Source organism: Bradyrhizobium sp. Ken01 (assembly GCF_055807355.1).
Genome location: NZ_JBVVPC010000046.1, coordinates 1 through 57,671, shown reverse-complemented (window position 1 = coordinate 57,671; position 57,671 = coordinate 1). Strand labels below are relative to the sequence as shown.

Sequence of the window (57,671 nt, the reverse complement as noted above, 5' to 3'; positions counted from 1 at the left end):
GCCAGAATTCATCGAAGTACCTCGGATTCTCTTGACAGGAGTTCATGCACCTGTCACTTTATGCAACACAATTGCATTATTTGCAATGGTTTCGGGAGGAGAATATGTCCGGCGAGTCACTGAGGTGGGAGCGAGTCTGCAAGCAGTACAGCGCCACGCGGGCGGTCAATGGTGTTCCGGTTCCACGACCCAGCGGGCGAGTTGGCCGCTTTTTTCGGACTTGGAGGCTTGGACAAAACAACCGCTTCAATGCTAGTTACCGTGTTCAAGGTACGAACCTCTGGCCGAACCGTCCGTCCTCCGTCCTCACCTGGGCTGCAAGAGTGCAGCGAAATATCCTGTGGTGTTTCGACGAGTCGTTCCTACACCCCTCGATTTTCGAAAGCGTGGCATTCGCGCTGAAAATGCGTGGACTGTCCGGCTCCGAGCTTCGCACCCGTGTGGCCGAAGCGCTCAGTATGTTTCAGCTCGATGATTACCAGCGCTGTATGTTTCGCCAGCTGTCGGATGACCGACAGCGGCGAGGTGCATTCGCCCGCAGTTGTCTTCTCAGCCATAACTTTGTGAAAGGCTTCGGGAGCACTCAGCTTGAATTAAAGCGTCTGCAGAAGCCCCTGGAGGCAGCGTGGTGAACCGTCACCTGAGAACAAATAATGATGCCGCATGTGCGATCGGATTGTGGCGATGAATGACGGCAACGTGGAGCCGATCGGAACGCCAGAGGAATGTATGAATCTTCGCGAACCCGCTGTGTTGCGACCTTCATTGGCGAGACCAATTGCTTTGGATTTAGCGCGCGAACACCCACCTGTCCGTCGACCGCAATTTTGTGTTTCGATGTGGTGGGCGTATCGCCCGGGGTGATCGCTAGATTGGCGGCGATTGTTACGGCTTGCGCTTTGATGCTTTTCCGGTTGGGAAAACGGATCGTGGATCTCTTCTCGACGTGGTTGGGCAACAGTTTCGCGCTTGGCGCCCCCTCGAGCACTGCACGGCGTCCTCGTAGGTTGGTGTCATATGAAACCTCAAGTAGATCCACTTGCAGCTTAGGTGGATGTAGGAGCTCCTCATGAGAATCGATCGCATTGACGCGCGAATACTGACGGCTCTGCAGAAGGACAACCGGCTGACGTCGGACCAACTCAGTGCGATCGTAAACCTGTCTCCTACTGCCGTACAGCGACGCCTCAAACGCTTGCGTGCGACCGGCGTTATCTTAGCCGATGTTTCGATCGTGTCACCAAAAGCCGTGGGCCGTCCGATTACGATGATCGTCTTCGTAACGTTGGAGCGGGGACGAGCCGCGATCATTGACCGCTTTAAACAGTCGATTCGGGCTACACCCGAAATCATGAGCGGCTATTACGTCACCGGAGAAAGCGACTTCGTTCTGGTAATCACCGCGACGAGCATGGACGATTACGAGGAGTTTACGCGCAGGTTGTCTGAAAATCCTGATATCAAATGCTTCGAGACTCACGTGGTGATGGATCGGGTTAAGTGCGGGTTCACCGTCCCGATCGAGGCGACCGCCTCTAACGAGGACAAAAGCCCGGTCGCTCCAGCTCGTAAAGTCCGGGAACGCATCCTTAGCCAAAGCAACGGCAGGAGGCATCCCACTGCAGCGATCTTCGGATCTAGCTGATTGCAATCGTCGCGGTTGATACCGCCATTTTCACCTCTTACCCACGGCGCAGACAGTAGGCATGCCTGTGAAGTGATCTCGTGAGTTTTGCGACTCGGCCGCTCATTCGGTGGCCGGACGCATCTTCCCCCGTCGAGACGGCTACGAGCGATCATCCGGAGCGGATCGACAAAGGACAACGATAATCCGGAATAGCCGCAACGATATGTTCCGCAGACCCAGTCAGAGTAGCGACCTACCTCACTAAGCGAAAAGTCGCCGGTGCGTTGAGCCCTCGGACGGCGAGTGCCTGCCGATGTGCTCGGGGGTGCCACGCTCGGTGATGGATACGGCGGCGGTGGAGGAGGTTAACATCGTCACCAGCAGATTCAGCTCCTACTCGGTGTCACTTCCCAAGCGCCGGCTCATGTCGTTCTGATCCGGTTATCCGCAGGTGCTCTATCTTTAATCAAGTCGCTTCCATTGGTGCGTGAACTCACAGAGCCGCCAAGGCATCACATGCCTTTCTCATGACGCTGCAAAAAACAGCGAACCTTCCGCTCAGGCGCCCGAAAAATGCATCATCTCCCAATAAAGGCAGCAACGAGGCGCACAGAATGAAGGATTTATGTGTGGATCGGTCACAAGCGGATGGGGTTGCAAGACAACTTTATTCGGGTGTCGACCGACACCGGATTCATTGCAGCGCGGACCTATGAAATTGAGCTTCATTCCGAGGGGTCATAGTCCATGTCTGAACGTTCAATATGCCGATCAACTAAGGAGTCCATGATGTCTCGACAAGTCATCATCACATGTGCGGTCACCGGTTCGAGTTCACCAGCCCTTGAGAAGCATCCAGGCATTCCGAAGACGCCGTCGCAAATTGCAGATGCGGCGCTGGACGCTGCGAAGGCGGGGGCTGCAGTCGTCCATATTCACGTCCGCGACCCAGAAAGCGGAGCAGCATCAAACAAGTTCGAACTTTATGAGCAGGTCGTCAAAAGGCTGCGGGATGCGGCCACTGATGTCATCATCAACTTGACCTGCGGAATGGACGGGAGCATATCGCTTGAATCCCTTGATCCGGTCACTATCAGCAAAGCGACGTCGCTCAAAACGCCCCTGGGGCGCTGCGTCCACGCAATCAAGCTTCAGCCGGAGATTGCGACTCTCGATTGCGGCACGCTCACCTTTGGGGAGAGCATCTTTGTTGCGCGTATGTCTGATCTGCGAGAGATGGCAACGCTTATGCGAGATGCTGGGGTGAAACCCGAGCTCGAATGTTTCGAGCTCGGTCACATCGAAACGGCCAAGCAGCTAATCTCGGAAGGGAAAGTTGATAATCCTGCGCTCTTTCAATTCTGCCTCAGCACAGGCTATGGCGCTCCCGCTGTGCCAATCGTTATGCAGGCAATGAGAGACATCTTGCCCGCGGGGGCCATCTGGGCTGGATTTGGCTGCAGCGCGGTCCAAATGGCAACGGTCCCCCAGCTGGTTGGACTAGGCGGACACGTCCGAGTTGGGTTGGAAGACAATCTCTATCTGCGACGTGGCGTGCTCGCATCAAACGCCCAGCTCGTGGAGAATGCAGTGGGAATTATCGAGCGTATGGGAGCAAGCGTCGCGACCCCGGCCGAGGCTCGGAACATTCTTGGTGTTGTGAAGCGCGGATAGCATTGCCCTACGCGGGCGGAAACCAACGGCCTGGTCGAGAATACCCTCGATCAGGCTATTCTCACTCCCTTCCAAAGCTGCGGCGCTTTGAACGTAGCTGAAGATGGAGCTTAGTACCGGGCAAGGTGCTTTGCTGACCGCTATGGTGAGCTGCCCGCCCAAGCTCAGTGAGCTCGAAGTCCCTGCCGGACAAATCAAAGCCTATCCTTTGATATTCGCGCCGCGGGAGACGCGACCGCAAACCATCGAGCTCCTCGGAGACGGTGTCCTGGGCGGTAATAGCCGACTTCATCACAAAATGAGGTGCGGCTGAACGCTCACTTCGGTTCAGTCGCCATGACTTTCACAAAGGTTCCCCAGCCATGCCTCACCGTGATAGAGCAGCTTCACTGAAGCAGGTGCTTGAGATACTCGAGCCTGAACGTATCGAGATAGACCGGTTCCGCGCCCACAGCCTGGACCTCAAGTGGGGCTACGTGTTCGGAGGACAGTTCCTGGCGCAGTCCTTAGTGGTTGCCGAACAGACGGTTCGCGAGGACCAGGCCGCCCATTCGGTCCACGGCCATTTCCTTCAATCGGGTGATGAGCACAAGCCGATCACTTACGAGGTGGCACGGGTCCGAGACGGCAAGAGCTTCGCCACCCGTCGAGTGGACGCAATTCAGAATGGCCGTACAATTTTCACATTGACAGCGTCCTTCCATCGTGAAGAGCCCGGGTTCGAGCATCAGGACCCAATGCCGCAGGTGCCCGGACCGGAGGGCCTGTTGTCTCAGGCCGAGATTGCTCGCAAGCACATCGACAGGATGTCAGATAGGATCCCCAATGCGGCTCGCGAGCAATTGTCGTTCGAAGGTGCGATCGAGGTCCGTCCTGTAGACCCAATCGGCATCCTAAACGCCGAGGCAATACCGCCGCTGCGAAGCGTCTGGTATCGTGCCCTGGGCACGCTCCCGGATCGTCCGGTGCTGCACCGCGCCCTGTTGGCCTATGTGTCGGATTTGAACCTCTTAGGGACCGTCCTGCGGCCGCATGCGCTGACTTCGGTCACGCCCGGCTTGTATTCGACCAGCCTGGATCATGCCCTCTGGTTTCACCGTCCGTTCCGCATGGACGAGTGGTTGCTGTTCGTCATGAACAGCCCATCAGCGAGTGGCGCGCGCGGCCTCACCGGCGGCCGGTTTTTCACCCAGGACGGATGCCTCGTCGCCTCGGCGGCGCAGGAAGGGCTGATCCGCACGCGGAGCTGAAGTCGGGACAGCAGATCAAGGGGACTAGAAAGGCGAACAGCGCCGCGTTTCGTTGCGGTGTCTCGGTCAGAATCTCGGCCGCCATTAAGCCTGGTCCGAGGTGCGGGCAGCTAGTTACAACAGAGTATGTGCGAACTGGAGAGCCGAGCCTGGTTAATTATCTGAACGGGTATTGTCCAACACGCAGCCTCCGTGCCGATGTCGAAGGCGTTCTAAGCCGGGTTCAGAAGCGAACGACACCGCAACCTCTATGATGGCGCTGCGTGACGGTCAGGCCGCCCGCTCATCGGCGGGCTTGTCGGTTTGGCGGAGCAGCTTCCATTGTCAGGCAGCAGTTCGCGCGGACGCGGTGCGGGAAGATCGGCGATACGGGCGAGGATGTCGGTGAGCCAACCCTTAGGATCGACGTCGTTGATGCGACAAGTCGTGATCGTCGTCAGCATGATGGCGGCACGCTCGGCGCTACGCGAGCTACCGGCGAAAGGTCCACTTGCGCCGTCCCAATGCGAGCCCCTCAACGCGCGCTCAGCACAATTGCTAGTCAAGCGGATCCTGCCATCTTCGAGGAAGCGGCGAAGTCGTCCCAGCGCCTGAGGATGTAGTTGATCAGGTTGAGGACCTGGGAGGAGCGCTAGAGGGCTTCGCGCTCACGCGGGAACCGGGCGTGCATGTTCTCCATAAGCGACTTGCTCTTTTCCTAGCGCATCCTAGCGCACGGCGCGCCGCTCGTCGGCGCCGCGACCGTTGATGACGGCTCGATCTCGAACAAGGCATCGAGGCATCCGACCGCCTCAAGCGCGATCGGAGAGACCAGTATGCACTTCTTACCTTCCCAGCATTTTTCTCGATGTCAGCCAGCTCGAAGAAGCCCCGCCGCGCATGGGCAAAGCAGAGCGCCGGCGTAATCGGCAGCACCTTGGTCTGCGGGTCGAACAGCGGCTTGGAGCCGTTGCAGAAATCGGCTTGCAGGATTCCGGCGAAGGCAGCCAGATGCTTCTGGGGATGCTCGCCTCGTCGGTCGCTTGAGGCGTAATAGGCCGCCGTCGGCGGCGCAGGGCCGGTCATCCCGCACATAGTCCAGATCCGCCCAGTCGTGCACTTGCCCTTCGCCAGGATACCGATGGTCTTGAGATCGCCATGAAGGTGCCCGGCAGCGAGCACATAGCATTCGATCAAGTAGAAGAGCGGGAGACGGCGAAGGTCCAGTGGCCGACCTGGTCGGCCAGCTTCGAACAATGGTAGGTCGATCCCCTCGCACTGAAGCGCGCACTCTGGCGGTTGAGCGTGATATGCAAGCCGAACTTGTCGAATGGGATCGTCGCCAGCAATTGTGGGCCGATGAAGCCGCGCGGCTTGTGCAGGCGGCTGACTGATCTTCTCGTAATCGCGCAGGTGAACTTCTTGGGCACCGTCTCGATCAGCTTGAAGCGGCGCGGGATCTCCTCCAACGTCCTATTCACATCCTCACCGATCTTGGCCAGCCGCGATCCACCGCAGCAGGCACAGGCGTCGGAGCCTCAATGACGACGGGCTCGCGCAGGTGATCATATTGATCGAGAGCTTTACCGCAAATATCACACTGCAGGTACATGCGCCGTCTTTAAGCCGGCGCGCGTTTGTTCGTGGACTTCTTTGGCAGCCAAAGCGAGCGCTCGAAAAAGGTCGGCACGCCGCGAAAGCATAGGCGGCAAACACTCTCGATTCGGCTGATCTGCCGCCTATTTGTGTCTCCTCTGGAATTCTGCGCGCAGGCACAAAAGTTGCCGAAAGTCTGCGCCATTCATCGTCCTACGTGGCAAGTTAATCCCGCTTTTTTGATTATAAGGGACATCCAGTCCGGAGATCAGCATATGAGTTCAATCCCAAGATCGGTCCTCGTCGAGGTTGCTGTCGACGAAAGCGAATGCTTCCCATGCGCCGACGGACGCAAATTCCACCTAGGACGTGGATGGCGTCGTCCATTGCTGCGTAGGCAATATATCCTTGGGCCTCTATCGCTCACGTCGCGCGAGGCTCTGAATAGCGCCAATCTGTCGTTCGATTTGGCTCTGGCTGACAAGACTCGTGCATCCGAGCTTGAAAATCCCCATTGGCGCGCAGGCCTGAATGTCTATCGGGGGCCAGCTGATTTGTAAGGCCGTGGCCGAGCCTCCCCGGCTGTCTTTTTTCACCGATCGAACAGGCTGCGGCCTGATTCCCAGAGGCCTCCCTTGGGGGGCATTTCCTCCCTGACTTAGGGGGCCATTCCTTCGGGAGTGGCCCCCTTTTTTATCGCCCTTCCCCAAGTTGGTTGTGCGAAGCTTCAGCCGCCTCAGAAAGTAAGCCTGACCTCCGATAGAAGCCAGAAAGGACGCGCTTCGGAAGCCAGCGTTGTTGCGGAGTTCGCGTCGACACTGCCTTTTTTGCAGAAGTGAGGCAGCTAACCATGGTCGTGGCTAGCAGCCCACACGCAGCTCCAGATTAAGCTGAAGCCGACCCGGCGCATTTCTCGTATTCCTGGAAAACGTCATTCGCTTGCCGACCTTAGACGTGGATGACACCTGCCGGCTTGGCGTAGAAAAGCTTACACGGAATGACTACTTCTACTAGGGAGTTCGGCTCCGCTTATAATCACCAAACAACACGTCATTGGCGGCGCGGTCGGGCACGTCGTCCTTCCACCGCACCGATCCGAACGGGCGCTCGAGCATCCGACGGACGCGCACGGGATCCGGACCGATGTGGAAGGACGCAGCTTGATGATCAAGCGCCCGTTCGGAGTGGGTGGAGCGGTTGCGTTGACGCAGATAATCAAGCCATGTGGGACAATGGTAGCGCTCGGTCCATAGTTCAGGATCGGCAATGTCGCGTGCAATGGACCAACCATAGGCGCCGTTCCGTTTTCGGAACAGCTGCACATCCTGCATCACATTGTGAAAAGCGCGCGCGTTCTCTTGTGACACGCGATATTCGATCTCTATGACAAGCGGTCCACTACGATCGGTCAAAGGGAGCCGAACCTCAGGATGCGCTAACGCCTCGGCGTCCTCGCTTCGCGCGTTGATGCGGGGCATACGGAGCCATAGCCCAAACAGCGGAGAAATGAACATCAGGCCGGCTGATATCAAGAGTGCCGATTCGACGCCGGCGGCATCGGTCAGGTGTCCCCATCCCCAGCTACCGACGGCAATTCCACCTGAGCTAGCCGCCTGGTACGCCGCGAGCGAGCGTCCTGCCACCCAGCGCGGCGCCGATAATTGTACCCCGATATTGAACAGCGCCCACGCCAACATCCACACGGCGCCCGCGAGGATAAGCGCGACCGATGTCAAGATCAACTCGCGGCTGAGAGCTACTGCGGCAAGCGCGCCACCCATCGACAGTGCACAGGCGCGGATCGCTGCCTCTCCGCTCATACGCTTCCGCACTTCAGGCAAATTCAGCGCTCCGATCACTGCCCCCAAACCGAATGCGCTGAGCGTAATCCCGTAGGTCTGGGCATCGCCGCCGAGGAGATCGCGCGCCACCAGCGGCATCAGTGCTATAATGGCGCCACCAATCACGCCGGTAATCATGGAGCGGACCAGAACGATTTTAATCGAAGGCGAATTCGCGATGTAACGGACCCCCGAAACCATGGCCCGATTTAGCTTTTCCGGGGGAAGATGCGAAGGTTCTGAAGTTCGTCGCCACAAGAATAGCGCCGCAATCAGCGGAAGATATAGAAAAGCGTTCAAAGCGAAGGAAGCTACCGCGCCTGCGGTCGCAACCACAATGCCGCCGATCGCTGGTCCTACGCTGCGTGCGATATTGTAGCTGATGCTGTTCAGCGCGACCGCTGCCGGGAGTGATTCTGAAGGCACCTGCTCGCTGACGGAGGACTGCCAGGCAGGATCCATCAAGGCGATCCCGCTGCCGATCACGAAACATAATACCAACAACAAATCCGGTGTGACCAGCCCGAGCCAGGCGAGCGCAGTTAGGGTGGTCGCACCCGCGAGCGAGATGCCCAAGGAGACGAGCATCACCACGCGCCGATTGTACATGTCGGCGATCGCACCGGCTGGCATAGAGATCAGCATAACGGGCAGCAACAATGCGGTCTGGACGAGCGCGACTTTGTCGGCTGATGACGTCATTTGGGTCATCGCCCATGCCGCGCCGACGCCCCGAACCAGTGCGCCCAAATTTGAAAGCAGGCTTGCGAGCCAGATGCGACGGAACGTGGCATAGCGGAACGGCGCAGTGATCCCTTCGGCCTTGAACGTCGAAAGCTTGGGAGAGTCGGTCATTTTGATTCCTGCCTCACCGCCGAACAATCGAAGATGGAGTCCGAAGCTCGCCCTCTGGCGAGCGCGCGAGGGAAACTGACGTTGGTCCTGCAAGGCTAAGCGTCAACGATACCGCCCGGCGTCCATTTAGTCCCTGGGATATGCCACTGATGTCAACCCAGCGTAGCGGCCGCTTAGCAAAACCGGTGATCGTGTATTCTCTCCCTTCCCGACATCGATCCCGAACTTGATGCAAGCCGCGATAAGACAGCAGAATGTAGCTTGCCGCGCCCGATTGCGAAACGGCAGCTGATGTGTCAGCGGGCCCGTAGTTGGGCCGCCGCCAATTTTTTAAGGGCTGCATGTTCTCGATAATTTGGAGAGCGGCAATATTTTGGGCTGCTTCGAAGCTGGTTTGCGAATTCCATCAAAGCATCGTCAATTGAGCATTCTATAGAAATCGGTAGAACGGTTTTTGGCGTTTTACTCGAATGAGCGAGGAAAAGCCGCGCTTGGGGCAGGTGGGCTGGATTGAGCCTCAGCTGCTCCGGTTGGATGAAAGAGTTGTCCGGCCTTGCGCCAATCTTCACTATTTTGCGTCGCGCTAAAGGGCCTTTGCCATAGAACTTCGCATTCAGCCGAGCTGGCGCAGGATTTCGGCTGCTGGATGGATCACATTAATGGAACTCGGCTTAAGTAGCCCGATAGTACTTCGCAAACATAAAAATAGTCTGAGCCGCAGGCGCGCGGAACGGAAACGCTGTTTGGAAGGAGCGCAGGTTTGGCAGGAGAATCGAATGGAGTCATAGCTGTCTGTCCGCGCGGGGCGGATCGCGCGCGCAAAGAACTACAATCCGTAAACAAAAGTATTCTGGTGAAGTCCTCGTTGGACGCTGCAGCGCCGGAAGGATCGGGTTGCACCGGGAAGGAAACAATATCGATGCCAGGCACGAACGATGCCTTTGTGGAATTTTCCGGCGTTCAGAAGACCTACGACGGCGAGACGCTTGTCGTTAAGAATCTCGATTTGGACATTCCCCGCGGTGAGTTTCTGACGATGTTAGGGCCCTCCGGCTCGGGCAAAACGACAACGCTGATGATGCTCGCAGGTTTCGAGGCGCCCACGCGTGGCTCAATCCTGCTGGCGGGGCGCTCGATCAATAACACGCCCCCGCACAAGCGCGACATTGGTATGGTGTTCCAGAATTACGCGCTGTTTCCTCATATGACTGTGGAGGAGAACCTCGCTTTCCCGCTCAAGGTACGTAAGCTCGGCAAGTCGGAGAGAGAGGCCAGGATCAAGCGTGCGCTCGACATGGTCCGGCTCGGCGGCTATGGCGGCCGCCGGCCCGGACAGCTTTCCGGTGGCCAGCAACAGCGCGTCGCGCTTGCCCGTGCGCTCGTCTTCGATCCCAAGCTTGTGCTGATGGATGAGCCGCTCGGCGCGCTGGACAAGCAACTGCGCGAACACATGCAGCTCGAGATCAAGCACATCCACGAGGATCTCGGCGTGACGGTGGTCTATGTGACACATGATCAAAGCGAGGCATTGACCATGTCCGACCGCATAGCCGTGTTCAACGACGGAAACGTCCAGCAACTGGCCGCGCCGGCCGAGCTTTACGAACGTCCGCAGAACGCTTTCGTCGCCCAGTTCATCGGCGAGAACAATCGGCTGCGCGGCAAGATCGTGGCGATGAATGGTGCGACTTGCAGCGTGGAGATTCCGGGAGCCGGCAACGTGCAGGCTCTGGCCATCAATGTCGAAGCGATTGGCCAACCGACGGTGCTGTCATTGCGGCCGGAGCGGGTGAAGTTGAACCCGGCGCCAGGCTCGCTTCCCAACATCTTCAGCGCGCAAGTCGGAGAGGTGATCTATCTGGGTGATCACGTGCGAACCCGAATTTCGGTCTGCGGCCATGATGATTTTGTAGTCAAATTGCCGAATTCGGAAGGCACGGTGCAGGTTGAGCCTGGGGCGGTAATCACCATCGGCTGGAAAACCGAGGATTGTCGAGCGCTCGATACACCATGACGGCCTTCCAATTTAGGAATGCGGGCAAGTGCAATGAGGTCCTCGTCACGGGAGACCTCGTAAGGGGAGGGATAATGGGAAAGCCACTGTTGATTACATGCGCTTTGGCCGCACTCGGCCTAGCCGCGAGTACGCTTGTGCCAACGAAGTCGGCCTTCGCGGCCGATCAGCTCACGATCACCCACGGAGGCGGATCGTTCGGCAAGGTTCTGCGCAAAAACGCGTTCGATCCCTTCACAAAGAATAGCGGGATCAAGATCACTGAAGCTGAATATGATTACAACACTGCGAAAATCCGCGCCATGGTTGACACGAATACCGTGATTTGGGATGTGGTCTTGGTGACGGCGTCTCAAGCCACGCGATTGTGCGCCGAGGGTAACATCGAGACGATTGATTGGAAGAAGCTTGGCCTCGACCGGGCCAAGTTCCAGGGGGCCGACTACGCGGACTGTGCGGTCCCGAGCAATGCCTCTGGGAACGTCATCGCTTTTGACAAGGACAAGCTGCCCAACGGTCCGAAGACCATCGCTGATTTTTTCGATCTGAAGACCTTCCCCGGCAAGAGGGGACTTTATAAGAGTCCCGACATCAATCTCGAATGGGCCCTGATAGCCGACGGAGTACCTGCCAAGGATATCTACAAGATCCTCAACACACCCGAGGGACTCGACCGCGCCTTCAGAAAGCTCGACACAATCAAGAAGGACGTCGTCTGGTGGACGGCCGGAGCTCAGCCACAGCAGCTTCTCGCCGATGGTCAGGTCGTCATGAGCCAAGCCTGGGGCAACAGAATCTTTGACGCGGTCCAGAACGCCGGCCAGCACTTCGTAATTATGTGGGATGCGGCCATGGTAAACGGGAATGCTTGGGTAATTCCCAGGGGCGCTCGGCATCTGCAGGATGCCTACAAGTTCCTGGCTTTCGCCGGTTCGCCCCGGGTCCAGGCAGACATCGCGAACGACACCGCCAACCCGCCGGCAAACAAGGACGCAGTCGCGCTGGTTGATCCGGCGATCGTATCGTTCTTAAATGCCCCCGAGAGCGTCACTGAAGCTATTCCGGTCGACGCAGCATTTTGGGCCGCGAAAGGCGATGAAATTCGCGAGCGATTTACGCGGTGGCTCGCGCAGTAAGGCCGAGAAGCAAAGACTTCGCCGCAGGGAGGCTTCTCCTTGTAGCATCAGCCGGACAATCAAAGGAATCTAGTCAATGTCAATGACCGGCGTTCAAATCGGCGACGGCTCTGGAAGCATTTCTCTGCGTCGCAAATTGCGATCTGTCGAGGGCCAGCAGAAGTTCAAAGCCTTCATCCTCGTTCTGCCGCTCCTGCTTCTAGTGCTGGTGGGTTTGGTACTGCCGATCGGCCGAATGATGTTCGGCGCGGTTCATGACGACACGCTGGTGACTCTGATGCCACAGACGATGACCGCGCTAAGAGAATGGGACGGCAAGGACCTGCCCGAGGAGACCGTCTACGCCGCTCTCGCCAGAGACCTCAAGGCGGCGTTGGCGCAAAAGACTATAGCCCGGATTGGTCAACGGATGAACTATGAGCTGCCAGGCGCCCTCAGCGAGGTTTTGTCGAGCGCTCGCAAGGCGAGCACGCTTTCCGTCGGCCCCTATAAGGAGGCCATGATCCAGATTAATCCGCTTTGGGGGCGGCTCGACGTCTGGAGCCTGCTGACGCGCGGAAGCTCAGCCTATACGGCCTTTTACCTGCTGCGCTCACTCGATTACCAGTACGGTTCAAACAGCCAGATCGTTCCCGTACCGCCAGAAAACGCAATCTTCCGCGATATCTTCCTGCGTACGTTCGGCATCAGCATCGGTGTGACCATCGCGACCCTGCTGCTTGGCTTCCCAGTCGCTCATCTCATGGCGACTTTGCCGCCTAAAGTCGCAAATCTACTGCTAATCCTAATCCTGCTGCCGCTGTGGACATCGGTGTTGGTGCGTACCACCGCGTGGGTCATCCTCCTGCAGCAGAACGGAGTGGTCAACGAAATACTGATGGCGTTGCATGTAATTTCGCAGCCTGCCGAGCTCATCTACAATCGAGTCGGGACGATCGTGGCCATGACCCATATCCAGCTGCCTTTCACGCTGCTTCCTATCTTCAGCGTCATGAAAACGATTTCGCCCAGCTATTTGCGCGCAGCTCGCTCGCTCGGCGCTGGTCCGTTCTACGCCTTTTGGATGATCTATTTTCCGCAAACCTTGCCGGGCATAGCCGCGGGCTGCCTTTTGACGTTCATTCTGTGTCTAGGCTACTACATAACCCCTGCGCTTGTCGGAGGGCCGGCTGACCAAATGGTTAGCTCTTTCATAGCCTCCTACACAAACGAACAGCTTAATTGGGGGATGGCCTCAGCGCTGAGCGCCATTCTGCTGACGGCAACCCTTTTACTCTACTATGTCTATAGCAAGTTGGTCGGCGCCGACCAGTTGAAGATGGGATAAGAAGATGGCCGTTTCGGTTTACGCCACTCCGGTTGAGAGGGGCTGGTACTACCTGCACCGGCTGATTTGCGGTGCAATCCTGCTGCTATTGATCTCGCCGATTTTCACGATTATTCCACTATCATTCAATTCTATTCCTTTCTTCAGTTACCCAATGCCAGGCCTATCGCTACGCTGGTATGAGGAATTCTTTCTCACCGAGCGTTGGCAGCACGCGCTGCATGCATCGACTTCTATCGCGCTGGCGGTCACGCTGCTATCGACCACATTGGGCACACTGGCAGCATTGGGGCTCAGTCGAACCAATTTCCCCTGGCGTGCAGCGGTGATGGGCTTGTTGATCACACCCATTATCGTACCGGTGGTGATCACGTCGGTTGCCCTGTATTTCTTCTATGCGCAAATTGGGTTGCTTCACAGTTATGTCGGGCTGATTCTGGCGCACACCATCCTGGCTTCGCCCTTCGTAGTCATCACCGTGACTGCAACACTGACAGGTTTCGATCATTCACTGACTCGCGCAGCCGCTGGCCTTGGCGCACGGCCAATTACTATATTTTTCAATATCGTCCTACCGCTGATCCTACCGGGCCTGGTCTCAGGCGCGCTCTTCGCCTTCCTGACCTCCTTCGACGAGCTAGTTATTGCGCTCTTCATCGCTGGTCCCGAACAGCGTACGTTGCCAATGGTGATGTTTTCAGGCATCCGCGAGGAAGTTAGCCCGACGATCGTCGCCGCCGCCACCGTGCTGATCCTGCTCACCACTGCCGTGCTGCTCTCCGTCGAACTGCTCCGCGCACGTTCGGAGCGCCTGCGCGGTATCAGAAATACCTGACGGTCTCTGCCGGAGGTCGAGACCGTGCCGCGCCAATTCGGAAACCTTCCGGGGCATTTGACTTGAGCTGCTGACTCTCGCGGCAAATCGACAGGGTCCGTCACGAGCAAAATGGACGGAAGAAGCCTTTCCGTTACCGGAGGAGGTGAGGTGGTCGGTTCAGCTCGCTGAACCGTCTGCCCTTCCGGACCATGACTTCGTCTGGTCCGGCTTTGCCACAGCACCTCCTTGAAGCGATCCAAACGGCTACCGCGTAGACCATTATCGACATCCATAACGATCTCTCCAGCGGCCAGTGTTCAGGGTTCCGGGAGGATTTGTGCGCCTTACTATGTCGATGAAGGCTTCCTGTTGTCTGCTCCGAGAGCGGACATATCTACATAATCCAAATTCAGGCACGGCGACTTCGTGATTATCGGTAATCTATCCAGCTCAAAACGGACCCAGCGTGCGCGTGATAATGGACGCGGCCGACTCATAGGCGCTGCCTTGGCTCGCCGGGCACTCGCCCGTCCGCAGCAGCCGGCGGCCTCTCAACGTTCGGCGACTACGGCTGAAAGTGGCCAGCCAGCCACTCGATATCTTCAGATATGCGTGTCATCGCTATGCATTCGGCGTGGGCCGCAGGGTTACGCTCAAGCAGTCCAGGGTTCTCGCCTAGAACCTGATCCGCTCACTGAGGTTTCGATTCCGAAGTCGGTGAACGCCCGGACGTCATTTTCTCGAGGCCATAGCTGTTGAGCAATCCGACATTGGCATGAAAAAACACCCCGACCGGAGTTCGCCACGATGATGGGCGAGATCAGAACGGTTATCGCCGCTGTTCGCTAGGAAAAGTTTGTCACGCTGAGGCCGAATGCGCCTAGCACGGTCGACAGCAGCGTCAGCGATACCGCGACGAAGATCGGATTCATCTGGTTGGTGATCCGGCCGCGGTTGCAGAATTGATGTATTCCTCCGGGGTGGGCCGCCTTGTTGAGTTGCAGGTATCCGACGAGGATCTAGCTTTAAGGCTAGCCTTAAGGTCGGTAGATGCGGGTAGAGGTCCTGGGCGGGGTTGAGCGTCGTCGTCGCTGGTCTCGCGACGATAAGATGCGGATCATCGAAGAGACGCTGGCGCCCGGCGCGGTTGTGACGGAGATCGCGCGGCGGCACGGCATTTCGACGAGTTTGGTGTTCACGTGGCGGCGGCGGGCGCGCCTGGCGAGTGTCGTTTCGGCGGGACCGAAGCTTGTCCCTGTTCAGCTCACCCCGGGTGCGACCGAAAGCGTTCCATCGATTGAAGCCCCAGCGGTGATTTCGCCCCGGAGGCGCCGGGGCCTGATCGAGATCGAACTCGGTGGCGGCAAGCGTGTCAGCGTTGACGAGAACGTCGATGCTGACGCGTTGGGGCGGGTCCTTGATGTTCTGAGCCGGCGATGATCCCGATACCGGGTGGCGTCAGAGTCTGGATCGCAACCGGCCACACCGACATGCGTCGCGGCATGCAGGGTCTGGCTTTGCAGGTTCAGGAGAGCCTGAAGCGGGATCCCCACGCCGGAGATCTCTATATCTTCCGAGGCCGGCGTGGCGATTTGGCAAAGATCCTCTGGCATGACGGGATCGGGCTGTCGCTCTATGCGAAACGCTTGGATCGCGGAAAGTTCATCTGGCCTTCGGCGTCAGGTGACGCGGTGTCGATCTCGGCGGCGCAGATGGCGTACATGCTCGAAGGGATCGATTGGCGCAATCCACAACTGACGTGGCGGCCGACAAGGGCGGGATGAGCGAAGAAAAATGTGGAAACCCGCGTATTTTGGGGTGCCGCAAATCACTAAAACTATGATTCACTTCGTCTCATGGATGCTGATCGCGCCGCTCTTGCCGAAGAAAACGCCGCGCTGAAAGCGGAGCTGGCGGTAGCGCGGGCAAAGGCGTCGGAGGACGCCGCGCTGATTGTGCAGCAGACCTTGCGGATAGCGAAGCTCGAGCGCCAGGTTTACGGCCAGAAATCGGAGCGCTCGGCGCGGTTGATCGACCAGCTGGCGCTTACCTTCGAAGAATTGGAAGCTAACGCGACGGAAGACGAATTGGCGGCGGAGCAGGCAGTCGCCAAAACGACTACGGTTGACGGATTTACGCGCAAGCGCGCTGAGCGCAACACGTTCCCAGACCACCTTCCGCGCGAGCGGGTGGTGATCGATCCGCCGACGGCGTGCGAATGCTGCGGCGGCAATCGCTTGCGCAAGCTCGGCGAAGATGTGACCCGAACGCTGGAATCGGTGCCGCGTCAGTGGAAGGTAATCGAGACGGTGCGCGAGAAGTTCTCTTGCCGCGACTGCGAGAAGATCAGCCAGGCACCGGCGCCATTCCATGTGATCCCGCGAGGGTGGGCGGGGCCGAGCCTGCTGGCCATGCTGCTCTATGAGAAGTTCGGCCAGCATCAGCCTCTGAACCGGCAAACCGAGCGTTACGCGTTGGAAGGCGTGCCGATCAGTCTGTCGACCGCAGCCGACGCCGTCGGAGCGTGCTGCACGGTATTGGAGCCGCTGTTGCGTCTGTTGGAAGCCCACGTCATGGCATCCGAACGCCTCCACGGCGACGACACCACCGTGCCCGTGCTGGCCTTGGGCAAGTGCGATGTCGCTCGATGCTGGGTCTATGTAAAGGACGACCGCCCCTTCGGCGGCTCAGATCCGTCGGCGGCAATGTTCTATTACTCGCGCGATCGAAGGGGCGAGCATCCGCAGGCGCATCTGGCCAACTATAGCGGTATCCTGCAGGCCGACGCCTTCGGCGGATACACCAAACTCTACGAGCCCCCGCGAAGTCCTGGGCCTATCAGGGAGGCGGCCTGTTGGGTGCATGCCCGGCGCCCGTTCTTCGCCATGGCGGATCTTGAGGAAAACGCGCGACGTAAGGCTGCTGGCAAGAAGGAGATCGCCCTCTCGCCGATTGCGATCGAGATCGTGCGTCGCATCGACGCCCTCTTCGCAATCGAGCGCACGATCAATGGCCAAGGCGCCGACCACCGAGAGGCTGTCCGCCAGGCGCAGAGCGCTCCGTTGGTTGCCGATCTGGAAGCCTATATGCGTGAGCAGTGCGCCAAGCTCTCCCGCGGTCACGATCTGGCCAAGGCCATGAACTACATGTTCAAGCGCTGGGGCTCCTTCACACGCTTCCTCGACGATGGCCGCGTCTGTCTCTCGAACAACGCCGCCGAAAGAGCGCTGCGCGGCATCGCATTGGGCAGAAAGTCTTGGTTATTCTGCGGGTCCGACCGCGGAGGGCGTCGTGCCGCCGCCATGTATAGCCTCATCGTCTCTGCGAAGATGAACGACGTCGATCCTCAGGTCTGGCTTGCCGATGTACTCGCTCGCATCGCCATCCACCCCGCCCACAGGCTCGATGAGCTGCTGCCCTGGAACTGGAAGATTGCGCAACAGCAAGGCCTTGCGGCGCAGGCGGCTTGATGGGGCCCGTCAACAAAGTCAGCCACGTGTTTACCCTCGGCCATGTCGCCGAGATGCTTGGAGAAGACGAGGAATGGCTGTTCGAGGTCGCCGAAGAAATGGACCCCGAGGATGGCCAGCTATGGGTCGTGGGCGTCGGTGAAGATGGGGTGATGGCGTTCACCGATGAGGGGATCGAGAACCTCAAAGAGCTGATCGCAATCCACAAAGAGGACCCTAGCATCATCGAAAAACGCCGCCAAGTGCTCGCTGCGACGATGAAGCCGAAAACCGAGGAGTCCGACGAGCTCTAACGGTTAACTGGAAAGATCAGCGCGCTGCGGCCTACCGCGTAGGGTTACGAATTGATCGCGCGTCACTGTCGGATAATCGAACGGCCTTTGACATTGAAGGCGCCGGAGTCATGGCTTTACGACTTCGAAGTTGAGATAGAGCCGCTCATCAGGTTGCACGGAGCAAATCCGACTTACAAGGTGATGAACTCCCCCGCTTTGTCCGCAGCTAAGTCGGATGGAAAGCACAGCGTGGCCGCTATGTCGTTCATAATGGAAGGGTGAAATCCATCGAAGAAGGCAACAAAGACGCGGGATTTCATCGTAAACGCGGCTCATCTGGGGAGTCAGCAGGGCAGCTATTGGATAAAATAGTGGTCAATGAATCCATATGTTGCAAGGTTATTGCCGTGATTGTGTCATGGACTGTTGGCGAGGTGAAAATCAGTCGCATTTTGGAATTTGAATCGCGCGCAGCACCGGAATCTCTTTATCCCGGTATGCGGCCAGAACTCGTCAATCCGCACCGGCACTGGCTTGAACCGGTACATCTCGATCCGGCAAATGGGATGCTCATAACGTCGCACCAAAGTTTTCTCATCCAGACGAATTCCCATGTCCTGCTGGTAGACACGTCTACTGGCAATGACAAAACACGGCCGCAAAAGCCTTGGTATCATATGAAGAACTGGCCCTTCATCGAGAACCTTGCCGCTATAGGCTATCAACCGGACGACATTGATGTGGTGCTATTCACCCACATGCACCTCGATCATGTCGGCTGCAACACGCGCCTTGTGAATAATTGCTGGGTACCGACTTTCCCAAAAGCTCGTTATCTTTTCGTGCGCGAAGAATGGGATCATTGGCGCATTCGCGAGCTACGCGATCGTTACACGACCGACCCATTCTTTGAGGATAGTATACTACCTGTGATTGATAGCGATCTCGTTGACTTCGTCGCCATCGACCACGTCGTCAACGATCAAGTCGCACTTGTGCCAAGTCCCGGGCATACGCCGGGACATGTCTGTGTGCATGTCCGCTCTGCGGGCGCAGAGGCGGTGATTGGCGGTGACATCGCCCATACAGCGCTGCAATACGCCCAGCCCGAGTTCAATAGTTGCTTCTGCATCGACGGCGAGCTTGCGCGGCGCACGCGGCGCAACTTTTTGGAGACATATGCCGAAAGACCTGTGCTGATTATTAATTCGCATTTTCCGACGGCCGGGTGGATCCGCAGGCAAGGTGATGCATTCAAATTCGATTCTCTTTCCTAGCCGCTGGGGGACAACGAGGGGCGTATCATATGTGGCGGGGACGGGTGGCCACAGCGACAGCGCTTCTTACGACCGGGTTCAATTCTACGCCGCATGATTTTTTGGCGTCCTCGAAATCGAGAGTTCGGGTGAGGCGGCCGATCGAAGCCGGTAATCAAGAGAGTGCCATCGGGCGCGAGCCGAGCGCTAAGGGCCGATCGCGCTGTCGAAGATAGCCGATATCGTGGCTCGAACAGCACGTGGTCTCGGGCCTGGTCCTGATGACGTAGGCAAGATCATCAAGGACGAGGAGATAGAAGCGATCGAAACGGTTGATAGCCGCCTTGAGGTTGGGCGAAGGGGCCATCCGGCGGGTCGGCTAACCGGCCAAAAACGGTCGATCGCAGTCGGCTGCGATAGCGTGCTTGCCCGTGCTCAGCTCCCTTTTCGCCGGAAAAGCGCTTCCCATGTTGCGGGTTGGTGTCAACTATCTCCTCGGCTGAAGTGCGACTGACGCAACCAACATATTCGCTTTAGGCGGCGCAGGATTTCGGCTTTTCAATGAGCCAGATTGGTGAAATTCATCATCATGAGCCCGATACAATTTTTCGAGAAACATAGAGCCGCCTGCGAATCCAAGAGGTCGCGGATTCAAGAGAACAGGTGAGGAAACAGTTAACCAACCGCAAGTGCCTAATGAAGGTCTATGGGTCCTCGCCATGACTCAAACTGTTGCAATGGTCAAGAAAAAGATCGTGATCTGGTCGTCGGCGAGCGCCGCAGAGATGGAAGTGCCAGATGCACGGAGGACGATACGGGACCATGCCAGGCGCTATCGAGGGCCTTGGCTCGCCGATTTCGAGCCGCCCACCCAAGGCTTGGTCCTAGTGGCAGGGCATTGATCAATAACATGCCGCCACATGCGACATGGGCGTGAGATTCCGGGAGCCGAGAACGTGCAGGCGGTGGCGACCAATCGAGGCGATCGGCCAGCCGACGGTGCTTTCATTGCGGGCCTGAGCGGTGCAAGTCGAGCTTCGCGCGGTGATCATCATAGGTCGGAAAACCGAGTTCTCGGGCGCTCGACAAACCATGACGACGACTTTCAAATTAGGGAAGCGGCCAAATGCAATGGGGTCTCCCATCCCGGGAGACTTGGTGACGGAGGAAAAGGATAATGAGAAAGGTAGTAATGATCACCAGCGCTTTGGCCGCAATCGGCCTAGCAGCGGGTGCGCTTGCGCCAATGAAATCGGCCTTTGCGGCCGATCAGCTCACGGTCACCCACGGGGGCGGATCGTGGGCGAAGGCCCTGCGGAAGGACGCGTTCGATCCCTTCACAAAGAATAGCGGGATCAAGATCACTGAAGCCGAGTACGATTTCGGCAATGCCAAAATCCGGGCGATGGTCGACACGAATACCGTGATTTGGGATGTGGTGGTGGTCACCGAGGCTCAAGCCAAGTTATTGTGCGCCGAGGGGACCATTGAAATGATCGATTGGAAGAAGCTTGGCCTCGACCGGACCAACTTCCAGGGGGGCGACCACGCGGACTGTGGAGTCCCGACCCACTTCTCTGGTAACGTCGTCGCTTATGACAAGGTCAAGCTGCCGAATGGCCCGAAGACCATCGCCGATTTTTTCGATCTGAAGACCTTCCCTGGCAAGAGGGGACTTTATAAGAGTCCCGCGGTCAATCTCGAATGGGCCCTGATGGCCGACGGGGTGCCTCCCAAGGATGTCTACAAGGTCCTCAACACGCCCGAGGGACTTGACCGTGCTTTCAAGAAGCTGGACACGATCAAGAAGGACGTCGTCTGGTGGACCGCCGGAGCTCAGCCTCAGCAACTTCTCGCCGATGGTCAGGTCGTGATCAGTCAAGCCTGGAACGGCCGAGTCTATGATGCTGTCAAGAGCTCTGGCCAGCATTTCGTGATTATGTGGGACGGCGCGATGGTGAACGGGAATGCTCTGGTCATTCCTAAGGGCACTCGACATCTCGAGGATGCCTACAAGTTTCTGGCCTTCGCCGGTTTGCCGCGGGTCCAGGCCGACCTCGCAGACGACACGGCCTACTCACCGGCAAACAAGGATGCGGTCGCGCTCATTGATCCGGCAATCCGCCCCTTTTCGAATGCCCCTGCGGATGTCGGTGAAGCTATTCCGGTTGACGCAACGTTTTGGACTGAGAAGGGCGATGAAATACGCCAGCGCTTTGCCGGCTGGCTCGGGCAGTAAGACCGAGAAGCAAAGAGACCAAAGCCCAGCCGCGGGGAGAATTCTCCTCGCGGCATCAGCCGGACAAGCGAAGGAATCTGGTATAGTGGAAACTTAAATACTCTCGCACTGACGTCGTTGTCACGAAGCAGGGTGAAGCGCCCGAGTAAGCGTGAGGACGAACATCGATGGACCCGTGAGCGTCGAAACAAAGGGGCTATCGGCCAAAGAAATTCAATCGGCACCAGGAATTGGGCAGCCGATGATGTCGCGTCACTAGTGCTTGAATCGCTGAGACAATGCCAGTTGATGTTACCTTCGCTCTGGTGCCGCCTTCCTGCTCCGCGTTCCAGGCGCACTTCCTGGGATTTTGAAGCCCGATCGAGCTCGTGAAGCGAGAGCGCAACATATCTTCGAGCGCCAACTTGGTGTATGTGACGCGCGCCTGCAGGATGCTTTTGGCCAATGACGTGCGATTCAGGTTGGTCCGGCAATAGAGATCGTGGATCGGTAAAGCCTGCCAGATCGTACGCGAACTGCCATTACACCTCTGCCACCGTCTTCCTTGTCTCGTGCGTGCAAGCCTCGGCGAGTGTAGATTATCGAGGAGTGCTTTTGAATGTCAATCGTGTGCTCGCGAGACACGCCTCAACGAAGTGAGAGGCGCGCAGCAATTTCGCATCCTCGCCGCGTGGGCCGACCAATTGTACTCCGATTGGTAGGCCCGCGGCGCCGCGGCCCATAGGCACCGTCACGCAAGGCAGTTGCAGCATCGACCAGGCACCATTGAAGCGCACATCGCCCGTGGATTCTAAGCCCTCGGGCGCCTCGCCAGCCGCAGCGGGCACAAGCAAGACATCGCAATCGGTGAATAGGTTGGCGCATCCCGCCCGCGCTTCCTGCGCTCGTTCCAATGCGGTTTCGTAGGACTCAGCCGTGGCGGCCTGCTCGTACTGCTCGAACATGCTGCGGGTTTTTGGCTGGAGCTCGCCGCGCCGGAAGAGGCGTTCCCACGCGAACGCCTGGAGCGCTTGCCAGCTGAAAAGCCCATCCTGGATCTCGAGCCATGAAGCCATGCCAGGCGGCGAAGAGAGATCGCGGACTCGCGCTCCTGCCTCGTCCAGGCGTCTCACGGTGTCGATGAGGAGTTGCCCTGTCGTAGCATCGGGCGTCCCCCATGACGAAGTGTCCAAGAATCCAATGCGGGGCGTCTCCGATGCAAGATCGGCGGCGACGCGACCACCAGTGACAACCGAAGCCAGCAGCGCAATGTCCGGGACGCTTCGGGCGAACAGCCCTAGTGTGTCGAGGCCGGCGGCCAGGGTCTTGATACCGGTTACATCAGCCTTGCCGTAGGTCGGCTTGTAGCCCACCACACCACAGAACGAGGCAGGCCGGATCGTAGACCCGTATGTTTGCGTTCCGAACGCCCAGGGCACCATCCCGCACCCGACGGCAGCAGCAGAGCCGCTGGATGATCCTCCGGGCGTATGTGCCGGGTTGTGTGGGTTGCGCGTTTTGCCCGGAGTGCCGGTCGCGAATTCCGTCGTAACTGTCTTACCAAGAATGATCGCGCCGGCGGCCCGGGCGAGTGCAACGCAGGTCGCATCGTTTGCGGGCCGATGTCCTCGATAGATGCGCGAGCCGTAGGTCGTGGGCATATCCACCGTGTCGATCACGTCCTTGATAGCCAACGGCACGCCATGCAGTGGACCGCGGACTGTAGCGCGATCCGCGAGTCGGGCTTGTGCAATCGTTCGGTCGGCATCGAGGTGTTCCCACGCGTGGACGCCGGCCTCCAGCTGCTCAACCCGCTCGAGGCACGAGCGAACAAAGGTCTCGCTAGACAATTGACCTGCTGCGATCTGATGAGCTGCCTCGATCGCCGTCAATTCTTTCATGTCGTCGTCCTGTGGCTGCAAAGAACGAGGGATTGTAGGCGAGTCAGCCACGCGAAAACTGTAAATGTCGGCGCTGATCCGCGGGAACGCGGCGTTACGATGCTCCATCCCGCACGAAATTGGTTGAGTCGACGTCGTCAGAATGCGATGCATCTCCGTGTTGGCCGCGCCGTGCAAGTCAAACAGCCTGCCCATCGGCAACGTACCCGGACGGCAAGTGCAACCCAACTGGGTGCCTCGTTCTTGAAAGGAAATTTGTATACTCTTGCACGGTCATCGTTAACGAAGCAGAGTGGAGGGCCCGATGCGAGTCGACCTGGCGCGCCGCCGCAGAGCAAACCCGGAGCTGCCACGCACTAGAGCACGCGCAACATGGCTACCGAATTGGTGTCAGTGCCACTAGCGTCGCGGGCTGCTGGCCTGCCAATGGCCTGAAGCTTCACATCGTGCGGCGCTTCAAGGTTTCGCGCGATGGAAAATTAGTCAAGAAGTTCGAAGAAATCGTGGCGCTGTATATGCGACCGCCCGAGCATGCACTCGTCTTTGTTCGACGACAAGAGCGAGGTGCAGAGCTATGCGGGAAAGTGGGGTGATGACGGACTAAAATAGGGACGTATCGAGGCACGTGTCGAAGCCTGCCGGAGCCCTCAAGGAGAACGATACGCCATGAATGGGACTACCAGCATTGTCCCGCTTCGTCAGCCCGACGAGATTGACGATCCACTGACCAATGTCCTGCGTGGTGGTGCGCGGTAGCTTCTGGCGTGAGCTGTCGAGCTCGAATTCGAGAGGTCTCTCGCCACGGGGAAGGACTTGAAGCTTGCCGCCGGACGCGCTCCTATCGTGCGGCATGGTATGGTCCGCCACGATTCCAGACCGGCGTTGGTCGGGTCGAGGTCCCGCGGGCGAAGTTTCGCGACCGAGGGCGACATCGCCGGCGACGCCTGCCGGGAAAGACCTCGTCGAGCGCCTTCCAGAAGCCGAGCGCGCCGTCCTCGACGGCAATTTCCGGGCGATCTGCAATCCGCGCTGCCTGACGAGGATCAGGAGCTCGCGCCAGCTCTGCGCGCTCTTTCGCACGCCGACCCTAAAGCCGATCAATTCCTTCTTGCCTTCCGTTGTCGCGCTGATCAGTACTAGCATGCATTCGCCGTGATCTTCCATGCGGGCGAAGATGCCATCGGCCCACACGTAGACTGTTGTCGCGTCGACAAATCGCGCCTCTGCCAGCGTTCGTACTCGCGCCTTGCCAACTAGGCCATCAGCCGGGACCACCGCAGGCGACAAGTTCGACGCATCCTTCCCTCGCGAGGCCATCAGCGCGTCCTGGAAATTGCCGGTCGATATACCGCTCAGGTACAGAAGCGGCAACAGCGCATGCAGACTTCTGGTCCGCCGTTCCCACAGCGGCAACAAAGACCGTCAATATCCGGGACAAGGTCCCGCTCTCGGTGCAGCCCACCGGCGAGGCCGGTCCGAGGAGGTAAGCTCAAGATCGCTTAGAGAGCTTACAGGTCGCGGCGAGGGCGCAAAGATAAGGTATCTCGCACTCGTTGTTGCTCCGATGGCGACAGTGGTTTGGCCCTGAACAGGATTGTAACTAGGCACAAACGCGAGTTATTTCGCAGGATTTCTGCGGCAAAGGATGGTTTTTCCAGGCTATTTGCATCGTCTCTCGCTTATACTTTTGGCTACCAACTTTCGAAGGAGTTGATGAATCCGGCGCTGTTCGATCGTGATGACCTGCTGGCGCCGTTGACCACGGATGGTATGCCGGCTTGAGGCGGCATCTGCTGGGACAAGATGGCAGGCATTCAGAGACTTTCATCGAGTTTAGTTCGAAAAGTCACCGGCCGGCGTAGACCCCGCGCTACCGTGACCGATCGCGTTACTCGCTCAGGTGGTCCGCCGAATAGGCTCTATCCGCTCGACGTCGAAGGTGCATCCATTCATTGCTCTGTATCCAATCGTTGAGGGCGTGTCACGGCGTACATCCTGGAGGATCTAGATAATTATGCCCGCTCTTCGTGATGGTCCATTCTCCCCTCTCTTCTCACCTGTTCCTCTGAGTGGCACTTGCAAATTCGAAGACCTCAGGCATCGAAGTCTTTCGGGCCAGCTGGGAAATGCGCTCCAACATGCCCCCGAAGGCGATTGCGTTGCGTGGGGCATTCCATTCAAGGTCAATGGCCCTCTTTTGATTCGGGACCGCCCAGTCGAGTGGGACATCACTCCGACTGCAGCAAGGTGGTTCATCTTCCTGCACACATCCGACGTTCGACCGGATGAAATCGGTACCGTCTCGCTGCAGAACACTGTGGCGCTCGGCGCGCTTGAAGCGGTTTACGTCTTCTGCTTCGAAGATGGCACGGAAGAGCGCGTAGAGATCCGTCGCAGGCATCAAATTGGACCCGTCCATCCCTTTTATGGCGAGGGCTGCACGGAAGCAGTGCCTGCAAGAAAGCCCCGTCCCGCGCCACAAGATAGCGACAAGGGAACGCTACGCGACTCTTGGGGATATCGGCAGACCCGCGCTTATTCGGGCGACCGAGGACCGTGGAACAACTATCTTTGGGCATTCGAGAACCCGCAACCGCAAAAGCCTATTACGCGGCTCAGATTCGAGCCAAGAGGCGGCGCCATCCTCGTCTCGGGAGTGTCCACGGCCGATACGGCTTCGAATCCACTTATTTGGAACACGAGACAAAAGGCCGTTATCACGCTTCCTGTCGATAATTCAGAGGAGATCGAGAAATCAGTACAACTCGACTTGGGTCAGGTGATTTCACTGCGACCGCATCTGATCTATCCGGACACGGAGTGGTCGAGTTCGCGCCAGAATCTCCAACCCGTGAGAGCTCCAAATGAGGTCCTCGTCGAATATTCGGCGCATCCGGAAGCGTCCTTCCATCTGCGCGACGGCTCGAAAATCCGGGTGCCTCAAAGTGCCGATGAGATGTCCGTCGCTGGCTGGAGCATCCGGAGCGTCGATCCCGCGGTCCAGAGAGTCAAGCTTCGCGTCGTCGAAAGCCAGACCAGGACCGCTATTCCGGCGAAATTGCACTTCCACGGACGCAGTGGTGAATACCTGGCACCGTTGGATCGCCACCGCGTCCCGAACGCTCGCTGGTTCGAGGACCTGGGATCGGCGAGTTTGTGCCACGGAGACCATACTTGCACGTATATACCAGGCCAAACCGTCATTGATCTTCCTCTGGGCCAGGTTTACGTCGAGGTCACAAAGGGGTTTGAGGTAAAGCCGGTACGGACGATCATCAACATTACAGGGACGACCGAAGACGTTGTCATTGAGTTGGACAAGGTCCTTCTTTGGCGCGAAAAAGGGTGGGTCACGGCTGACACACACGTCCATTTCCTGTCGCCGACGACCGCGATGCTCGAAGGCGCGGCCGAGGGAGTCAACGTAATCAACCTGCTTGCCAGCCAATGGGGAGAGTTGATGACGAACGTGGGCGACTTTGATGGCAGGAGCACATTCGGCTCCAGGGCGGCTGGTGGTGATGGGGAATATATCGTTCGGGTCGGCTCGGAGAATCGACAGCACATTCTGGGCCATATTTCGTTATTGGGCTACGAAGGCAGCATCATTATGCCACTCTGCTCTGGCGGACCTCACGAGTCAGCGATCGGCGATCCGGTCGATGTTCTTCTCACAGAATGGGCGAAGCAATGCCGAGCCCAAGGGGGGCTCGTGATCCTGCCTCATTTCCCACATCCCCGCCTCGAGAATGCCGCAACCATCGTCGCTGGGGAAGCGCACGCGGTCGAGATGTGTTCAAACGACGATTTTTACGGCGGAATCAATCCCTATTCGCTGCTCGATTGGTATCGATTCCTGAACAACGGCTACCTTGTCGCTGCGGTCGGCGGAACTGACAAGATGAGTGCTCGGGATGCTGTGGGAACAGTTCGAACTTATGCGTACGTTGGTCCAGATCTCGAATTTACCTTTCAGTCATGGGCAGCAGCAGTCAGATCCGCAAGGACATTCGTGACTTTCGGTCCGCTGGTGGAGTTCGAAGTCGATGGCCGACCAATGGGCGCAGCGCTCCACATGTCGGCATCGGGCGGGTCAGTCGATGTGACATGGCGAGTTGCCAGTGTGGTCATCCCCATGACCAGGGTCGATTTGATCGTCAACGGAACGATCAGGGAAACGCGGACAGTGAAGGCTGACGAGGATCAAGGGAGTTGGTCGATCAAGATCAACAAGAGCGCCTGGATCGCGTTGCTTGTCCGCGCGAAATATAACGACAAGCCGGAAATGATTGCTGCTCACACTTCGCCTGTGATGATCCATGTCGAGGGTTCGCAATTCTTTGCGGCAGCCGACGCACTGACGATACTGGAACAGATCGAGGGCACGATGGCCTATATCGATTCAATAGGCACACGAGCTGACTCGGTACGAAGAAAGCAGATGCGCCTAGTATTGGAATCCGCATATCGGCGCCTGCACAATCGGTTCCATGAAGCCGGCCTTGACCATCACCACTCTCCGGGGACGCATCATTCGTGAGCGACTGATTGTCATTTTCTCTTTCGACTCGTAAGCGCTCCCCACGGCATTCAGCAATTAGCCTCTGGCGCTAAGCGTCGGGTTTTAGGCGTATGACCGCCGCAGGTATTGATGGGCAGCGCTTCACAAGAGTGACGAACTGGCCGCCGCTAGCGTGGCTCGTGGTTGCGACGGAGACGTTGACGCTAACTCGAAGCAGCGTTGTTCGGGGCCCATTCTGGTTACGGCCGTTACGCCAAGAACGTGCCTGCACGCAAAAACGGATGTCAGCCAGCCGCATGGCTGCACCGGCCTCATTCCTATGGATTGCGGCAGCTTCCGACTAGATGCCGAGATCACCACCCTACCTAGCCTGTCTGCGTCACGGAGAACGACTGGTGGAAGATGCGGTCGCTTCCAGCACACGCAGAAGGACCTGAATGGAGATGACCTGTAGCTCCATCACGTCATCTCGGACATCCGCGGTGCATCCGGGGATGCGGATCATCCAAGCCATTGTCGCGGGCGAGCGCGATCCCGACGTGCTGGCGACCTACTGCGATGTGCATTGCCATTTCTGCTTCGAGACGATCCGAGCCGCACTCGCCGGCAACGATCGCCAGAAACCTGTCTTTGGCAGTCTATGGAACTTTACGGCGGCTACCACGCCAAGATGCTCGACTGCGAACGCGAGCTGAAATCCTTGATAGCGGCACTAACGACAAAGGGCCACGCTGGTCGACAAGCTCCCCAGGTTAAACATTAAGCGACTCAGTACACCACCGTTCGATGTGAGGACCGCTATATCCGGCGTCCTTAGTTGGTCTGAGCGAGGTCCATGGGTCGGACCCATCACTTGCGTTGAAGCTCATTGAGGAATGCGGCACTGATTTCAGGACGCGGCCGGCTCACAAGCAGCTCACTTCTGGCTTTGCATGGCACCGGCGAACAAACGCTTCGGCAGCTAGGCGCTCACTTCGCGAGCTGGGCCTACATCGAGACCGATTCGGGTTGGCTCCTCTCCGCCGCTGTCATGGATCTGTACGGCCGCAGCACTATCGGCTGGGCAATGGCGGATCTCTTGCGTGCCGACTTTCGAGGCGTTCTCGAAGCAGACCGGCATCAAGCTCACTGACGACGAGTACAATGGCGAGCTCGCGAAGATGATCCAATGGTTGATTCCAAGTCCGCAAGCTGGGACGTGGTACACACGAGGGCGATCTGGTCCATTCAGATATGCGATCAGGGCCCCGATCGAAAGATCGACTGGGAGAAGCTGCGCCTCGACCGGTCCAAGTTCATAGGGACGGACAAGGTTGACTGTGAGGCACCGAAGTTCGCCCGACCTGATCGCCTATCACAAGGAGAGGCTGCCGAATGGTCCGAAACCATCACGGGTGTATTCGTTCAAAAAACGTTCCTGACAAACGCGGACTTTACGAGCGTCCCGAAGGCACTCTCGAATCAGCTCTGGGGCGCCCATCAACGACGTCTACAAAGTCCTCAGCACTCCCAAGGGGGGACGGTGCTTTCAGGAAGCTCGACGTGATCAAGAAAGAAGTTACTTGGTTGCCAGTCTGGCGCGCAGCCAGCACAGCTTCTCGCGGATCGGCAGGTCGTCATGACCGCGGCGTGGAACGGCGCATCTACGACGCCATCAAGAACCCCGGCAAGCATTTCGAGAGTGATGTGGGACGATAACACGTGGGGCGGGAGTCTGGCGATTCCCAAGGGCACTCCGCGGCGAGAGGAGGCGTACAAGTTCATCGCCTTTGCAGCTTCGCAGCTTCGGCACGTGCGCAGTCGAGCTTGACCGGCTAGTTTTCCTTATCGCCAGCCAACAAGGAGTCGATGGCTTTCGTGGATCCAACAATCCTGCCCCACCTTCCGACTGCACCTGACCATGTAATCAGTTCCATAATAGTCAATCCAATCCTCCGGGTTGAGAGAGGCGCCGAACTACGCCAGCGCTTTAACAGTTGGCTCGAAATTATCCAGCGGCGCATCCCGCGCGCCGACATTCTCGCAGGTCATCCTGGCGCCCGATGACGGACGACGACCATTGGAAGCCAGCATAAGGAGCGAGACATGACGATGCTAGCCATGCCAGGAACGAGTTTCGTTGTGATCAACCCTAAGCTCTTTGTTGACTGTTTCAAGCCGTGCTCGATGACCCAACGATGCTTTCATCGGCCAGCTTCTGCATGCAGGTGCGCTTGAAGCACGATTCAGACAAGAGGCCTACGGCCGTCTGCAATGTTGGGGCGCATTAAAAGACGTCCATTCGCGACAAGGTCGTCGTTGCATTCAGACTGTCATTCGGCCTGCAATATTTGCAAACGATGAAGTAATTGCGGTCGGCGCCCGCGGCTCGAAATGTCCGCTATCTTCAAGCCTTCCCGCAATCCCGCGAATCGGAGGGGCTATGAAGCAGTATGTTGGGTTGGATGTCTCGCAAAAAGAAACATCGGTGTGTGGTCGACGAAGTGGGGCAGGTCTTGTTCGAGGGAAAGGCCAAGTCCGACCCGGGGGCGCTGACGGCACTGCTTCGCAAGCGAGCGCCACAGGCGGAGCGCATCGGATTTGAGACCGGGGCGATGGCGAGTTGGCTATGGCATGAACTTCGTAGGGTTGATCTTCCGGTGGTCTGCATCGACGCGCGTCATGCCCACGCGGCTTTGTCCGCATGCATGAACAAGAGCGATCAGAATGATGCTCGAGGTTTGGCCGAACTGGTGCGGGTCGGCCGGTACCGAGAAGGCAAAGTCAAGAGCGAGGAAAGTCAGAAGATACGCGCGATACTCGTCGCGAGATCTCGGCTCGTGGCCATTCGTCGAGATATCGAGAACCAGGTCCGCAGTCTAATCAAAGAATACGGCTTGCTCTTCCCACGCGCGATCGGACTGCAGTTCCGCAATCAGGTCTGCGAGCTATTGGGCGAAGATCATCAGCTCCTCGGTGTGATCGCGCCGCTTCTGTCGATCCATGAGCAGATCTGCAAGCAGCAAAGCAAGTTCGATGACGAAGTCCGCCAGTTGGCGAAGTCGGATGAGACAACGCGCCGCCTGATGACGGTTCCTGGTGTCGGCGTGGTGACCGCCTTGACTTTCCGCCATACGATCGACGACCCATCGCGCTTCCGATCGGCATCCAGCGTCGGCGCCTATCTGGGTCTTACGCCTCGACGCAACCAGTCTGGCGAAACTGATATCAACGGCAAGATATCACGATGGGGCGACCGTCTTCTTCGAACTTACCTGTACGAGGCGGCGACCGTCCTGCTTTATAGAACGAAGAAATGGTCCTCTCTCAAGGCTTGGGCATGAAGCTCGCCAAGCGGATTGGCATGCGAAAGGCAAAGGTCGCCATCGCGCGCAAAATCGCCATCGTTCTTCACTGTATCTGGGTCGACGGCACATCGTTCGACTGGGCCAGGCGAAGGAAGCCTGATCCGATCTTGTAAAGTTCCTGGTCCGGTCTGCCGGACTGGCGATGTCCCGCTGGGACGGTGTTGTGGCGACCTCGGTCAATCGACTGGTGGCGGCTCGTCCGCATTCCGCTGCAAACGCTGAGGCGCCCCGACCCGGACATCATCGTGAGGCGCTGCGCGACCTCGGAAAGGACCATGTTTCCAGCGAAGACATCAACCAGCTCCGGCGATCCAGTGCCTTGCCGGCAAAGCACGTATCAGCCGCGCCCGCGCCGTCTCCGCAATCCGGACACAGCTCCGACGGCGCGAGCGCTAGCACCGTGCCGTGGGCGAGTTAGAAATGCAAGCTTGACAACAAACCTCAATTAAAGGGCCGATTGACATTCAGACGTCAAGATCAGCCAGCTCGAGATTGGTCCGGTCGCACCAGCGCGGACCTTTCGTCTCTTCGCTGACGGCCGGCGGCGCCAGACCTTCTTGGGAAGGCTCTGCGCGATCGCGGGGGCGATGCCGACTGGTTTCAAGCGAGCGGGGTCATCGGTCCATTCATTTGGCGGGTAGAGCGTCCGGTGGATGAAGGAATGGCCTTCGCGACGCACAGCATGCGGATAAGACGAACCCCAAACGTCAGCATCTCTTCAACCGACGCGCCACCAATCATCAGGTCCAAAATCATGGAGGTCCATAAATTCAGAACCTTCAGGAAGATGCAACTGTGATGCTAGGCTGCCGGCTCGAACATGCACTGGGAACAGTCGGTCAACCAGATCATGCAATCGCTCCGAGGTTCGCTCGGCAAGATCATCGCGGTACCACCGTCGGGACGCGATTGTCGCTTGCATTTGGTAACACGTCCGGCGAGTCGGCCCACGAAACTTAGGCAGATCTCCGCTGAAGGTATGCTCGGTCCCAAGCCCGAACAGAGTTCTTAATGTGGAACTTGCGCGGCCACATCGAAGCTTAGCTTGCACGAAGCTGAGATAATTCGCCGGTGTCGCGGTTCACCGCTAACAGAGACATTGCGAACTCAATGATGCAGCCGCCGCGTAACACTTGGTCATTTGGCTCTAGACTCACACGAATAATCTCCATTTCGCAGTATTTCTGCAATCGCGAGCGCCTTTTGCGGGTAAAACTCGCTGACTCATTCTAACTTAGTGCATTGTAGTCTTTACGAAAAAGATCTGCGTTCGGAGATAAGTATGGAAATTATTGATCTCAGCCGAGAGCTGTTTCATCGAACGGCAACACACCCCGCACATCCACCATTTATAGTGTCTGTCTGGGATGATCACGATACCAAGTGGATAGAGGGGAGCTCGGTCGGCAGCTCGAAGGCCGTGTCTATCTCTTGCAGCGATCACGCTGGCACGCACGTCGATGCCCCGGTTCATTTTGATTCTCGACCCGGCGCGCTTTCGATTGACCAAGTCCCGCTTGAGAAGTTCTACACAGAGGCGATCTGCTTGGACTTGTCGCATGTTCCGTTGGAGCATGCCGTTACAATTCCAGAGATGGAAGATGCACTCAGACGATCGGGGCAGGAAATCAAGCCGGAGGACACGGTCCTGCTTTACATGGCAACGAATGATCGGCTCTACGGCAGCAAGGGCTATTTGTTCGATTTTCCTGGGCTTGCGCCCGAGTCAGTTCACTGGTTGGCTGACAGAGGTATTGGTATGTTTGGAGTAGAAGCTATCAGCCCTGCTCCTACAGGCGAACTAAACTTGATAGCCCACAATATCTGCGCCGAACGAGGCATCACCCACATCGAATGCTTGTTCAACCTTGACAAGGTTGTTGGCCGTGGCCGCTTCCGCTTCGCAGGATTTCCCCTCAAGATCAGGGGAGGGACTGCGAGTCCTATTCGGGCTGTGGCGATTTTTGAGTAGCCAGAAATGCCCGGGGTTCCTCGTTCTTTCTCATCGTCTGCTCACGAGTGGCAATCAGATGCGTCAAAACTCTCCGAAGCGCTTGAACGACGAGCAGTGACACCTATCGAATTGTTTGAGATGTTTTGGAAAAGATACGAGCGTATCGAGCCTCTTATCAATGCGTTTATGTTCGTGGACAAAGAGGGGGCGAGGCGCGCTGCTGAGGAGGCGACGGTTCGCCAATCCAGCGGACTTAGGTTGGGCCCGCTAGACGGCATCCCGATCGCGATCAAGGACAATCTATTTGTTAAGGGAATGCCTGCTACTTGGGGCAGCCGCATTTTTGAAGGCTATGTTCCGTCTTGTGATGATATTTGCGTTGAAAGGCTGAGGGCCGGAGGCGCAATTCTGTTTGGGAAGACGACCACCCCTGAATTCGCGTTGCTCGGCCGGACGTTCAGCGATTTGAAGCCGAGCACACGGAATCCCTGGGATTTACGTTTAACGTCGGGCGGCTCGAGCGGTGGCTCGGTGGCGGCAGTCGCTTCTGGAATGGTGCCACTCTCGTTGGGCACGGACGCTGGTGGTTCGACCAGGATGCCGGCCAGCTACACCGGGCTTGTCGGGCTGAGGCCCTCCAACGGTCGAGTCCCTCGCCGATATGGATTCCTGCCCATGGCGCTGGATTTCCAAACAATTGGTCTCGTTGGCCGAAGCCTGGCTGATATTGACCTTCTGTTATCGGTAATAGGTGGTCCGGATCGGCGCGATCCAGCGTCGGTCAACCTGCCGCCAATCTCGACTCCGCACCGGCCTCTCAGGATTGGTTGGTTCACAACCATTGGCTCCGAAACCGTCGACCCGGAGGTCGCGCGTGCTCATCGGGACGCGCGAGGATGTCTTGTTTCACAGGGATGCCAAGTCGAAGAGTGTTTGCCTCCATTCAACCTGAGCGAGATCAATGAAATCTGGGCGACTCTCGCTCCGGTGAGCGTAGCCCGAGTAGCTCTGTCCTATCCACAACACCAGGGCCAACTGACCGATCAGATCCAAGAGCTGGTTCGAAAGGGTCAAGAGATTAACGCTACCTCTTTCCTTCGTGCGATCGACCGATTGGCCGAGTTTCGTGCGGAAGTAAGTGCCGCATGGGGAGAGTTTGATGCGTTGCTTACGCCCACTGCGGCATCGCCAGCATGGGACGCCGAAAGTGCGTGTCCCGACACAATCGGCGGGCGTCCTGGTACCGCAGCAACCCAGAGTATGTTTTGCAGCTGGGTCAATGCCGTCGGATTTTGCGGCTTGAATATTCCGGGCACTCCGCACACGGATGGCCGACCGATCGGTCTCCAGATAGTGGCGCCCTTTGGCGATGACGGCCTCGCGCTTCACCTAGGTAGGATGCTTGAGGAGGCGTCTCCTTGGATACATCGCCGGCCAAGCGGCCTGGAGGAAAGCTAGAGCGGGACGAACAGAGTGGCTTCGTGCGCAGAGGGCGCGGACGTCGTCGTGAGCCATTTTTTGTACTTCGCCACCGTAACCCATCGACCCCCGTCGCGTCCCGCCGCTTTTGCCGTCGAAACGCCCGAAGCAGGGCTCCCTCGTCGAGGTGGTGCAGCAAGGCTGTGAACAAGGTTTGAGCAGCCTGTGAGCAGCCTGCTTGGCTGCGATTACTTCCATAAGCCATCGATCCCGACGTTGCCGCGACGCGTACTCCCCGGACGTGGTGTCGTTGCCAGCTAGTTCCGCCGCAAATCGCCCAGACTCGCCGTCTTCCTGGATGAGACCAACGTACTGGAGGATGGTCTTGAAGACAAACATTGGCACACCGGCCTTCTCTCAATGTCCTTCTCCTCGGCTCAGCTCTGAGGCAAATACAAACGATAGGCGATCGGCAGGTCGTATGGTGATTGGCCCTATCCCGAGCTTATCCGCCGTGCTCACGAAATAAGGCAGCAGTTGATGCTGCGCTCCAGCGACGTGATCGCCGCCATCGGCTCTACGCTCTTGTGCTCGCTAGGCAGCATCAGGCCAACGCAGTAATCGCGTATGGCTTCGCCGATCCGCAAGACCGGGTGACGCTCACCAGCTCGTCCAGTAAGCCTTGTGGAATTTCCGTGCATTCTTGCCGAAGATTGCGGGATTTCTGCAGGCGAGCGACGCAATTGACGGATTTTCCTCCTGATTGAAATGCAATGTTGGCTAGTGCACTGCCCGAAGCAACGGTTTCGGCTTTGGCAGACGTGACAACCATGTCTCTTTGTGAGCTCTCTCATCGGGTCCTGTAAGGCGATTCACTACCGTTGAAGCTGCTAGATGTCCGGCCTCGGATAACCTTGAACTTGGAGGAAAATAGTGACCATCGAGCGCATTGAAACGAGTTCGCGAATGAGTCAGGTCGTCGCGCACGACAACACCGTTTACATGGCAGGTATTGTTGCCAACAAGACTGCTGGTCAGAGCGTGATCAAGCAGACGGAGGAGATCCTTTCAATCATTGATGGCTACCTCGCCAAGGCCGGGACCAGTAAATCGAAGCTTCTGTCGGCCACGATATATCTTACCGATATGGAGCGCTTTCCGGAGATGAACGCGATCTGGGACGCCTGGGTATCGCAAGGCAATACGCCAGCGCGCGCGACCGTCGGAGTAAAGCTTGCTGGAACACAATACAATGTTGAGATCATGGTGATTGCGGCGAAATAAGCAGGAGCAATTCCGATCAAGCACTCCGCACACGGATGGCCGACCGATCGGTCTTGAGATAGTGGTGACGGCCTCGCACTTCACCTGGGTAAAATGCTTGAGGAGGCGTCTCCTTGGATACATCGCCGGCCAACCGGCCTGAAGGAAAGCTAGAGCTGCACGAACAGAGCGGCGGTTGTACTTACCATCTGAGTGCCCATGGGTTCCTTTGCAGTCGGTGCCGCCATCCCCGGTGGAGTCGATCGCATGTATATCTTCAACGCACAACTGAGTTCTCGTGCGCGGCCTCAAAAAATCAACTCAACTAAAACGAAAAGGATATCAAGATGACGGTTCGAGCAACACAAAGCATTGAGCTGGACCCCGAGGTTCGGGCAATAGTTCGCGGCGAGCTTGTAGAGCTTGCAGAGCTAGAGAGTACGGACATTCGCGAGAAGGTGATTGATGCCTGGACTTACGCGCTGACTCGCGAGGGCTGCCGGAGCCTCACCGATCTACAAGGCTCAGCCCGTCCAGACGGTTGGGTGCTAAAGACGGGATCGCAGCTCGACCACGTTCGCGGCGTAACCAGATTATCGACGCGTTATGGCGACGAACTTGCTCTCATGTATCCGTCGCTGCCGCTAAAACGAGACGTACTGATCGCTGGCGCCATGATTCACGATGTCGGCAAACCGCTTGAATATAATCTACAAAAGCGGGAACTGTGGTCAAGCAAGACTCACGTGTCAGGCTGGCCCTCGGCTCGACATCCGGTCCACGGATGGCATGTCTGTCTCACCGTCGGACTCCCAGAAGAGATCGCGCACATTGCAGCGGTCCATTCCAGCGAGGGCAACTTCGTAGTGCGCTCGCTCGAGGCTCGAATCGTTCACCACTGCGATTATGCCCTTTGGGATGCTCTCTGGGTTAGTGGCGAGTTGAAAGATCCGCCACCGAAGCTTAATCCTAAGGAATGAAGCGGTCGAGCCAAACGAGGCCGTAGTGCAGAAGATCAGCCAAATGGGCCATTCTGAATGTGTCTAAAGGCGAAGGGCCGTTCCTCAGTTTGAGGCGATGCGCAGTGGGCGAGGATCGAGCCATTGCTGCCGAAGAGCCGTCTCGAGCGCGCCGAGTCGATGATAGGGCTGATCAGCGGGATCGTGCATGTGCTGAAGAGCGGCTGTCGATAGGAGGATTGCCCCTCGTGCTACGGTCCGCCGACCACAATCTACAACCGCTTTCATCGATGGTCGGCGCGCTGTTTCGCGCCTGGCAACAGTAAGCCCCGATGACGTTCACATGATCGATAGCACCACGGTAAAGGCTCATCAGTTGGCGGCGAAAAGCGGAGGCGTGGGACAGGCGATCGGGCGCTCGCGCACCGGGCGCACGATCAAAAGTCAACGCCGTTGTCGACGGCCAGGGCCGGCCGCTCGCCATTGAAATAACACCGGGACAACGCGGCGGTCTTCCCCTCTGCCAGCGGCGCGCCTTTGCGCCGCCGATGCTGCCTCGATAGTGACGGCTTTCGGCTCTTCCTGCGCCAATGCGGGACCATCCCGATCATCCCGTACAATCCAGGAATCCATCCAACGCGTCATAGTCCATGCAGGGCGTCGACGTCGACGCGCTTGGTCGCATCATCGAGGCTCTGGATCAAGGTGTTCTTCGCTATCTTTCAACCTCGAGGCCATGCGGAAAAACGAACACCACCCGCCGGCCGCGAAGATGTGCGATCTGAGGACGCCAGCATCTCGTCCAGGCGATGCCGTCGTCGATAGCCAATCCGGCGCCTGCGCGACGACGTTCGGCACGGCGCCGATCGCAACGATCAGTTTGGTGAGGTGCGGCGGTACCACGCAGCAACGTTGCGCCGGCGATCGTCCCGCCTGAGGTGCCATTCGAGCTCGCGATCGACCCCGGCTCGTGCGCAACGCCGCGGTAGGGCCGCATGCCGGCGGAGAGCTCCTCGTATCACCACGTCAGACTTGCTTTGCATCGCGATCGGGCTTGCAGATGGCGGTCCGGGGCGCCGCCCAGACACGAGGCATTCTGCAGGACTTCCGCCGGGGCCGCGAAGCTCAGGCCGCCGAGCATGACATGAGCCTGCTCAAACCCGAAATTGGCAAGCCGCAGGTGACGAAGTGAGGAGATTGTGATCGAGCGATACGCCCGCGATGCCTTGCCCAAATGGCGGGCGCCAATCAAATCACCAATTTCGCTCGATCGATGAAAGCGCGTCTCGCTGATATAGTGGTAGCCCAGATTGAATCGGCGCTGGAGGGTTACTCACTGGTCGCATCACATGATCGCGCTCCGCTCATTTGCATATCGCTGCCGTGTTATTCGAAGTCGCGGCGTTCCTCATAGTGGCAGCGGCGATACGTCAGATCGCGAAGCTGCTCGGCTATAGTGTCGCCAGAAGCTCAGGGATGATGTCGTATCGTGCCGCGCCGATGCAGTTTTGCAGCATTTAAGCGTCGGGGGGCCGAAATGTGAAATTGTCGGCTTAGAGGCGCAGGTACATTGTGGGCAAATACAGGCTCACCGGAAGGGGTAAGATGGAAATCGAATGGCGGCGGCTTCGGGCTGATCAGTTGCGTGAACGCGCGAAGGAGGACGCGATCGTCATCGTCCCCGTCGGCGCGCTCGAGCAGCATGGGCCGCACCTGCCGGTCGAGATCGACAGTCTGCTCGGCGAGACGGTTGCGTTGCGCACAGCGCGCTTGGCTGCAGCGATGGAGAAAGTGGTCGTCCTGCCTATGTTGTGGACAGGTCTCTCCGAGCATCACATGTCGTTCGGCGGCACGATCACGCTGGACTTTCCGACCTTCTTCAACATGATCCGCTGCGTCTGCGAATCCGTGGTTCGGCACGGTTTCCGACGTATCGTCCTGCTCAACGGGCATGGTGGCAACGAAAATGCGCTGCGGGTCTGCGCGGACGAGCTCGGCCCTAAGCTGGATGTGCCGATCGTGCAGCTCACCTATTGGTATGCAGCAGAGAAGCCGATTTCCGCGCTGCTCGAGCGGCAGAGCAATCTCTGGCATGCCTGCGAGGCGGAGACATCGATGTGTATGGCGTTGCGGCCTGAACTCGTAGCCGAGGACCGCATACGCCTCGCCGAGGGCAACCTCACGCCCGAAGTCGCTGACCTTGTCGGCAACGGCATCTACCTCTGGCGCAGCCTCGCTAGCCTAGCCTCCACAGGCGCTTACGGCTATCCGAGTGTCGCCTCGCGCGAAAAAGGAGAGAAGCTGCTCGAGGCGATCAGTCGTGATGTTGCCGAGAAGATCTGCAACAAGGAGCTTTGGGCTCTGCCATGGCGCTAGCTGAAGCTTCTTACCCAAGGCAGCCTCTAACCAAGCGAAGTTGCGACATTCCCCCGCCGTCGGAGTTTCATGCAAGCAGGCTAACAAGGATGCGCACCCGACGTCGCGCTACCGTACGCCGGTGGTATCACGCTATACGTGAGCGCAGGTAAGCAACTGATCTGGGCCTCTTATTCCGGCTGTGGCGACTTACGGTCGCAGGCAATGATGGAGTTGCCCCTCAGAAGCCTGCAACTTGCAGCTCGAGATTCCCTAAAGCGCACGGGGCGAATCCGTCGGGAGGGGACGGTGCGACCGGACAAGCTAAAAGCGCGCGAGGAAGGTAATCTGTTTCGATCAAGCTCGATCAGATAATTAAGATGAAGCACGAGTTGGTCCAGCTCGCCGCCAAAAGCAGCGGGTGGATTGACAAGCAGCTCAGAATTGCAGCGATTCTGCAAAATGAGCTGGCTTCAAACGTGTGAAGAGCATTGTCCTCGGGGTCCCGCTAAACGCCTCTAATCGCCGGTCTCTGTCGTGAAGAAGACGTCACAGTAGCCAGGAACCTCGGCGCGAGCTGCAAGCTCTTCTTCTATCTGCCCGCCGACCGACGTCTCGTCGCTGCCTGCGGCCTTGGCAGTGCTTAGCGAACCTTTCAGCTGTCGGTTGCCGAGATTATTGCATCGCAGAGGGCGATTAAGGCGTGCAGGCCGCGACGAACGCCGCCATCCAGCATTACAATCATTTTGTCGCCCACCGCATCACAGATCTCGGGCAGCACGTCCAGCGGCGATGGCGCACTGTCAAGCTGTCGCGTGCCATTGATGGAAACCATGATGCCGTCGACACCTAGCGAATGTGCGCGGACGGCATCATCAGGAGTGCATGATTCCCTTGAGCACGAATTGCCTTCCACAGCTCGCGGTAGCGCTCGACACGCTTCCATGTCATCGGGGCGCCGAATTGACTGTTCAAGAAATCGGCTACATTTTTGGCACTGGCGTTAGGATCGGCGTAGCGCGTCCAATTGGCGAAGAAAGGCGTGCCATGTTGTAAGCACTCCATGATCCAGCGCGGATGACGCAATGCTTCCAATTTCGTCCGCCACGTCAGCTTTCCCCAACCGTTCCAATGGTGAAGACCAAAGTTTCAAACCGGCGTTGCTCACGCGCTTAATTATATATCTTCCGAAATCGATGTGTCCATAGCGGAATAGAGCTGGTACCAACCATGGTCAGGCGCGATTTTGCCGAGATCTCGCCCGACATGATGAAGGGCACGTTCGCTTCGCGTGCCGCCTGCGCCAGCATCAGGTCGGACGGAATAGGTCAGCTAACCCAGGACTCGAATAGGTACGGCCGAACAGTGATATCGACTGGTCGTGCGCGCTGACATCGATCAAGTAACGCGGCACAATACGGATTTTCCGGAAAGCCTTCTCATTCGTAATTAGCCCCAGCTCGTCGTCAGTGCCGCCTTCGATATAGTCATAGCAGATCTTTGGCAATCGCTTCTTCGCCAATTTGCGCAGATCGCCGACGTTCACAACGCCCTTCATCCTTCCCAATCCGCTATCGTTAATCCTCTATGTTACCCACTCTTCCAGGTGGCTTTGCGCAAAACACTCACATTGACACAGGCGTGCGGCGGTAGAACGCCTTTCCACGCCGGATTTCGACACTCCTAGTTCCGAAAGCAAATGATAATGCGATGCCGCCTTGCTTCAGAAACTCTGATTCCGAAGTAGAGGACAGCGCAGGTCGTTTCCTCACGTGAGGCGGACGCAGACAGCTAAAACTTAGCAGAATTTCGCACAATGTAGGACAGATCTTCTTTGCGCCAAGACGCTGTATATTCTTCTCATAGCTAATAGCGGCTACCTAAGCGCTTTGGGCAGTCGCTATGGCGACCTCAGTCGAAGTTGCCGATACTGACGTGCTTCTCCGGGTGGGCTCGACGAGTCTCTGCCCACACGCGGGCCGTGCCGTTTCTTTCCGCTGCTCCTTCATCAGCGCCGTGCAGACGAACGAGATAGGAAGCTTGGACGCTCAAAGACCGCGAAAAGTCATTTTTGATGACGAAGTTCTCAACAAGAACAGAGGCTCGCGGAATCCGGGGCAACGAGCGATTTTGAGGGGGCTCGCCATTATGCCGATAAGGCACTCGATGCGAGCACGAATCTGATGAGTACCTGTTAAACTATTCGGCCGCCCTTGGTTGCGTGCCCTGAGGCCGGCTTTGATCGCAACCGCCGCTGAATGATCGCGGCGATGTGCGCCGCGATCTGGATAGTGCTAGTCGCAACGCTCGGGCATTTTAGAAGGTAACTGCGTCCAGGCCTGCAAAATTGCTAACGGTAGCGGCATAAACCGTAAGACCGCATGCCGCTTCTGCCGATGAGATGGTTCGCCCTACACTCCACTTCCGAGGATTGCTAGGGGCACTCCGAGCTAATCCTTATCACAGGGGGACAAGCCGTAGCGCAGTATGGGTGATTAATTGCGCCGCGCCCGTTGATCGCTCAGGTCAGGAATTCGGCATGATTTGGCCTGTATGCAAACTTTGGATGCGCCTTCGTCTGCTGTTTGCAGGAAATCAGACCGGCAGAGTGGTTATGCTGCATCTTAGTCGATAGCCGGTTAACGCAGCCTGTGCAGGCGAAGCCTCGTGATTAACGCAGTGAGCGGTCCAACTCTGAATGTTCGATCGAGACTTATTCGTCCCGTTACTGACCGAACGGTATGAGCATAGTTGCCAGGAGAGCAAGCGGTTCGGAATGCCGCAATTGTGTGTGCGTTTGCTTCTTTGAAAGATGTCACAACAAATGTACGGGCGTGAATAGCTGTCAGGCGGCAGCATTTGCCAAAGGGTGCATGTCGACTAGCGGCGATCTGCGCTTCGAACGCAATGCCGCGCAACGGGGAATGTTGAAGCAGTGGAGAGTCAAATGAATGGCGCCGATCTTATTGCCGGAATCTTAAAAAAAGAGGGGGTCAGATACATACCTTCGTTTCCGCACAGCGACATCATCGATAGCGGCGCGAAAGCGGGGATCCGCCCATTGATTGTGCGCCAAGAGCGTCACGCGCTACATTTAGCCGACGGATTCGCTCGCATGACGGGAGGGCGAGAAATTTGCTGCTCCACAGTACAACTGGGACCTGGTTCGGAGAACGCGATCGGGGCTGTGGCACAATGCTATGCGGATAATGTTCCGGTCTTGCACATGCCTGGTGGCTACCCTCGCAGCGTCCAAGGCATTCATCCAAATTTCAATGCTGCTCGCAACATGCAGTCTATCGCCAAGTGGTGTGAGATGGTGATGACCGTCGATCGCCTACCTCAGATGATGCAAAACGCGTTTGCTCTTCTTAAGAATGGTCGGCCGGGTCCTGTAGTACTCGAAGTGCCTGCAGACGTCTTCAGAGAAGAAGTTGATCCAACCCTCCTGGACGCCTATAAGCCGCAGCGTCGATCGGCGCCCTGCGCAGACACCGCCCAAATTACTGAAATTGCCGATATTCTCTTGCGTGCGAATTCGCCTGTTATAATTGCGGGGCAAGGCATCTTGTACGCTGAAGCGTGGCACGAGCTGCAAGAACTCGCCGAGCTCACCCATACACCGGTTCTCTCTACACTGAACGGTAAGAGCTGCTTCCCGGAAGACCATCCACTTTCCTTGGGTTGTGGTGGCGGATCGCGTCCTGATACCGTAAACCGAGCCTTGGAACGTGCCGACGTTTACATTGGGTTGGGCACTAGCTTCACAAGGTCTGACTATATTACCCCGTATCCGGTTAACGGTCGCAAGTTTGTTCAATTGACCAACTGGGAAGGGGACATCTCGAAGGACTACCCTATCGATCTGGGTGTGATTGGCGATGCCAAGCCGTCGATAGCTGCGTTGATTTCGGCGATAAAGGACAAGACCGGAGGTAAAGGTGTTAGCAGGCCGGAGGTTGCCCGTTACATCGCGGCGCAGAAGGCCGCTTTTCTCAAGGAATGGCTGCCTCTTCTCACTTCCGCCGAAAAGCCGATAAACCCATACAGAGTTGTATGGGACCTTATGAACACGGTTGATCGGACAAAAACAGTAGTTACGCACGACGCTGGGAGCCCGCGAGACCAGATAACTGCTTTTTGGGAGTCGCTCGTTCCGCACGGTTATATGGGGTGGGGGAAGACTACCCAGCTTGGACTAGGGCTTGGGCTTATGCAAGGCGCAAAGCTCGCACGGCCTGACTGGACGTGCGTCAACATCATGGGTGATGCTGCCATTGGAATGGTGGGCATGGACTTCGAGACTGCGGTCCGCTGCGGGTTGGGAACGCTGACAATCGTGCTCAAAAACAGCATAATGGGCGGATATAGTAAGTATCACCCGAACGCCTCTGAAAAATATAAGATCGAGAAACTTGGTGGAGATTACGCTGCAATGGCCCGGGCCTTCGGAGGGTACGGCGAAGAAGTAGTTGAGCCTGAAGATATCATCCCAGCGATTAAGCGTGCATTAGAGAAAAACGAGAAGGGTATTCCTGCTCTACTTCAGATCATTACTAAGGAAGAGCGTCGCATGCCAAAAAACCTTCCGGTTGACGCTGAGGCAAATAAGCTCGAGGCCTAATCTCTGCTCTTTGTGCCACCTCGATCTTCGCGGTCGAAGTGGTACTTTGAAAAACTGTTGCCGAAATCGAAAGATCTAAAGTGGCCTAGTGATCTGAGCTGCTGCCGGTTTGATGGCCACAACATTATGTGTATCATGGAGGCGGAGGTTGGCAACGACACGACGGAGGTTCGGTTGGCGATTTGAAGGTGGAGGCGGTCAGGCTGGTGAAGAAGCGATCGGCATCGGTTGGTCAGGCTGCACATGACCTGGACGTTGATAAGAAAGTGCTGCAAAGTGGGTGAAGGAGTTCCGAATCGAGCGGGGCGTGGGCTTTCCCCGGTTGCGCGTAGGAAGCAGCCCCAAGGTGAATACTGAGCGGAACAAGGCGGCGGCCGACTTCGGATAAGGAACCGATATGAAGTGCGGCTTCATCGCGAACCAGCGGACGATCTGGCCGGTGGCATGACTATGCGACGCGCCGGTGGTTACCGCGATCGCCTGCTGAAGCGCTCTCACAGCGCGAGATCCGGCAGCGACGAGGAGCTCAGTGCCAAGGCCTGAGCCACGTTCTTCGCCAGCGACGTTCCTATAGCGCAGACGGAATCCCTCATTCGCCTTTACAAGAAGATCGGCCTGGCTAATTGATCGCCGGCGTTCCTCAAATTAGTTCGCAAATTCAGGCTGTTCATCTTGCTTCCACGGGCGACTCCAAATGGCCCGTCAAAGCTCAGATGGCTTGAGGCAGCGATGACCCCGCCTCCATGTGAGAGCGCCGGAGAAGATCGTGTTAGCAGCTGTTGAAGATTATGCCACGGACTGGTTTTGCACATACCGATCCAATGGCCCTGTTAGACTGTAGGGAATATATCTAGTCTGCCCTTGAGTGTGATGCCATCTTTAGCGTCTTCCTTGATCATATCGGCGCCCTTCTCTGCCACCATTATCGTCGCGGCGTAGGTGTTGCCGGAGGGCACGGTCGGCATGACAGAGGCATCAATGACGCGCAGTCCAAGCAGTCCATGCACACGCAGGCGTTCGTCAACTACCGCCATAGGATCGTTGCCCATCTTGCAAGTCCCTACATAATGGTGGAGTCCCCGACCTGCATGTCGAGCGTAGTCAAGGCTTTGTTCAAAGCTCTGCACCTTCTCGCCGGGATACATTTCAAAAGTCGTGTAGTTGGCAATAGCAGGATTCTGCATGATTTTTCGCGCGATTTGCATGCCAGCCACTGCGCAGTCACAGTCGCCATTGACGGACAGGAAATTCGGCTGAATCGCTGGTTCGCTGCCGGGTATCGCCGATTTGATGTGAATTGAACCGCGAGAATCGGGTCGACACTGGTTGAAACCGAAGGACATTCCGGGTTCTTTCTCAAGACGCCCGGGCCGCGCCGAATCGTAGCTCGCGGGCGCCATGTGAAACTGTACGTCGGGCGTCTGGAGGCCGGGCCGCGTGCGCACAAAGCCGGCGACTAGGCCCGGCGTTTTGGTAAGCAGACCCGTTCCCATAACATAGTATCGCAGTATCTCGCGCAACATCCGAAATCCACGAGATTGCTCGTTGAACGTGATCGGTCGATTGATGCGCCAGCCCATGTTCACATAGAAGTGGTTGCCATAGTTCTCGCCGACCCCTTTCAGCTCATGGTGGATCTCGATCCCAAGCTTCTTGAGGGTTCTCGGCTGGCCAATGCCCGACAGCTCCAGCACGCCGGGCGACTGGATAGTGCCGCAAGAGACAATCACTTCACCTTCGCAGCGCGCTTCCCGACGTTCGCCGCGCAGAGTATAAGCGACACCGACTGCGCGCCTACCCTCGAGCAGGATACGGCTCACAAGAGCACCGGTCTCGATGTGCAGGTTGGGCCTGTTGCGCGCTGGATTCAGAAAGGCGCGAGCGGCCGACCACCGGCGACCATTCTTGATCGTGGTCTGAAAGTAGCTGAAGCCTTCCTGCCGCCCGTTGTTGTAGTCTTGGCTGCGCAGGAAACCACTGGCCTGCGCCGCCTCAATGAGCGCGTCGCCAAGCACATGGCGTTCGCTGATATCGCTTACATTGAGGAGCCCGCCCTTACCACGCGTCTCGTCGCCGCAACTTTCATAGTGCTCCGACTTCTTAAAATACGGCAGCACGTCTTCGTAGGACCAGCCGGGATTGCCTAGTTTATTCCAGCCGTCGTAATCGAGCGGCTGGCCACGTACGTAGAGCATGCCGTTGATCAAACTTGAGCCGCCCAGCCCACGGCCGCTCGCACATGGGAGGCGCTGGCCGGCCACGCTGTCCTGAGCGTCCATCTGGAAGTTCCAGCCGAACTGCTTTCGGACCTTCGTGAAACCTGCGGGAATATCGATCCACATCGAGCCGCCTTGTCCGCCAGCCTCGAGGAGGAGTACCTTGACGCGCGCATCCTCGGTCAGGCGATTGGCGAGTACGCAGCCGGCCGAGCCGCCACCGACAATGATGTAGTCCCATTCGGACATGGTTTAAGTTCCTATAGCAGATGTTGGATTTCGTCCGGGTTAGTCGGCCGAACCAACATCAAGGGGGCACATTGCGCTGCCACACTGGTCTTGCCGCACTCACCAGTTCGTAAGGAACACTGAGATTTCTCAACCTGCTTCCCGCAGGAGCGTTAATCTAGCAATCCTCCATTCGAAATTTTCGCAAAAAAGCGCATGATCGCGCCCAAAAACCGCGCTCCACGGCTTTCCTTCGCGGATTTCAACGTAAACGGACGGACTTCGCAAAAAGCGCAGCGGCTTCGGAGCGCGAAAACTTGACGACACGAACTGGCGTCTCAGAATGCCGCATGGCTAGACAACCACCGAACCTCACCAAACCATTCGCGGCGGGGCCTATGTCTCAAAACCACATCTCCTCGACGTCCAGGTCGAGGTTCACGTACGAGTAAGGCATTTGCCTCAAGTGCAAGCCGCGCCATTTCGGCAGAAGGGGGTGAATAGCGCTTTTGATTGTTGCCGTCGGCGCCGAATGTCCACCACCTTAGACGTCGACGGGAGTGCCTTACCCTTACATCGAAGACGTCTGCGGCCTCAGGCGAATTTGGCCGAGGAGGGATTACCGCTTGAGCGGGAGCGTCATCGCCTATCAACACACGGCTGGATTCCCAACGCGCCGGATCCGTTTTTTTCTTGGGCGCGCGCACAGTCTGGCCTTCGATCTCGGTCGGGCTGACGTGGGCGAAATCATCGAGGCAGGCTAACGACGCAAAACGGGCGAGTAAGCTCGCACCTCGGGTAGCGCATGAGTCCTGGCGATCATCGCAGTCGGCCGTGAGCGCGTGTTGGCCCCTCCGTAAACTACGAAGCCATCGCTGTTCTCTGCTCCTACTTGCCTGACAACGCTCCGAGCCATGTCAGACGTATTCGCCCGAGTCGGCGCAGGATTTCAGCCTTTCGACCGGCCAGAATGCTGAAATTCATCATATGAACCCGATACACTCTTTCTAAGACAGAAGCCTTCTGACTATCGGAGAGGTCAAGAAATCAAGAACCGGTGGGAAAAATCCAACTAACGGCAGGCGCCTAGTGCAGGACTGTTCTTGCAGGCTTGGCCATGCACCCACTGCTGCAATCTGTCAAGAGAAGATCGCGGTCCGGTTGTTGACCGGCGCCGAGTGGGCGCACCAGGGTGCGCGCAGGAGGGAAGAGGGGCAATGCCAGGCACTAGCGAAGAGTTTTGCAGAATTTTCCGGCTTGCCGGATTCGAAGCTCCCGTCCGTGGCGTGATGCTATGAAGAGAGGCTCGTATGAAGCCTCGGATAGGCATGCCGGGCTCAACGCCTACGGCGGCCGCTGGCCCGGCCAACTTTCCGTGCCCAGCAGCAGCGTGTTGCGCTCGCCGGCTCGTTCGTCTTCGATCCCAAGCTCTTGCTGATGGATGTGCCGCTCGGGGCACTGGACAGCAATTGCGTGAACACGCGTAGCTCGGGATCAAGCATTTTCATGAGCATCTCGGAGCGGCAGATGATGGCCTATGTGACGCATAATCGAAGGGAAGCGTTGACCAGGTCGGACCGCAAGCGCGTTTTCACTTGCAATGTGGAGATGCCGAGCGTCGGAAAACGTGCAAGCGCTGGGGATTAATGTCGAGGGCATCAGCCAGCCGAGGGTACTGTCATGGGCCGAAGCGGCGGTGATCACCATCGGCTGGAAGGGCGCTCACACACCATGACGACGAAATTCCAATTCAAGCAGCGGCCAATTGCAAGGGTCTTCCATCCCGGGAGAATTTGTAACAGCGGAGAGAATGATGCGAAAGACACTATTGATCACCTTCGCCTTGGCCGCAATCTGCCTGGCAGCGGGTACGCTTGCGCCAACTAAATCGGCCTTTGCGGCCGATCAGCTCACGGTCACCCACGGGGGCGGATCGTTCGCGAAGGTGCTGCGGAACGATGCGTTCGATCCCTTCACAAAGAAGACGGGCATCAAGATCACTGAAGCCGAGTGGGATTGGAACACTGCCAAAATCCGCGCCATGGTTGACACGAATACGGTGATCTGGGGTTTGGTCTACGTCACCCAGGCTCAAACCAAGCGATTGTGCGACGAGGGTCTCATCGAGACGATTGATTGGAAGAAGCTTGGCCTCGAACGGGCCAAATTTCAGGGGGCCGACAACACGGACTGTGGGGTCCCGACCAGCTTCTCTGCTCAGGTCGTTGCCTATGATAAGGACAAGCTGCCGAATGGGCCGAAGACCATCGCCGACTTTTTCGATCTGAAGGCCTTCCCCGGCAAAAGGGGACTCTATAAAAGTCCGGACATCAATCTCGAGTGGGCCCTGATGGCCGACGGGGTGCCGGCCAAAGATATCTACAAGGTCCTCAACACACCCGAGGGAGTCGACCGGGCCTTCAATAAGCTGGACACGATCAAGAAGGACGTGGTCTGGTGGACGGCCGGAGCTCAGCCTCAGCAACTTCTCGCCGATGGTCAGGTCGTGATGAGCCAAGCTTGGGGCAGCCGAATCTATGATGCGGTCAAGAACTCTGGCCAGCATTTCGCGATCATGTGGGACGGTGCGATGGAGACCGGGGTTGATTTGGTGATTCCCAGGGGCGCTCGGCCTCTGGAGGAGGCCTACAAGTTTCTGGCCTTCACTAGTTCGACCCGTGTCCAGGCAGACATCGCAAACGACTCCGCCAACCCACCGGCAAACAGGGATGCGGTTGCGCTCGTTGATCCAGCAATCCGGCCATATTCGCATGCCCCTGATAACAGCGAAGCTATTCCGGTAGACTCGAGATTTTGGGCTGAGAAGATGGATGAAATACGCCAGCGATTTACCCGGTGGCTCGCGCAGTAAGGCCAAACATAGGAGCGGCAGGATGGCTTCTGTTCTCCTTGCCGTCTCCAACAGCCGAGCTGACATAAAATTAGAGTCGACAAAGTAACGAGGATTCCGCGGGTCATGGCTCTCACGTGGCCTGGAGCGTCCGGATCATCCTGTGTTTCGTCGTGACGGCGCTGATCGCGCCGCCGTCGTCACGCAGGTCAACGTGCCATCCAAACGTATGTTTCCGCCACAAGGAGTGATGGTCGAGGTCGGCAGTGGGATAACGCGGAGCAGCGCGGAACAACATTCAGAGCGGGAGGCAACGAGCAACTAAGAGGAGAATCGCGACGGACCTGCGAAACGAGACTAGCGGGTACGCTCAATGCCTTCGCAGTGCAATGGCAGCTGAATTACGACAGTGTCTCGCTGACTTTTTTAGCTGGCTCTCAGTGGGCAACATGTTGCGCGAATGGCAGACGCAATTGAACTCCATGCTGAAGTTCTGCGCCAATACAACAAGAATCGCCTGATCTATGTGTCACTCTAGCAGAAGTTGGCGTTTTCCTTCCGAGACATAAGGTATTTCTTCTAGAACCTCCGCGAGCGCGGGGCAGGCGTATTGCTTATGTACGAAGGCGGGTCGAACGAGAAGAAGGTCTTGACGAAAGATGTCGGAAGACATGATCCCTTTGGGTGAGAAGCTGTCCCGCCGTGCCAAGGCAACACCGCACGCCCCGGCGGTCAGTTGTGGCGAAACAACACTCACCTGGAGCCAACTTGACGCCCGGGCGAACCGGATTGCCCGCGCCTTGGAAGGGCTGGGCGTCAAGCTGGGTGATTTGGTCACTATCGGCTTGCCAAACGGGCTTGACTTCATCGAGGCTTGCTGGGGCGTTTGGAAGCTGGGCGCCACGCCGCAACCGGTGTCCTTTCGATTACCGCGTGCCGAATTGCAAGCGATAGTCAACCTAGCCGATCCGCCGGTGGTGATCGCATTGCCGGAGCTAGAGACCGATCGGCGACGTGCAACGGTCGAGGACCTACTCGCATTATGTGACGATGGCCGATCGGTTGAAGCCTGCGTGGCTCCGATTGTGTATGCTCCGACGTCTGGCGGGTCGACCGGACGACCCAAGCTCATACTTTCCGGCTCGCCTGGTCTGACCATGGCTGAATCGGATGGCCAAGGTTTCTGGCGGTTGGGCTCAGGCGACATTGCCCTCATTCCAGCACCGCTCTATCACAGCGGGCCATTCTGGTTGGCTATGGAGGCCCTGATCCAGGGCGCCCACCTGGTGCTGATGCCGCGCTTCGACGCAGAAGGCGTACTGCGCGAGATCGAGCGGAGCAGGGCGACTTGGCTTTATCTAGTGCCGACCATGATGAGCCGGATGTGGCGGCTGCCGGAAAACGTGCGAGATCGCTATGATGTATCCTCACTGAGGACGCTCTGGCACACGGCCGCTCCGTGCCCACCGTGGCTTAAGGAGGCCTTCATCGGCTGGGTAGGCTCCGAGGTTATCATAGAGATGTATAGCGGTAGCGAGAGCTTAGCTTGGACGACGATCACTGGAAGCGAATGGCTTGACCACCGCGGGTCGGTTGGCCGCGTGACGATGGGCGAAATGAAGGTATTCGACGCAAACGGAAACCTGTTGCCGCCCGGCGAGATGGGCGAGATCTACCTGCGCCGCCCTGAAGGCGCGCTTCCCTCATATACCTATCGCGGCGCGAAGGCCCGCACCCTGCCCGGCGGATGGGAAAGCCTCGGCGACATCGGTTATTTCGATGCGGACGGCTATCTCTACCTCGCTGACCGTCGTACAGACATGGTCTTGGTTGGTGGTGCAAACGTCTATCCGGCTGAGATCGAGGCCGCGATCGATGAACATCCTCTTGTGCAGTCGAGCGCCGTCATCGGGCTGCCACACGACGACCTGGGCTCATCCGTCCACGCAATCGTCCACTCGCGCCCGGGCCTGACCGCCGAGTTGCTACTGGCGCACCTGACCAAGCGGTTGGTGGCATACAAGCTTCCGCGCACCATTGAGTTCGTCGACGAGCCTCTGCGCGATGAGGCGGGCAAGGTACGGCGGACCCAACTGCGTGATGATCGTATCGCTCGGATGAAGTCGCCCGTTGGGCACATGTAACCGACGTCGATGTTCGAAATGAGCGCTGCGGCATCTCACGAGACATACGGGAAAACGCCAGATGGTCAAAACAAGGCCAGATCTTGGCGAGTTTCGTAAAGACCGATTGGCCCGGAGGAGCGCGTTCCGGTTTTAAGGCGTTCGACCGCGGCGATTGTATCAACGCGCTTTCGACGAGCAACTCGCGAGCGGACGAGAGCTGCTGAAAGTTTTGATGACAACGCAAAAACCTCAGTCGTGATTCTGACCGGCAGCAAGTCCTTACGCGCCGCCCGCCGATCTTAAAAGGCGGTGCGGGAGGTCCTCGCGAACCGCCCGACCTAGCCGCGCCGGGATGGGAGTTCAGGAGCGGTCCTCGGCTCACTTGAGCCTGGTACGAGATGGACCAGCCGACAATCGCCGCGATCGTAGGCTTTTGCACCGGAGGTGGCGTCGCACTCGTCGTCGCCGTCGGCTTCCGGATCATGGCACCCAATGCCCTTACCCGCGTTGCCTGATACTGTGCTTTTGCATCAAGATGAGCTGGCAAACCAAGCCCGTTCTCTCGCGGCTAATCGGGGCAGCGCACGAATAGGCGGGACGATTATGACGTCCCCAGGGGCTGCTTGGGAATTTCCGGCAACCTAACTACGGAGCCGCTAAACCGGCATATACGGCTTGGTACGTATTCTCTCGATCGAGGCGGAATATGGCATCCGCGGCGTATCGCTAACTTACACCTGGCAAGATGTGGCGGCTCACGCTTCCTCGTTCTTTTCGGCAAAGCAGCTGCACAACACTTGAGTCCGCACGCTTGCCATCCTTCGTCGGGCGAATGTCGCAGCGTATCGCGAAAAGGAGCGCCGCCGCTCGGTGGCGTATTCCGAGTAGGTCCGACGCAATTCGGACCCATTCTCCTCCTTTGACTAGGCTAAGCTTCGATACCTTATTTGACGCATGCTCGGTGAGAACCGGAAAAGCGGCCTCAACCCGCATGCGCATTGTATAAGCATCGCTCAGAGCGGCAGGGCCGCTGCTGCCCGGCCTTCATGCACCTGACACGAATTCGCGGCAACATGAGAGAGCGCGGATAATTCATGATCCGCACGATTGTGAAAAGCTCGACCGATACAATCCAACTCGATGGTTAGCTTTGACACCGATTGGTTTGCGGCGCACCGACCATCGAGTTCCGGCATGTTAAAAAACTGCGGATTGATTTGCTGCGCGCAGTATTACGGATCAGATTCCCTAGAAATCAGAGAAATTCGCCCTTTAGGATCACTAATATTCCCACAAATGATGGAGAAAAGTCGATCGACCGTAGCTGCGGCTCCGCCAATCTCCACACCAGCAACTCCGACAGAGAGGCGAATTCTTAAACTCGGGTGTAGAGCTGCACTCAAAGGGGGGCGAATTGAACGAGCGCGCTGCTTGGCCTTACATGACAGGCAATTCTGCCTCGGCACAGCGCGACGCCGCAGGCCTTCGACGCAGTCTCGAGAGCATCTGCACGCCTGAAGGACCGCAGCCTTGGTCCGACTCGTGTACGAACATCGGAGATGCGCATTCCACTGTCGCCGATCTTCGCGTTGACAGGGACGCGCTCGATCGGGCGGCCGAGGCTTGCCTCGATCCACTAACCGCCTTTGAAGTTTCCAGCCGTGTTAATGACGATAGACGCCTTGATGACGTTTCAACGAAAGTTGAGGCAGACCTTCAGGGGCTTGCAAATTTGGGGCTGAATGTCGAGCTCGTACAGATTGCGCATGTAGATCAGGCCGACTTTCAAGTCTATTACTTGCCTTGCCGCGCGCCGGGACTACGCGCTCCCGTAATTATTTGCATCAGCAACGAACAAGAAACAGCAACTGCGCTACTTGGAAGAATTTGGCCTTTTGTGACTACTCTAGGTTTGTCGGTTCTCGTGGTCTCCTACGACGACCTCTCGAATCACGCGCGGGGCCAATCAGAAGTTTCATTGTCTTGCTGTTTGGATTACCTGTCAGGCCGAGCAGATGTTCATCCGGCTCGAATAGGCGTCTTTGGGGAAGGCTTGTCGGCTACTCTTGCAACCGATTTCGCTGTATTTGATTGCCGAATTGCTGCGGCCGTTTGCGATGGCGGGCTATGGAATTGGGCGCGGACTTTGGCCGCAGTGCGCTGGATGAGCAGCAGTACGGCAGACCTCGTAGACCAGGGCGTGGAGTCGGTACGTCGCTCGCGATTGGTGCGACAGTTGAGATGTCCAGGTCTCGTGGTCGTTGGTGGATACGGACCGGTCAGCGCGTCAGAGGCGATTAAGCTACAGGCTGACTGTAGAGCAGCATGCATTGATCTAGAATTCTTCTTCGAGGCGGAGCCCCGGTCTACCTTAAAAGGGACCGAGAATTTCGTGAGTTCTGACGATCGCGTGTTTGCCTGGCTGCATCGAAAGCTCACAAATGGCTCGGATTCTAAGCTTATTGCCGGCGGTTAGCGATCGGATCGCCCAGGACTAGATCACGACAAGGTCATCGATGTTGGTCCGTTCTCAGCTGCCCTTTGTCCTCGCGATGGTTGCCTGGGCATTGCAGCTCACGACCGAATACATACTGAGCTTGCGGAGAGGCTCGGCAGCGCGGGACTGACTACAGTACGCCAATACGGAGTTTTTGAGAGGCTAGTTGGCTGTTTGTGGCGATCGCGGCCAGTCGCTTATTGAGGTAGTCGAGGGATGCCTCGTCTAGCCCGGCGAACATTGTCGAGTTCAGAGCTTCTCGCTTCTTTGACAGGTTTGCGATTTCGGCCAGCGCCTTCTGAGTCAGTGAGATCTGCAGAAACCTCGCATCATCAGGGGATGTCACGCGAGACAGAAAACCTGCCTCTTCAAGTTTCTTCGTTTGAGTCGTCACGAAGGCGGGGTGAATTCGGAGCTTATTGGCGACTGCTATGCCGGAGACCCCTCGACCCTGGTCGAGCTCGCCGATAGCCATCAGCATCAACCATTGGGGTTCGCTGATGCCCATCATCTCAGCCCAGCCCTTGTGTATTTCCTCGAGCTGCGAGTGGATTTCGACGATGTTCCAGATGAAATCCCTAACGGCTCTATCCAGCTGATCTTTTTCGCCCATTTTGGTCTTCCGCCACATGTTGGTCCCGCCCGCAGGCATGCAGCTGATCATTAGCCGCAATGCGAGTGATCGTCTCGCGACTAATTGCCGAGGTATACCGGTCATGCAAGAAATTAATTGACGTGCGCAATTGATGTGGGCTACCGTGGGACTCAGACTGAAGGACCAATCGGCCAACGGTCATGTTAAACTCTCCAATAGAGCCCTCGGGATGCCCCCCCGAGGGTTCCTTTTCACCTCTACATGCTTTTCTTTTGGCGTGTTTCGGATTGTTGCCGAAGTGCAACGGTGTCGACCCAACATAATACTGCATCCAATTAAGTAATTGAAGCAATTGTTACGATGAACTATACGGGGATGGACGGAGAGGGGGCGCCTCGAAGTCGTTCCGTCAAAACCCGCCCACCGGGGGGGTGAGGCTCGTCGCGGCGGATCTTGGACGGAAGCGATATTCAATTTGGAGGACTATCCATGAAACTGACGAAGAGTCTCATCCTCGGTTCTGCGGCAATGCTCGCGGGTGCCGGGGCGCATGCTGCCGATCTACCTGTGAAGGCGAAGGCGATCGAATATGTGAAGATCTGCTCGCTGTATGGTGCGGGGTTCTACTACATCCCCGGTAGCGACACGTGCTTTAAGTTGGGTGGTTATCTCCGTGGGGAAACCGTTCTGAACACGCATTACCACTTTGATGCCGCATCCAACGATTTGGGGGGGGCGCGAAACCGCCTCAGCAACTACTATAACACCTTGGCCCGTCAAGGTTTCCAAGTCGATACGCGGACCGCGACCGAGTACGGCGTCGTCCGAACCTTCGCTGAAATTGTGTTCAGCTGGAAATCCGGTGGATACAACGGTGCCGGTACAAGTCCCGTGAATGGCTCAACGGCTTATAACGCCGCCCCGGCCGGAACAAATGGTGCTGGTGCGGCCGCTGGCGGTTATCTCGGGATCTATTATGCATTTCTTCAGTTTGCTGGGTTTACATTCGGCAAAGCGGAATCGCAATTCAGGACTCCTTGGGGTCAATACCCGGGCAACAACCTTGAGCTGCCCGGCGCCGGCGGCTGGGATCCCGTCAATCAGATCTCGTATACAGCGGAGTTCGGCCAAGGCGTTACGGCTTCGTTCTCGGCTCAAGATCAAACGGTTCACGATACGACCAGCATTCGGAACGTGAGTGGCGCGTCCGCCGTAGGTCTGGCCGCCGGCGCGTACGGTGCAAACGACATCGGTGGCACGCGAGCTCCAGACCTCATCGCCAGAGTTCGCGTTGACCAGGCTTGGGGCCTGTTCCAGGCGTCGCTCGCTGCTCACGATAATCACGCGGCCTACTACGGTGTTGATGAAACGACAGGCCATCCGAGCGACAAGTGGGGCTGGGCTGCTCAGCTCGCGCTATCGATCAAGAATCTTCCGACCGGCGCTGGCGACTCGATCAACTTGACGGGCGTATATACGAACGGTGCGAGCCGCTATAATTTCGAAGACTATATGTCTACCACGTTTGCCATGTATGGCGGCACGGGGCTGGCGGGGGCTTACCAGAGTGTTGGCATTGCTGGTGTCTCTGACGCCGTGTTCGTCAACGGGAGCGGGCAGCAGTTGACCACAACCTACGGCTTCAATGGTGCGTTCAACCACAATTGGGATCCCTACTGGAGCTCCTCCATTTACGGAGCTTGGGCAGCTGTCAGGTACAACGGAACGGCCAAGGGGTATATCTGCGGTGCCTTCGTCGCAAGCCTCGCCTTGTCGACCGGTGTTGCCGGCTGCAATCCCGACTTCAACTATGGGGTCATCGGTACGAGGACGTCCTGGACCCCGGTCAAAAACTTGGCCTTCACGGCTGAACTCGCCTACATGATGCTCGACCAAAAGTACGCCGGCGGAAGCACGGTGGCCCTGCCCCTGCAGGCAAATGTCGCAAAGCCCGGCACTGTATATGAGCTGAAGGACCAGAACAGCCTCGTGCTGATGCTCCGGGCTCAACGCAACTTCTAAGCCTCGGTTTATCAACGGAAGGAGTGAACAAAGCGGCTCTATAGCCGAACGTCTAACCTCCAAGAAGGCCTCCGGCATGCCCGCCGGGGGCCTTTTCGATGCTCCTGCGTCTTTGGAGAACTTGGATCAACTGTGAAGATCGGCGGAGCACGAGCGTTCATAGCCATGGATTCATAGATCTGGCAACAAAGCCTTCTGTCACGCTCAGCCGGTTCAGGCGCTCACTGCCGAGCGACTATGCTCTTGCTGACTCAATTCTTCTTACTTCGTCGTCCGTTAAGAAGCCGAATTGAGCGGGAGCGGACGGGCAAGCGTATGCGATAGCTGGATCAGGAAGAGGCACAAGAGTTCTCTGAGCCAGGCGAGGATACGGCGGAAGTTGTGTCCGACTGCTGAGAGCACGACGTTGGCGGCGTCGCCGGCGCGGCCTTTGAGGTAGCAGCGGCCAAGGTGACCTTCGGCCTTCAGATGTCCGATGATGGGCTCGATGGCGGAGCGGCGCCGGAGCTCGCGCTTGATGGCGCCGAACACGCCGCGCTTCTGGCCCGAAATGAAGACGCGACGTGGATTTTGCGTGTCGTGGCCGCGATATCCCTTGTCGACATAGGCCCGCTCGATCGGACAGCCGGTGAGCGCCTCGGTGCGGTCGATGGCGTCCCGCAGGGTATGACCGTCGTAGGGATTATCGGGCAGCGACCTGGCGTGCAGTACGAACAGGCCACCGGGCGCCCGGCGGTTGTTGGTGACGATGGAGGCCTTCACGCCGAACTCGTAAGGCGCGGCGGCCTTGCCTTTGCCGATGCATTCCACCTCCGGGGCATGGAAGGAATAAAGCCTCCAGCCGCGCTGGCGCTGCTGCTGCGAGCGGATTTGCACGGCCCGGCCAAGCGGGAGGGCGAATGCCTCCTCCAGTGCCGGCTGGCCCTCGATCTTGCGGCGGATGTCGCGGATGATACGGCCGAGCCGGCTGCGCAGAATGCGCAACTGCCGCTGATGCCGGCTGAACTGTTTGGCATGGGCGTAGCGGCCCGCCATCATCGCGGCGGCCTTGGCCACACGAGAATAGGATTGCCGCAGCCTGACGGCGTGCCTTCTCGCCAGGCGGTTGAGCCCCTTGATAGCCGCATGAAGCAGCTTGGCATCGGTCGGAAAGGTGATGGCCTTCGGCTGCACCGTGGTGTCGACGGTGACGCCCTTGAGGTCCTGGCCGCGTAACGCGCCGGCCTCGTGCGCCACCCGCAGGCTCTCCGCCAGCAGCAGCTCCAACTTGTCGCCGAGCCGCTTGCGCCAATGGCTCAGGTCCGAGCGCTCGTGCGGGAAGGCATGCTGAAAGAACTCTTGCCCGGTGAAGAACTGGAAATACGGGTCGTGAACCCAGCGCTCGCAAACGCCCTCATCGGACAGCCCGTAAGTGTGCGATCATGAACCGGGTCTCGATCCCGGGCCGGCCATTCTCG

General features: G+C 57.7%; 37 protein-coding genes and 7 pseudogenes (1 of these 44 running past the window's edge). 29 read left to right on the top strand and 15 right to left on the bottom strand.

Annotated features, from left to right (window positions below):
* On the bottom strand, positions 1-12 hold the 5' end (the start) of the coding sequence (locus AC0L3S_RS31695) for an IclR family transcriptional regulator (RefSeq protein ID WP_259219393.1). Its footprint begins 825 nt before the window's first position; 12 of the gene's 837 nt are visible here — the first part of the coding sequence; the start codon lies at positions 10-12; the stop codon falls past the left edge of the window.
* Between the two features lie 32 nt (positions 13-44).
* Between AC0L3S_RS31695 and AC0L3S_RS31690 the strand changes: the two genes are divergently transcribed.
* The 4 genes and pseudogenes from AC0L3S_RS31690 to AC0L3S_RS31675 all read left to right on the top strand — a co-directional run bounded on the left by AC0L3S_RS31690 (position 45) and on the right by AC0L3S_RS31675 (position 4,551).
* Positions 45-632, top strand: a complete 588-nt coding sequence (locus AC0L3S_RS31690) for a P-loop NTPase family protein (RefSeq protein WP_259219394.1) — start codon at positions 45-47, stop codon at positions 630-632.
* Positions 633-1,069: 437 nt separating this feature from the next.
* Positions 1,070-1,525: pseudogene (locus AC0L3S_RS31685) on the top strand (Lrp/AsnC family transcriptional regulator); the annotation flags it as partial.
* Between the two features lie 891 nt (positions 1,526-2,416).
* A complete protein-coding gene (locus tag AC0L3S_RS31680) occupies positions 2,417-3,301 on the top strand; it encodes a beta-keto acid cleavage family enzyme (RefSeq protein ID WP_259219395.1) in 885 nt (294 codons plus the stop codon).
* 362 nt (positions 3,302-3,663) lie between these two features.
* Entirely contained in the window at positions 3,664-4,551 is an 888-nt protein-coding gene (locus AC0L3S_RS31675) for an acyl-CoA thioesterase (protein ID WP_259219396.1), read from the top strand.
* Positions 4,552-4,799: 248 nt separating this feature from the next.
* Here AC0L3S_RS31675 and AC0L3S_RS31670 read toward each other — a convergent pair whose 3' ends face one another.
* The 4 genes from AC0L3S_RS31670 to AC0L3S_RS31655 all read right to left on the bottom strand — a co-directional run bounded on the left by AC0L3S_RS31670 (position 4,800) and on the right by AC0L3S_RS31655 (position 8,822).
* On the bottom strand, positions 4,800-4,994 hold the full coding sequence (locus tag AC0L3S_RS31670) for a transposase domain-containing protein (protein ID WP_374762407.1): 195 nt from the start codon (positions 4,992-4,994) through the stop codon (positions 4,800-4,802).
* Between the two features lie 163 nt (positions 4,995-5,157).
* Positions 5,158-5,712, bottom strand: a complete 555-nt coding sequence (locus tag AC0L3S_RS31665; protein WP_374762408.1) for an IS66 family transposase — start codon at positions 5,710-5,712, stop codon at positions 5,158-5,160.
* Positions 5,713-5,723: 11 nt separating this feature from the next.
* On the bottom strand, positions 5,724-6,011 hold the full coding sequence (locus tag AC0L3S_RS31660) for a hypothetical protein (protein WP_374762406.1): 288 nt from the start codon (positions 6,009-6,011) through the stop codon (positions 5,724-5,726).
* A 1,125-nt stretch (positions 6,012-7,136) separates the two neighbouring features.
* Positions 7,137-8,822: an MFS transporter gene (locus tag AC0L3S_RS31655; RefSeq protein ID WP_259219398.1), complete on the bottom strand. Its 1,686-nt coding sequence runs from the start codon at positions 8,820-8,822 to the stop codon at positions 7,137-7,139.
* A 919-nt stretch (positions 8,823-9,741) separates the two neighbouring features.
* Here AC0L3S_RS31655 and AC0L3S_RS31650 point away from each other — a divergent pair.
* From AC0L3S_RS31650 to AC0L3S_RS31605, 10 genes are all read left to right on the top strand, one after another.
* Positions 9,742-10,836, top strand: a complete 1,095-nt coding sequence (locus AC0L3S_RS31650; protein ID WP_259219399.1) for an ABC transporter ATP-binding protein — start codon at positions 9,742-9,744, stop codon at positions 10,834-10,836.
* Positions 10,837-10,910: 74 nt separating this feature from the next.
* Positions 10,911-11,972, top strand: a complete 1,062-nt coding sequence (locus AC0L3S_RS31645; RefSeq protein ID WP_259219401.1) for an ABC transporter substrate-binding protein — start codon at positions 10,911-10,913, stop codon at positions 11,970-11,972.
* Positions 11,973-12,048: 76 nt separating this feature from the next.
* On the top strand, positions 12,049-13,299 hold the full coding sequence (locus AC0L3S_RS31640; RefSeq protein ID WP_259219403.1) for an ABC transporter permease: 1,251 nt from the start codon (positions 12,049-12,051) through the stop codon (positions 13,297-13,299).
* A gap of 4 nt (positions 13,300-13,303) precedes the next feature.
* A complete protein-coding gene (locus AC0L3S_RS31635) occupies positions 13,304-14,134 on the top strand; it encodes an ABC transporter permease (protein ID WP_259219405.1) in 831 nt (276 codons plus the stop codon).
* A 1,032-nt stretch (positions 14,135-15,166) separates the two neighbouring features.
* The gene (tnpA, locus tag AC0L3S_RS31630; RefSeq protein ID WP_007591026.1) at positions 15,167-15,556 is read left to right on the top strand and encodes an IS66-like element accessory protein TnpA; all 390 of its coding nucleotides are present in this window, start codon (positions 15,167-15,169) and stop codon (positions 15,554-15,556) included.
* On the top strand, positions 15,553-15,900 hold the full coding sequence (gene tnpB / locus AC0L3S_RS31625; RefSeq protein ID WP_007591027.1) for an IS66 family insertion sequence element accessory protein TnpB: 348 nt from the start codon (positions 15,553-15,555) through the stop codon (positions 15,898-15,900). The genes tnpA and tnpB overlap by 4 nt, the downstream gene beginning before the upstream one ends.
* Positions 15,901-15,972: 72 nt before the next feature.
* The gene (tnpC, locus tag AC0L3S_RS31620) at positions 15,973-17,586 is read left to right on the top strand and encodes an IS66 family transposase (RefSeq protein WP_259219406.1); all 1,614 of its coding nucleotides are present in this window, start codon (positions 15,973-15,975) and stop codon (positions 17,584-17,586) included.
* Positions 17,586-17,879 carry a hypothetical protein gene (locus AC0L3S_RS31615; RefSeq protein WP_007590556.1) on the top strand — a complete coding sequence of 98 codons (294 nt, stop codon included), beginning with the start codon at positions 17,586-17,588 and terminating at the stop codon, positions 17,877-17,879. Before tnpC ends, AC0L3S_RS31615 begins: the two co-directional genes overlap by 1 nt.
* A 260-nt stretch (positions 17,880-18,139) precedes the next feature.
* Positions 18,140-19,138, top strand: coding sequence for an MBL fold metallo-hydrolase (locus AC0L3S_RS31610; RefSeq protein ID WP_259219407.1), 999 nt, complete (start codon positions 18,140-18,142; stop codon positions 19,136-19,138).
* Positions 19,139-20,309: 1,171 nt separating this feature from the next.
* Entirely contained in the window at positions 20,310-21,356 is a 1,047-nt protein-coding gene (locus AC0L3S_RS31605) for a polyamine ABC transporter substrate-binding protein (protein WP_259219408.1), read from the top strand.
* 578 nt (positions 21,357-21,934) lie between these two features.
* Here the strand turns inward: AC0L3S_RS31605 and AC0L3S_RS31600 are convergent.
* Positions 21,935-23,431 carry an amidase gene (locus AC0L3S_RS31600; RefSeq protein WP_259219409.1) on the bottom strand — a complete coding sequence of 499 codons (1,497 nt, stop codon included), beginning with the start codon at positions 23,429-23,431 and terminating at the stop codon, positions 21,935-21,937.
* A gap of 471 nt (positions 23,432-23,902) precedes the next feature.
* Here AC0L3S_RS31600 and AC0L3S_RS31595 point away from each other — a divergent pair.
* Positions 23,903-24,162 (top strand): annotated as a pseudogene (locus AC0L3S_RS31595) (IS256 family transposase); the annotation flags it as partial.
* 151 nt (positions 24,163-24,313) lie between these two features.
* Here AC0L3S_RS31595 and AC0L3S_RS31590 read toward each other — a convergent pair.
* A pseudogene (locus AC0L3S_RS31590) lies at positions 24,314-24,607 on the bottom strand (IS256 family transposase); the annotation flags it as partial.
* 643 nt (positions 24,608-25,250) lie between these two features.
* Between AC0L3S_RS31590 and AC0L3S_RS31585 the strand changes: the two are divergent.
* The 3 genes and pseudogenes from AC0L3S_RS31585 (at position 25,251) to AC0L3S_RS31575 (ending at position 31,218) form a co-directional block, all read left to right on the top strand.
* On the top strand, positions 25,251-27,776 hold the full coding sequence (locus AC0L3S_RS31585) for a CehA/McbA family metallohydrolase (protein ID WP_259219413.1): 2,526 nt from the start codon (positions 25,251-25,253) through the stop codon (positions 27,774-27,776).
* 1,524 nt (positions 27,777-29,300) lie between these two features.
* Complete coding sequence (locus AC0L3S_RS31580) at positions 29,301-29,456, top strand: hypothetical protein (protein ID WP_259219415.1); 156 nt, start codon at positions 29,301-29,303, stop codon at positions 29,454-29,456.
* 724 nt (positions 29,457-30,180) lie between these two features.
* Positions 30,181-31,218: pseudogene (locus AC0L3S_RS31575) on the top strand (IS110 family RNA-guided transposase).
* 487 nt (positions 31,219-31,705) lie between these two features.
* On the opposite strand, the gene AC0L3S_RS31570 reads toward AC0L3S_RS31575, so the two are convergent.
* Complete coding sequence (locus tag AC0L3S_RS31570) at positions 31,706-31,861, bottom strand: hypothetical protein (protein WP_259219416.1); 156 nt, start codon at positions 31,859-31,861, stop codon at positions 31,706-31,708.
* A 64-nt stretch (positions 31,862-31,925) separates the two neighbouring features.
* On the opposite strand from AC0L3S_RS31570, the pseudogene AC0L3S_RS31565 reads away from it, so the two are divergent.
* From AC0L3S_RS31565 to AC0L3S_RS31535, 7 genes and pseudogenes are all read left to right on the top strand, one after another.
* Positions 31,926-32,044 (top strand): annotated as a pseudogene (locus tag AC0L3S_RS31565) (TrbC/VirB2 family protein); the annotation flags it as partial.
* A 343-nt stretch (positions 32,045-32,387) separates the two neighbouring features.
* Positions 32,388-33,077: a cyclase family protein gene (locus AC0L3S_RS31560; RefSeq protein WP_259219418.1), complete on the top strand. Its 690-nt coding sequence runs from the start codon at positions 32,388-32,390 to the stop codon at positions 33,075-33,077.
* 96 nt (positions 33,078-33,173) lie between these two features.
* Positions 33,174-34,517, top strand: a complete 1,344-nt coding sequence (locus AC0L3S_RS31555; RefSeq protein ID WP_259219419.1) for an amidase — start codon at positions 33,174-33,176, stop codon at positions 34,515-34,517.
* An 894-nt stretch (positions 34,518-35,411) separates the two neighbouring features.
* On the top strand, positions 35,412-35,762 hold the full coding sequence (locus AC0L3S_RS31550) for a RidA family protein (protein WP_259219420.1): 351 nt from the start codon (positions 35,412-35,414) through the stop codon (positions 35,760-35,762).
* 326 nt (positions 35,763-36,088) lie between these two features.
* Positions 36,089-36,721, top strand: a complete 633-nt coding sequence (locus AC0L3S_RS31545; RefSeq protein ID WP_259219421.1) for an HD domain-containing protein — start codon at positions 36,089-36,091, stop codon at positions 36,719-36,721.
* 1,033 nt (positions 36,722-37,754) lie between these two features.
* A complete protein-coding gene (locus AC0L3S_RS31540; RefSeq protein ID WP_259219422.1) occupies positions 37,755-37,892 on the top strand; it encodes a hypothetical protein in 138 nt (45 codons plus the stop codon).
* 413 nt (positions 37,893-38,305) lie between these two features.
* Entirely contained in the window at positions 38,306-39,076 is a 771-nt protein-coding gene (locus AC0L3S_RS31535) for a creatininase family protein (protein ID WP_259219423.1), read from the top strand.
* A 634-nt stretch (positions 39,077-39,710) separates the two neighbouring features.
* Here AC0L3S_RS31535 and AC0L3S_RS31530 read toward each other — a convergent pair.
* The 3 genes from AC0L3S_RS31530 to AC0L3S_RS31520 form a co-directional block, all read right to left on the bottom strand.
* Complete coding sequence (locus tag AC0L3S_RS31530; protein ID WP_374762405.1) at positions 39,711-40,001, bottom strand: alpha-hydroxy-acid oxidizing protein; 291 nt, start codon at positions 39,999-40,001, stop codon at positions 39,711-39,713.
* Complete coding sequence (locus AC0L3S_RS31525; RefSeq protein WP_259219425.1) at positions 39,905-40,150, bottom strand: hypothetical protein; 246 nt, start codon at positions 40,148-40,150, stop codon at positions 39,905-39,907. The genes AC0L3S_RS31530 and AC0L3S_RS31525 overlap by 97 nt, the downstream gene beginning before the upstream one ends.
* A gap of 214 nt (positions 40,151-40,364) precedes the next feature.
* The gene (locus AC0L3S_RS31520) at positions 40,365-40,613 is read right to left on the bottom strand and encodes an alpha-hydroxy-acid oxidizing protein (protein ID WP_259219426.1); all 249 of its coding nucleotides are present in this window, start codon (positions 40,611-40,613) and stop codon (positions 40,365-40,367) included.
* Between the two features lie 1,368 nt (positions 40,614-41,981).
* On the opposite strand from AC0L3S_RS31520, the pseudogene AC0L3S_RS31515 reads away from it, so the two are divergent.
* Positions 41,982-43,679: pseudogene (locus tag AC0L3S_RS31515) on the top strand (thiamine pyrophosphate-requiring protein); the annotation flags it as partial.
* A 198-nt stretch (positions 43,680-43,877) separates the two neighbouring features.
* On the opposite strand, the gene AC0L3S_RS31510 reads toward AC0L3S_RS31515, so the two are convergent.
* Positions 43,878-44,177: a hypothetical protein gene (locus AC0L3S_RS31510; protein ID WP_259219427.1), complete on the bottom strand. Its 300-nt coding sequence runs from the start codon at positions 44,175-44,177 to the stop codon at positions 43,878-43,880.
* A 332-nt stretch (positions 44,178-44,509) separates the two neighbouring features.
* Positions 44,510-46,144 (bottom strand): GMC family oxidoreductase, encoded by a 1,635-nt coding sequence (locus AC0L3S_RS31505; RefSeq protein ID WP_259219428.1) that lies wholly within the window; start codon positions 46,142-46,144, stop codon positions 44,510-44,512.
* Positions 46,145-47,936: 1,792 nt separating this feature from the next.
* Between AC0L3S_RS31505 and AC0L3S_RS31500 the strand changes: the two genes are divergently transcribed.
* Both AC0L3S_RS31500 and AC0L3S_RS31495 read left to right on the top strand, forming a co-directional pair.
* Complete coding sequence (locus tag AC0L3S_RS31500; RefSeq protein WP_259219429.1) at positions 47,937-48,995, top strand: polyamine ABC transporter substrate-binding protein; 1,059 nt, start codon at positions 47,937-47,939, stop codon at positions 48,993-48,995.
* A 638-nt stretch (positions 48,996-49,633) separates the two neighbouring features.
* Positions 49,634-51,118 (top strand): AMP-binding protein, encoded by a 1,485-nt coding sequence (locus AC0L3S_RS31495; RefSeq protein ID WP_259219430.1) that lies wholly within the window; start codon positions 49,634-49,636, stop codon positions 51,116-51,118.
* 2,609 nt (positions 51,119-53,727) lie between these two features.
* On the opposite strand, the gene AC0L3S_RS31490 is transcribed toward AC0L3S_RS31495, so the two are convergent.
* Positions 53,728-54,210, bottom strand: coding sequence for a MarR family winged helix-turn-helix transcriptional regulator (locus tag AC0L3S_RS31490; RefSeq protein ID WP_259219431.1), 483 nt, complete (start codon positions 54,208-54,210; stop codon positions 53,728-53,730).
* 471 nt (positions 54,211-54,681) lie between these two features.
* Here AC0L3S_RS31490 and AC0L3S_RS31485 point away from each other — a divergent pair, with 471 nt between their 5' ends.
* Entirely contained in the window at positions 54,682-56,214 is a 1,533-nt protein-coding gene (locus tag AC0L3S_RS31485) for a porin (protein WP_259219432.1), read from the top strand.
* A 276-nt stretch (positions 56,215-56,490) separates the two neighbouring features.
* On the opposite strand, the pseudogene AC0L3S_RS31480 reads toward AC0L3S_RS31485, so the two are convergent.
* Positions 56,491-57,671, bottom strand: a pseudogene (locus tag AC0L3S_RS31480) (IS5 family transposase); the annotation flags it as partial.

Excerpts from the sequence above, each read along its gene's own strand:
- AC0L3S_RS31690 (WP_259219394.1), top strand. The coding sequence starts at position 45 with ATGCACCTGTCACTTTATGCAACACAATTGCATTATTTGCAATGGTTT.
- AC0L3S_RS31680 (WP_259219395.1), top strand. The coding sequence starts at position 2,417 with ATGTCTCGACAAGTCATCATCACATGTGCGGTCACCGGTTCGAGTTCA.
- AC0L3S_RS31675 (WP_259219396.1), top strand. The coding sequence starts at position 3,664 with ATGCCTCACCGTGATAGAGCAGCTTCACTGAAGCAGGTGCTTGAGATA.
- AC0L3S_RS31670 (WP_374762407.1), bottom strand. The coding sequence starts at position 4,994 with ATGCTGACGACGATCACGACTTGTCGCATCAACGACGTCGATCCTAAG.
- AC0L3S_RS31655 (WP_259219398.1), bottom strand. The coding sequence starts at position 8,822 with ATGACCGACTCTCCCAAGCTTTCGACGTTCAAGGCCGAAGGGATCACT.
- AC0L3S_RS31650 (WP_259219399.1), top strand. The coding sequence starts at position 9,742 with ATGCCAGGCACGAACGATGCCTTTGTGGAATTTTCCGGCGTTCAGAAG.
- AC0L3S_RS31645 (WP_259219401.1), top strand. The coding sequence starts at position 10,911 with ATGGGAAAGCCACTGTTGATTACATGCGCTTTGGCCGCACTCGGCCTA.
- AC0L3S_RS31640 (WP_259219403.1), top strand. The coding sequence starts at position 12,049 with ATGTCAATGACCGGCGTTCAAATCGGCGACGGCTCTGGAAGCATTTCT.
- AC0L3S_RS31635 (WP_259219405.1), top strand. The coding sequence starts at position 13,304 with ATGGCCGTTTCGGTTTACGCCACTCCGGTTGAGAGGGGCTGGTACTAC.
- tnpA (WP_007591026.1), top strand. The coding sequence starts at position 15,167 with ATGCGGGTAGAGGTCCTGGGCGGGGTTGAGCGTCGTCGTCGCTGGTCT.
- tnpB (WP_007591027.1), top strand. The coding sequence starts at position 15,553 with ATGATCCCGATACCGGGTGGCGTCAGAGTCTGGATCGCAACCGGCCAC.
- tnpC (WP_259219406.1), top strand. The coding sequence starts at position 15,973 with ATGGATGCTGATCGCGCCGCTCTTGCCGAAGAAAACGCCGCGCTGAAA.
- AC0L3S_RS31615 (WP_007590556.1), top strand. The coding sequence starts at position 17,586 with ATGGGGCCCGTCAACAAAGTCAGCCACGTGTTTACCCTCGGCCATGTC.
- AC0L3S_RS31605 (WP_259219408.1), top strand. The coding sequence starts at position 20,310 with ATGATCACCAGCGCTTTGGCCGCAATCGGCCTAGCAGCGGGTGCGCTT.
- AC0L3S_RS31600 (WP_259219409.1), bottom strand. The coding sequence starts at position 23,431 with ATGGGCAGGCTGTTTGACTTGCACGGCGCGGCCAACACGGAGATGCAT.
- AC0L3S_RS31585 (WP_259219413.1), top strand. The coding sequence starts at position 25,251 with ATGCCCGCTCTTCGTGATGGTCCATTCTCCCCTCTCTTCTCACCTGTT.
- AC0L3S_RS31570 (WP_259219416.1), bottom strand. The coding sequence starts at position 31,861 with ATGATTTTGGACCTGATGATTGGTGGCGCGTCGGTTGAAGAGATGCTG.
- AC0L3S_RS31560 (WP_259219418.1), top strand. The coding sequence starts at position 32,388 with ATGGAAATTATTGATCTCAGCCGAGAGCTGTTTCATCGAACGGCAACA.
- AC0L3S_RS31545 (WP_259219421.1), top strand. The coding sequence starts at position 36,089 with ATGACGGTTCGAGCAACACAAAGCATTGAGCTGGACCCCGAGGTTCGG.
- AC0L3S_RS31535 (WP_259219423.1), top strand. The coding sequence starts at position 38,306 with ATGGAAATCGAATGGCGGCGGCTTCGGGCTGATCAGTTGCGTGAACGC.
- AC0L3S_RS31530 (WP_374762405.1), bottom strand. The coding sequence starts at position 40,001 with ATGGAAGCGTGTCGAGCGCTACCGCGAGCTGTGGAAGGCAATTCGTGC.
- AC0L3S_RS31520 (WP_259219426.1), bottom strand. The coding sequence starts at position 40,613 with ATGAAGGGCGTTGTGAACGTCGGCGATCTGCGCAAATTGGCGAAGAAG.
- AC0L3S_RS31505 (WP_259219428.1), bottom strand. The coding sequence starts at position 46,144 with ATGTCCGAATGGGACTACATCATTGTCGGTGGCGGCTCGGCCGGCTGC.
- AC0L3S_RS31500 (WP_259219429.1), top strand. The coding sequence starts at position 47,937 with ATGCGAAAGACACTATTGATCACCTTCGCCTTGGCCGCAATCTGCCTG.
- AC0L3S_RS31495 (WP_259219430.1), top strand. The coding sequence starts at position 49,634 with ATGTCGGAAGACATGATCCCTTTGGGTGAGAAGCTGTCCCGCCGTGCC.
- AC0L3S_RS31490 (WP_259219431.1), bottom strand. The coding sequence starts at position 54,210 with ATGGGCGAAAAAGATCAGCTGGATAGAGCCGTTAGGGATTTCATCTGG.
- AC0L3S_RS31485 (WP_259219432.1), top strand. The coding sequence starts at position 54,682 with ATGAAACTGACGAAGAGTCTCATCCTCGGTTCTGCGGCAATGCTCGCG.